We start from the raw sequence: 57,671 nt of genomic DNA on the forward strand, positions 1-57,671 counted from the left end.
CTTAGCGCTGATGGTAGTGTGGGGTTACCCATGTGAGAGTAAGTCATCGCCAGCTCATTATTCGAAAACACCCCCTGATATGTCAGGGGGTGTTTTTTTATGCGTGAGGGAAAGGGTAAGGTACGAAAATATGGATAGGGAGTTAGAGTAAAATTAATAATATATCAAACTAAATAATTCATTTATAAGGCGAATTGTTCCTAATAAAAGAATAAATTAGCTGAATAATGAGTCTACAAAAGACAAAAAATCGGGCGTTCTGTTCAAAATTATGCTATAAAAAATAAAACGGCATAAAAATTGCTTATAAAGTGCGGTTAATTATAGGGGGGAGTTATTAATGAAATTAGCGATGGGGTTAAAGGTTGCCAATTCCTTATCATTAACACCTCAATTACAACAAGCTATTCGTTTATTACAGCTTTCAAGTTTGGAATTGGAACAAGAAATTCAAATCCAACTCGACAGTAATCCTCTATTAGAGAAAGTTGAAGAGCAGAATACCGTTGAAAGTTTAAATAGCTTGCAAGAACAAGAACGGGAAAATAAAGACTTAACCAATGAATTAAATGCCGATCATTTACCTGATGAGTTACCAGTGGATACAGAATGGGATGATGTATATACCCATCAACCCACAAGTTTAGGCGCTGCTGAATTTGAAGAGCGCGAAGATAATCGGCAGGGGCATCAAAGTTTACAAGCGCATTTGCTTGAGCAAGTTAATCTTTTACACTTTTCTATGATCGATAAACTAATTGCACACTGTATTATCGATGCTTTAGATAACAAAGGTTTTTTAGATTGCGAATTAAATGAAATTACCCAATCGGTTCAGCATCTTTTAGACTCTATGGATTATGAAGAAGAAGTCGAAGATGACGAAGTTTTAGTAGTTTTAAAGCATATTCAGCGTCTAGATCCTGTAGGGGTAGGCTCACGCAATCTTGCTGAATGTCTAATGGTACAAGTTGAAAATCTTCCTGAACATGTTGAATATCGATATGAAGCTATTTTATTATTGAAAAATTATGAGTTGCTGATTACCAATGAATTACCCAAGTTGATTAAGCAAACGGGATTAAATACAGAACAGCTCAAACTAGCCATTTCTTTGTTAAAAACATTAAAAGCGCATCCAGGGCAAGAGTTTGAAGATAAAGATTCAGACTATCAAATACCAGATGTTGTGGTCTTAAAAAAGAATGAACATTGGTTGGTTCAATTAAATCCTGATGTAATGCCAAAACTACGGGTAAATTCTTTTTATGCCAATATGATCAAGCGTGCAGATCAAAGTGACGATAATCAATATTTACGAAATCAAATGCTTGAAGCAAAGAATTTCATTAAAAGTATTGATGAACGGCATAAAACATTATTAAAAGTAGCGACATGTATTGTTGAGCATCAACGAGCGTTCTTTGAACAAGGTCCTGAGGCAATGAAGCCTTTGGTACTACGAGACATTGCCGAAGAAGTCGAACTCCATGAATCCACAGTTTCCCGTGTAACCACAAATAAATATATGCTCACACCACGTGGATTATTTGAGTTGAAATATTTCTTCTCAAGTCATGTTGGAACGTCATCGGGTGGGGAAGCGTCTTCGACTGCAATCCGTGCAAAAATTAAAAAGTTGATTGCAGAAGAAAATACACGTAAACCTTTGTCTGATAATGCAATTGCAGTGTTGCTTAATGCAGAAGGTATTGATGTTGCTCGTCGTACGGTTGCGAAGTATCGTGAATCGTTACATATTCCATCATCTTCAGAGCGAAAAGTGTTGATCTAAATTTGAAAATCTGACTATTCTAGAGGTTCATTATGACGAAATAATGAATCTCTTTTTTTTATAAGGAATAGCCGAAATGATCTGATCGTGTAAATGTATGCTTCGCATATTGAGTTGGATAATTCGGCTTGAACTTTTCAGGTCCTGAAAGAAGGTGAGGGATAGAATTATGCAGATTACAATTCGTGGCCACCATTTAACAATTACGCCAGCAATAGAAGAAAATATTCGTCTTAAATTTGCGGAAATGACCAAACATTTAGATCAGGTCAATAGTATGCAAGTTAAGTTGACTAAAGATCATCAAGTTGATAAACGTTCAAAAAAAGGCAGTGATAATCATATTGCAGAAGCGATTATACGATTACCCGGGACCGAACTTTTTGCGCAAGCGTGCGCTGATGATATGTATACCTCGATCAAAAAATTGTCTGAAAAATTAAAAAAACAATTGCATAAACATCGAAAAATGCAGCTCATTTATATGCCTTTAACGGTTTAGATTGTAAATTGTACAAAAAGAGGTTTTTTATAACCTCTTTTTTTATATATATAATGTATGTGACTAATGAATTATTTTTTAGATTTATAGTAAAATGACGGGTTTTACACCGTTAGTCCTATATGGGGTCTTGTGATGAATAGTGAACAGCTCACTGAAATTTTAAAAGCTGCTTTTCCAGAAGCTGAGGTTGCAGTTAGTGGGCAAGGCGGCAAATATGATCTACGCATCGTCGATGATCAATTTGAAGGCAAACGTCCTGTTGCTCGTCAACAATCTGTTTATGCACCTTTGAACTCCTACATTGCCAGCGGTGAAGTACATGCAGTGACAATTCGTGCAATGACCAAAGAAGAATGGCGCAAAGCAAGCTTATTCGGAGCTTAATAATTAATGGATAAATTTCTGATTCAGGGCGGTACTAAGCTCGAAGGTGAAGTTCGTATTTCTGGTGCGAAAAATGCTGCATTGCCATTACTCGCTGCAACTATCCTTGCGGATACACCTATTACATTAACCAATGTACCAAATCTTAAAGATGTGAACACCTTAGTGAAATTGATCGCAGGTTTAGGTGTTCAAATCAGTTATGAAGGTGATACGGTTAAGGCTGATACTTCTAGCTTAGATAACCAATTTGCACCATATGAACTCGTGAAAACCATGCGTGCATCTATTTTGGTGCTTGGCCCGTTATTGGCGCGCTATGGTAGTGCAAAAGTGTCTTTGCCGGGTGGATGTGCAATTGGTTCACGCCCTGTAGATCAACATTTAAAAGCTTTAGAAGCACTTGGTGCAGAGATTGAAGTTGAAGCAGGTTATGTGCATGCCAAAGTGGATGGTCGTCTAAAAGGTGGCGAAGTTGTCTTTGATATGGTCACAGTTGGTGGTACTGAAAATATTCTAACTGCTGCGGTTCTTGCAGACGGTGTAACGACCATTCGTAACGCGGCTCGTGAACCTGAAATTACCGATCTTGCTAATATGTTGATCAAGATGGGTGCAAAAATCGAAGGTTTGGACACTGATACTTTAGTTGTTACAGGTGTTGAAAGCCTACATGGCTGTGAATATGCCGTTGTTGCAGATCGTATCGAAACAGGTTCTTATCTTGCTGCTGCGGCAATAACTGGCGGTAAAATCAAAACCACGCATACAGATCCAAACTTGTTGGAGTCTGTGCTGGATAAATTTGAAGAAATGGGCGCGGAAGTTACGCGCGGTGAAGATTGGATTGAACTGGATATGATGGGTAAACGCCCGAAAGCAGTAAGTTTCCAGACTTTACCACACCCAGAATTTCCAACCGATATGCAAGCACAGCTGATGGCGGTGAATGCAATTGGTCGTGGTTTTGCCACAATTTCAGAAACGATTTTTGAAAACCGTTTCATGCATGTACCTGAATTAGCACGTATGGGTGCCAATATTCAGGTTGAAGGTAATGATGCTGTTGTTACAGGTGTAGAGAAATTATCTGCTGCACCAGTGATGGCAACTGATTTACGAGCTTCTTTCTCATTGGTTTTAGCAGCACTTGCCGCTGATGGGGAAACGTTGATTGACCGTATCTATCATATTGACCGTGGTTATGAAGATGTTGAAGCGAAGTTACAAGGTTTAGGTGCCCAAATTAAGCGAGTAAGTTAATGAGCGATATGAGAAACGATGATCCCAATTTTGACGTAATGGGCAATTTTGATCATGGTTTAACTTTAGCATTAAGTAAGGGACGTATCTTAAAAGAAACTTTGCCATTGTTGGAAACAGCTGGCATTAACTTATTGGAAGATCCGGATAAATCTCGTAAGTTAATTTTTCCAACGACCCATAAGCACGTACGTATTTTAATTTTACGTGCTTCTGATGTACCAACTTATGTTGAAAATGGTGCTGCAGATATTGGGGTGGCAGGTAAAGATGTGCTGATGGAACATGGTGCACAAAATGTGTATGAACCATTGGACTTAAAAATTGCCAACTGTAAGTTAATGACGGCTGGTAAAGTCGGCATGGTTCGTCCGAAAGGTCGTTTAAAGATTGCAACCAAGTACGTCAATTTAACCCGTCAATATTATGCAAGCTTAGGCGAGCAAGTTGATGTGATCAAACTGTATGGTTCTATGGAACTTGCACCTTTGGTTGGTTTAGGTGATTACATCGTCGATGTTGTGGATACAGGAAACACTTTACGTGCCAATGGTTTAGAGCCTTTGGAAGAAATCTGTAAAGTGTCTTCACGTTTAATCGTGAACAAAGCAAGCTTTAAACGTAAACAAACTTTGTTGAATCCAATTCTTGCACAGCTAGAAAAAGCCGTGGAAGAACGCGAGCAAGCAAAGAAAGCATAAGTTGTTAAGTTTCTAGCTATGCTGATCAAACCGCTCAAATTTGGGCGGTTTTTTTATGAAAACTGAAAAATAATGATAAAACTGTATTTTCACCAATTTTAACGAAAGTTATTTTCAATAAAACTCCACATGAACACATGCGATAGATGTCCACAAGCTGCTGTAAAACAGGTAAACTAATCTTTTCCAATAGATTACCTTGTGGGTAAATTGATGCGACGTTTATCGACTCAAGATCAAAACTTCAAGCAAGCTTTTGCTGACTTGTTGGCTTTTGAAACTGTGAATGATCCAGAACTTTTAAAAACCGTTGACCAAATCATTGCTGATGTTCGTCAGCATGGTGATGCTCATGTTCTTAAATTGACACAGCAGTTCGATCGACATCCAGCGCATCAATTCTCAGAATTAGAGCTGACACAAGAACAGCTGAAAGCAGCATTTGATGGTTTAAGTTCAGAAGTGCGTGAAGCCTTAGAACTTGCTGCGAACCGTGTTCGTGAATTTCACCAAGCACAAAAGCAAGACGGCTGGACCTATGTTGATGCTCTAGGAAATACGCTTGGTCAAAAAGTCACACCGCTGGACCGTGTGGGTATCTATGTGCCGGGCGGTTTAGCTTCTTATCCGTCTTCTGTATTGATGAATGCTGTACCTGCGCATGTTGCTGGCGTGCCTGAAATTATTATGGTGGTGCCTGCGCCGAATGGTGATTTGAATCCATTGGTTTTGGCAGCAGCTTACTTAGCCGGCGTACACCGTGTATTTACCATTGGCGGCGCGCAAGCGGTTGCAGCATTGGCTTATGGTACAGAAACTATTCCATCTGTGGACAAAATTACTGGCCCGGGCAACCGTTTTGTTGCTGCAGCAAAACGTGCAGTATTTGGTCAAGTCGGTATTGATATGATTGCAGGGCCATCCGAAATTTTGGTCTATGCCGAAGGTCAAAACAATGCTGAATGGCTGGCAATGGATTTATTGTCACAAGCGGAACATGACACTGTGGCTCAAGCGGTATTTATTACGCCAGATGCAGAACTTTTAGATCAAGTTGAGCAATGGATTGAAAAGCATTTAGAAGCGTTACCAAAAGCAGATATTGCGCGAACTTCAATCGAAAACCGCGGCGCATTGGTTTTAGTCAAAGACCGAGCGGAAGGCGCCGAATTGATTAACCAAGTTGCGCCTGAACATTTGATGCTGTGCTTAGATGAAGCACAGGAAATGGCTGAAGATATCCGCCATGCCGGCGCAATCTTCATGGGGCGTTATACACCGGAAGCGATTGGTGATTACTGTGCAGGTCCAAACCACGTGTTGCCTACTTCTGGCACAGCGCGTTTCTCATCACCGCTTGGTGTATATGATTTCCAAAAGCGCTCAAGTTTAATCATGTGTTCTGAAGCTGGCGTGAAAACTTTAGCGAAAACGGCTGATACATTAGCGCAGCAGGAAAATTTAGATGCACATGCGCGTTCAGCACGCTATCGTTATCAGTAATTAAATATAGACTAGGTGAAAAACTTAGTTTTCCAAAACTATAAACCTCTCCCTAACCCTCTCCTGAAAGGAGAGGGGAAATCTCATAAAATGAGTATTCCTCTCCCTGAACTAGCTTTAAGGATTCCTTTAAAGCGAAGTGCAAGAGAGGTTAGGAGAGGGTGAAAAAGAGCAAAATAAAATGCCAAATATTACCTCTGAACAAATGCGTTTTTGGAGCCCTGATGTACGTGAATTAGAACCGTACACACCTGGTGAGCAGCCTAAAATCCAAAATATTTTAAAACTCAATACCAATGAAAATCCGTATCCGCCATCGCCAAAAGTGGTGGAAGCAGTACAAAAAGTGTTGGCAAATTCTGCTGATGTTTTACGTTTATATCCAGATCCAGATGCGTCTGAGTTAAAGCAAGCGATTGCAAAACAGCAGCAAGTACCTGTTGAGCAGGTCTTTGTCGGCAATGGCTCGGACGAAGTGCTGGCGCACATTTTTAAAGCCTTTTTTGTGCAAGAACTGCCGGTTCTGTATCCTGACATTACCTACAGTTTTTATCCGGTATATAGCCAATTTTTTGGTATAGCTGCCAATACTAAAATTTTGCCCCTGAACGATGACTTTGAAATTGTGGTGGATGACTATAAACAACCTAATGGTGGCATCATTATTACCAATCCGAATGCGCCTACGAGTATTGCTTTAGGTTTGTCTGCAATTGAGGAAGTGTTGCAAGCCAATCCGAATTCAGTGGTTGTGATTGATGAGGCGTATGTCGATTTCGGTGCGGAATCTGCTGTGGCTTTGGTTGCGAAATATGAAAACCTTGTGGTTTGTCAAACGACGTCTAAGTCGCGTTCACTTGCCGGTTTGCGCGTTGGTTTCGCGATTGCGCAGCCGCATTTAATCGCAGCGCTTGAAGCGGTAAAAAACAGCTTTAACTCTTATCCGATGGATCGTTTTGCGATTGCAGCAGCCGTGGCGTCATTTGAGGATCAAGCGTATTTTGAAGTGCAAAATGCCAAGGTGATTGCGAGCCGTGAAAAGCTTGTAGAGCAGCTGTCTGAGCTGGGCTTTAAGGTATTGCCGTCTGCGGCAAACTTTATTTTTGCATCATTGCCTAATAAAGATGCAAGTGAGTTGGCTGCTGATTTGCGCGAACGCGGAATTATCGTGCGTTATTTTAATAAGCCGCGGATTAATCAATTCCTTCGTATCACCATTGGTACAGATGAACAAAATCAGCGCCTTGTAGATACTTTGAAAAACGATATTTTGGCTTAATCTTTGCAATCTCCGCGAAATGTAAATCTAGCCTAATCTTCCTTTTTTAAAAGGAAGTTGGGATAGATAGATCAAAAAAGCGATTCAATAGAATCGCTTTTTTGTTATTCAGGTTTATGCCAGGTATTTAACAAATCCAGCATGGCTTCGACTTTATCAAAGCATTCTTGATATTCAGCATCGCAATCTGACGCGATGGTGATTCCGCCGCCTGCCCACAGCGAAACCTGATCTTGGTATTTTTGAATAGAGCGGATCAAAATATTCCAAGAGCCTGTACCATCGTGATTAAAATAACCCATCGAGCCGCAATAGGCGCCGCGCGGGGAGCCTTCAAGTTCTTCAATGATTTGCATCGCACGAATTTTAGGCGCGCCGGTAATCGAACCGCCCGGCAGTGCCGACATCAGAACCTCAAAAGGATTTACATTTGTTTTCAGCACGGCTTCAACTTCACTGACCATGTGATGCACTTGGTTAAAACTTTCAATATCAAAAAGTTTAGGTGTTTTTACAGAACCCGTTTCAGCATAAACACTCAAATCATTACGTAGTAAGTCGACAATCATGACATTCTCGGCCATGTCTTTTTCAGATGATTTTAATCGTTGTTTTGAGTGCGCATCTAAAACTGGATCTTCATAGCGAGGCATCGTGCCTTTGATTGGTTTAGTAATAATCTTGCGTTTAGGCTTAAAATCTATAAAAAGTTCAGGCGAACAACTTAAAATTTCAAAATCATCAATACGTAAGTAGCCTGAATATGGTGCATCAGTCAGTGACCAAAATTCTTGAGCGGTATCTAAGAGTGAACCGTTTGCTTGAGCTGTGAATTCTTGTGTTAAATTAATTTGATAGCAATCACCCGCTTTAATATATTCCTGCACTTGATCAAAGGCTTTCGTGTAGTCTGACTTAGACCATCTTGCAGTACATTTTTGTCTTAATTTAAATTGATTCTGAGTGATCTCTGTTTGAATGAACTGATCAATATAGTCGTAAATCTTAGCTGCAGAATGATCTGAACTATAAAAATACCAACCATCATTCTCTAATTTTAAAAAACTGGAAAATTGTCCTAAAAACAAGCGAGGTTGCGCTTTGGCGTGCAAGGAAATCTGTTGCTGCGCTGCATAATCATAGCTAATAAAACCAGCCCAGCCCCCAGAAAACCCGCTGCCTAAGTTTGAACATAAATCTTGGAAGGCAATATTTTGCAAGGGCTGAGTATCAGATTCCTCATATTGATCTAAATTGGTACGGACATAAGCTTTAAGTTCATCATTCTTCAATTGTTGATATTGATTTGCCAAAAAGCAAATAACAGGTTGGTTTTGATCTTCTAAAAAAATCACATGTGACAAGGGCGCAAGCGCTTGCAAAATTTTTTGAGCACTAACAGTTTGTTTGAGAATAAATTTTTTAAAAGAAATTGGTTTTTGCATCAACAGAAAAATTAACTTTAAAGACTAAAATGGATTTTATACCATTCCTAATTCATTTGGTTTGCAAATACCGTTTATCGGTAAGAATTAGATTGCGACCAACAACAGTTGAACAAATTTCAGCTTGGATATAATTTAATCGAGCGAGCAAACAACTCAAGGAAAGATTTAGCAGTTGTCACAAAATAATATTACAGCTGAATAAATCGAGTGGTTGAAAATCAAAAAAAATAAATACTCTTGGGAGAGTACCGTATGAAAAATTTCACTAAATTAGCTCTAGTTTCTTCAATCGCATTTAGTGCGAATGCTATGGCTATGCAAGCAATGGACGATGCTGCACTTAGTTCAACCACTGGTCAAGATGGTATTAACATCGGGATTGGTATCTCTAAAATTGAAATTGAAAAACTTTTCATTCACGATAACGACGGTTTAACGGATACAGCTAAGGGCGGTACAAGTACTGCTGGTGCGATCGTTATTCAAGGTAACAAGAAAGCTGGTGATCCTTTAGAAAATAAAGGTATCGTTATTGGTGCAAACTATGATAACGGTGGAGCTTATCTTCTACCTTCTCGCAATTTAGCTGATTTACGTATTGATACTGATGCTGGTACTGGTGCAAATGGTGCATTCATTAACATCGCAGCTGATGTTTCTGGTTTAGATATTAAAATTGGTGAAATTGGTGTAACAGCATCTGGTACAGCTGGTACTACAGGCATTCGCCGTGGTGGTAAGCTTGAAGGTACAGATGCAAACTACAATGCAATTTTATCTGGTCTTTCTCTAAAAACTGGACCAATGACTGCTAATGTTCAGTTAGGTGCTGCTCCACAAGGGGCTATGATTAAACTGAGTACAACTATGAAGGGTGGTTTAGAAATTAAAGATCTAGGTATCCTTGATGCATCAACTAAAACCGCTACACGTGAAGCAGGTGAAATCTTTATCGAAAGCATCAAAGTTGCTGATGCTGGTAAAACTGACTTAACAATTAATCAAGATGTTCGTATTTATGGTAAAGAAGGCACAAATAATGGTTATATTCAAATGGTAAGTAACTCTGGTCCAATTGATAATTATGTGAAAGGTGTTCATCTAGGAAGTAAAGACGCTGGTTCAATTGGTGATATCGAAGTTCAAGGTTTACAAACGTTCTACAGCCCAGCTATGGGTGTATATAACCAAGGTTCTGTAATTACAATTTCTAGTAAGTAATTTAGCATAAAAATAAGGCGCGTGTTGATCACGCGCTTTTTTTTACAAAAAAGTGCGGAATGACCCAATAAAGCATAAAAAAATGCTGTTTTTTTATAAAAAAAAAGGTATCTTGCATAATACATGGATGTAGAGCAATAGCTCTAAAAAATAATGAAAAAAGGCACATCATTGCCGATAACTAAAAGTTAGAAGATATGTTAGAGATAGCAGTAGGCTCGGCATTGATGTATTACTTTGCCAAAGAGTCCTTTGATTTAAAAGAAAAGCCAGTCGGAACAGTTCACTATACCGAAACATTGGATTCACGAAATGATTCCTTTACTCGGATGCACCGTGAATCTGTAAAAATTAAACCTGCCATAGAAGATCAATTTCGAGGCATCGTTCGGCAAGCTTATGACTACAGTTGTGGTTCAGCAGCCTTAACCACTTTATTAAATGGTTATGTCGGGACACAGCTAACTGAACAACAGACCATGAATGGTTTGCTGAAATTTGGTGAAACTGAAAAAATCATCGAACGTCGAAGTTTCTCCTTATTAGACATGAAACGTTTTGTCGCTGCTGTGGGGCTAGACAGTGGGGGCTACAAAGGTGAGTTTTCAGATCTAGTTAAGCAAGGTCAGCCTGCGATTGTTCCCATTTCATATGCTGGTTTTAAACATTTTGTGGTTTTTAAAGCCTATAAAGATGGGCGTGTTTATGTTGCAGATCCAGCACTGGGCAATATCAGTTTCGATGAAGTTAGATTCCAAGAAATATGGGAAAACAACACATTATTCTTAATCAACGTTGCGCCTGAGCAACGTAAAAATTTATTAGCTTTGCAAGATTCAGACTTGCGACATGTTGAAGATGCAACCGTCAACCGTTATGCATTGGTTGATATTCAATATCCGCAGTTTTACATGGAAAAAATTGCAGACAAGGCATCTACGATACGACTTGATAAAAACATGAATGAAGAGTCGGAGTCTTATGGTAAATCGAATTACAACTTTCTAAGGCTTTACTACAAGAGTAAATAATTAGATGAAAGCGTATAACAAAGTGTCAGGATTAAAAAAATAACAACGGTGGGAAGGAACATGAATCGTAAATGGATGAACAAAACACTACTAGCCATGAGTATTCAGGTGGTGATGGGGGTTGCCTATGCAGCTGAAGAGCCAAGCCTTGGAGAATATGATCCAGTTGAACAAGAGACAGTCGTAGAAGAGTCTGTATCTCCTGCTACTGTAAACCAAGCTGATAATGCACAAGAAGCTGCTGCCGAGCCTGAAATTGGACAGTATGAATCTGTTGAAGAGCCAGTACAATCTGAGGCACCACAAGTCGAAAGTGCTACTGCCACTGAAAAGGCATCGACAGCACTTCAACAGCAAGAGGGTGATGCGAGTCAAGAAGCTAACTTACAGGAAGTATTTAGCTCGAATGAACGTCAGTATTCATTGATTAAAAAAGGTGAAATATCATCTTTTTACGATATCGATTATACCTATTACCGTGATACTCAACTTGATATGGAAATGGCACAAGGCCAACTTTATCAACTCCGTGTACAAGAGAATGCAACACACTCAATGACCAATACATTTACCGTGCAATACGGTGTAATGGACAATTTGACATTCTCTGCATCTCTGCCTTTAGTAGCGAAAACTGACTTATTAAAAGATACTTCAACCGCGGGTTTAGGGGATATTTCTTTAGGCGCACGTTGGGAACCCTTCCCATTGAAGCAAGGTCGTTTGCCACTGATTTTATTTGGTAATTTATCTACGAAAACAGGTGATAGTCCATACGAAGTCAATGCAGTAAATGATCTAGCAACAGGTAAAGGTTACTATTCGGCAGGTATCGGTGCGAGTACGCGTAAATATATTGACCCTGTTGTGTTGTTTGCATCTGTTTCAGCTAACTATGGTTTCAAAGAAACGGGTTTAAACCAACGTCGTGGTACGCGTGTCATTGAAGAGTTTGAACCGGGAATTAGTGGTGGTTTTGCATTCGGTTTTGCATACTCGTTTAACTACGATGTTTCCCTCACCATGTCATATCAACAAAGTTTCAACACTGGCGCAGAATTTACGTATAGCAGTGGCGAATCCTATTCACCTGCAGACCAAACCAGTTCAACTCTAGCAATTTCTTTAGGTGTACGTGTATCTCCAGATACGATTGTGAACGGTACGGTGGGGCTAGGTTTAACTGAAGATGCACCAGATGTGTCTTTAGGACTTTCTTTCCCGTTAGATATTCTAGGTTTTGGAAAAAAACTTCGTTAAGAGGGCTGTCGTATGCGTAAAATTCGACTCAGCCCACTTTTTAGTGCGATCGTTTTAACGGGCTGTTCTAGTGCTGCTTTTGCACAATTGGGTACCAACCTTTCAGTTGATGTACGGTCACTTGCATTAGGGAATGCAGTAACTGCTGATCCTCCGGGGATTAGTGCCGTGCATTTTAACCCTGCAGCATTAACTAAAATTGAAGGTTTGCAAACCGATATGCAGGGGATCATTGCAAACTTTGATATTCAACGTGAATTTACCGTCCCTGCGGGTTATAACGTCTTTGGTTATTCAGATGACCCAATGGTCTGTAATGATGGCCCTGAAGTAACGGCAGATATTTGTACGGACTTTAAAGATAAGGTTTCTGGTGATGTTGAATATGCATCCCTATATGTACCTGTCTTAAAAAAGATGGTGGATTTTGGTGCTGGCCAACCCATTGCCGCACCAACGATGGGGATTGCCTATAATCCACCAGGTTCTAAAGCAACATTTGCATCCGCCGTTTATGCGCCTTTGATTGCGGGTTTTGGTGCTGAAAATGGCAACCCAGGTAATTTCATGGGGCAACAAGTTGCTCTAGAGCGTATTACTTATCTATCGCCAACTGTGGGTTATCAAGTTAGTGATGAGTTATCGATTGGTGGTGGTGTAGGGATGTCCTATCAAGCCATTGGATTGAAATCAGATCTACGATTTCCCAATGAGTTGATCGGCATGTTAAGGATGATTGATGAAGTCGTCTGTACGCCATTCAAGGAAAATTCGGACATTATTACCGACATCTTGCTATTGGGGATGTGTAATACCGAAGAAGGAATGAATCCATTTGGCAAATTTGGTCAGATGGAATTGGCTTTAGAGCAGTCACTGAGCCCAAGTTATAACTTAGGGGTTTTGTGGGAGCCACGCGAAGATTTTAGTTTTGGTATGGTGTACCAAAGCGCTGCGAAAATGCGCATGAAAGGTCGTTATCGCATTCATAATGCAAAAGCGCCTCAGGAGATGATTAAGGGATTAATGTCATCACCAACAGGTCAAATTTTAGCTGCAATTTTGGGTTTCCCAAATGCCGTGCCTAACTCGGAGTCGGGTTTGGTTTCGATGGATTTTGAATATCCACAGCACGTACAGGCCGGGATCAAATATAAGGTTATGCCTGATTTACAAATTAATTTTGATGTGGGCTGGACCGATTATCGTGCTTGGGACAAATTCCGTTTTGAATTCGACCGTCAAATTTCAGCGCTGAAAATTGCAAAATTATTATCTGAAAATGTGACCGATAATTCTTTGGCCTTACCTTTGAAATTTACATCGCCTTGGAACTGGGGTATTGGTATTGAATATTCTGCAACAGATCGTTTGAAATTACGTGCAGGTTATGAACCAAGGAGTACGTCTATTCCTGATGGTAAGCGAAATACCATGGTCCCGATTAATGGTGCGCAGCTCTTTGGTATGGGGATTGGATATCGTTTTGATGCAGATACGGATTTAGATTTATCAATCGGCTTTTTACGCAGTAAAGATAACATTCCAGCGAATACTAGTAGTCTTGCAAACTTAACCGGTGTGAATAACTTACTTTTAAACCCATATGCTGGACTGAATGTAAAAACCGATACGAAAATCACCATCCTAGGATTAAATTACAGAACTCGTTGGTAGGATAAGCAGACAGAATGAAAAGGATTTTATTCATAAAAACGTTACTTGCACTGTCTGTGGTGCAAGTGTCGTATACCAACGCTGGGGCGTTTCATACCATTATTGGGCCAGATGGGCGCCCAATGGTGGTACAAGTGCAAGAAAAACCAGCAAAGAAACCTAAAGAAAGTCCAACTGCTAAAACGATAGACTCTCAACCTGTACAACAAATTATTCAACCATCCGTAAGCATTAGTCCGTCTCAAACCAAGACACCGATGACACGTCAAACGAGTCCAACAGCACAGGCTGTTGGACCGGTGAATTCTCAACATTTAAGTATACGCGAGCCGGAAAAACGGGATGAAATTAAAGCTGTCACAGTAGATAAAATTAAAGACGTCTCAGGGGATAAAGTTCGCAAATCTGAAAAGTCAGCACAAGCTTCAGATATTTCAGCAAAAGTGGTACCTTCAACAGCATGGGCAGAAAAGTTACAGCAATCAGAGCTAACCCAACCTCGTGAAGCGTATCAGCCCAAAATTCTAGCTGAAAAAGATAAACCTGTCGTTGAGAAAAACATCCTTGCTGAGAAAGTAGTCAGTACTGATCAATCCGTACGATCTTCAGGTGAAAACTTAGAAAATAATCCTTCAAAACAATCGGCCAAGGCAAAACAAGAGCAAGGCTTTTCGACCCTGGCTGGTGAAAAGTATGTCAATAATGAATATCTTGAAGATAAAGAGTTTAACTTAGAAGGCAAAAAGCGCTTTTACACCATGCCCGAAGGCGTTATTGATAGCAAGATGGGGCAAACGCGGATGCAAACCATTGAACGTGAAAAAGGTGTCAGTCGCTCCGTCATTGATAATTTATTTAAACGTAATCAACCCGAAGATACAGGGCCGATCACTTTAGCCACATCGTATTATCGGGTCTCACAAGCTGACACCATTCAAGGTTTAGGTCAGCAATGTTTTTCGAATAAAAAAATGAAAAAAGCCAAAGAGCTCGACTTAGCTCAAGATATTAACTTATGGCCTCGAGCACCATTGTCGGACGAATTTGATTATGAAGTCGTAAAACTAAAATCACCATTACAAAATATTCGTATACATTCATTTGCATCCAAAGTACAAAATCCTACATTTTATTGGCCATTTGCGGTATTTTTAGACAAAAATGGATGTGTCATGGAAGGCGCAGGTGGATTCAAAAATAACCAAGGTGAAGCGGATCATCTTTACCATGAAAAAATTGAAGGCGTGATTCAAGTGCCTAAAGGTAGCCAGTATTTATTCTTAACGCCTTTAGCAACAGCAATTGACGTCGATGGCCGCGTATTAACCAATCAAGGCCAACTTAAATTAACAGCAATCCGTTAAGGACATAAGAAAGAGAATTAGGATGAAAAATAAAATTTTATTACCGTTTACTTTAACGGCATTGGTTGCAGCGCTCAGTGGCTGTGGCGGTGAAAGTGCAAATGTGAATCCTGAAATTTATGATACCAGTACAACCAATGGTACCTGTAAAAGTAATACTGAAGGCTGTGTTGAGTTCGTTTTAGATTATCCAATTGAAGGTCTGAATTTTAATTGTTCGAGCGACGTTAAAAATACCTACATAACTTTATTTGATCTAAAAGAAGGTGTTTCGACAGGTGCTTGTAAGATTGGCGATACGGTAACTTTCTTTGTCCAAGGTGAAAAATCACGTCGAATTGATTTGGGTAAAGTAGATTTGAAGCAAATTTCCAATGTAGCCAGTGGTACGACACCTCCACGCTTGACCTTATTGGATTTGGCAGCTGGCATCGCGGGTAAACCTGCTGCAACGATTTCAAATACCGACGCAACGGTTAAAGTGGCCATGCGTTTAGCTAAAATTATTCAAGCCTTGGCTTTGAAAAATAACAGCGCAGTTACAGCTACAGATATCCAAGCGGTTTATATCAACAATGCAGATAAAGTATTGATTGATCAAATCACTCGAAATGTCGCGACAGCAGATTTTAGTATCAGTTCAGATACGGAATTTAATGACCTGTTTACACCTTGGCTAGACCTGTCCGAAGTCAGCAATGAAAATGCATTTACCTTAGTTTCAAAACTCATGAATATCTCAACGGCTGCGGTATATCAGCCTGAGTTTGCGTTATTTTCAACTGATGGCGTGATTACCAATGCCAGTGGTTCAAATGGACTGGTCGGCTGTGACAAAAATGAATGTTTGCCGACCGATAGTTCAAAAGTCAATTTATTTGGTCATTTCATGTTAATGACGGACCGCCAAGGTATGACTTTTGGTAGTGGTTTACAGTGGAAGGGCAAAGTTGATCAACAGTTGAGTACCATTGGTGGTGTGAATGTCTTGCTCTTGACACAGGTACGACCAACACGTTTAACAGCAACGCCACAGGACAATTGGATTGATCCGCTTACCAAGCAAATTGATAAACCTGGCATTCTGGGTTTCCGTTTTGATGCAGAAGAAGCCAACTCTGGTCCTTTGATTATTAAACAAGGGACGCTACTTGCCGACAAAATGGTGGTCGGTACAGGTGGAAGTTTATATAAAACGTTAACGGCTAAAAAAGATGATTACGTTCTGACGGCCGATGATAAGAAAAAATTAGGTCTTTGGGAGCAAAATATTAACCAAGTGCAATTTAAAGGCACGATGGATTTATACAAGCTTTATCCGCTGTCGTATTTAGACAAAAAAGTCTTTAAGTCTGTTGAAAATGTTGCTGCTGGACAAAATTATATCTTCCCCTTGTATGCAGATTTAACCTTTAAATTTACCGATACTTCGATTAAAACAGTGAAATTGGGTGTGGTGATTGACCGTAATGGTGATATTCGCACAAATATAAAATCTGGCGTGCCAGACGATGTATTTACTCGTCAAGATAGCCAAATTGTCGATTTGTCTACACACGCGACGGAAGGCTGTAGCGGAAAAGATGTGCTCGATCCACTGCTAATGAAAGATGAAAAAGGTGTACAGCAATACCGTATTGGAACGACAACACGGACATTTACGCCTGAAGGAAATATCAATCCAAATACCATTTCGATTCGTATGATTTTAGCTGACCCATATTTCCATACGCTTGATGGCGCGCTGATTGGAATGAACTCAAGTGTGAAAACTTCAGCGGATACATCAATGGTTGTAGGCGGTGCCTTAGTGCAGTTACACAATATGATTAATGCCAATGCAGGCACACGTCCCTCTGGCGTTGCTTTGACAGATTCGGATAATAAAGTGGTGAAGTGGGGGAATAGTTTGGCCAGCTTTAGTTATATTTATAGCTTAAAGAATCCAAATGATACTGCTGCGGCTCAAACGGCGAAGTTAAGCGGTGGTGATATTTCTTTAGAATTGGCCCCGTGTTACACCATCAAGGCTAAATAATCTTCAAATATGAGTAAAATAAAATAGCCCATCCGTGATGGGCTTTTTTATTTAAGAGATCTGCAAACTAACCTGTGTGATCGAGTCGCGTACCGAGAGTTTCGAGATGCATTTCAAACTGACCTGTTTTGCGGTCAGCAAAATAATGCCGCAGCGTTCTTTCCACACTAGGAAAGGCTAAATCATCCCAAGGAATATCTTCTTCGCTAAATAATCGTGATTCAATGGTTTCATCACCCGCACCAAACTCTCCATTGATTAGTTCAGATTTGAACAAGGCATAAATTTGCCCAATACGGGGAATGTTATACATGCAATACAGTTGCTCAATATTGACTTCTGCTTCGGCTTCTTCGCGAGTTTCACGCGCTGCTCCTTGCTCCATCGTCTCATAGAGTTCCATATAGCCAGCGGGTAATGTCCACAGCCCATAGCGTGGCTCAATCGCTCGACGGCAAAGTAAAACTTGATTGTCCCAAACGGCTAAAGCACCACAAATGACTTTAGGATTCACATAATGAATAAACCCACATGCGGTACAAATACGGCGTATCTGATGATCTCCAAGCGGGATCGCTTCTTTTGTTTTTTGTCCGCAGTTTGAGCAAAAGTTCATATTCATCGTCATGGATTGTGTGAACCGTCAGAATAACTTAAAAATAAAACTTTGGCATCATTTCTAACCAGCTTGGCCGAAATTCAGCTATGATGAAAATAAGATAATTATAAGGATGTAATGTGGATGGATGAGGGTTTATTGACTCAGCGATTGCAGCAAAGTTTACGTTTTTCTAAGCGTATTCAACCTGCGCATGCCGCTGTATTGATTGCGATTACCCAAGAAGATAATCCACGTATTTTATTGACCCGCCGCTCACTCTATATGAATAATCATGCAGGTGAAGTGTCCTTTCCCGGTGGCAAACGTGATGCCCAAGACACCAGTAATATCGTGGTGGCTTTAAGAGAAGCTCAAGAAGAAACCGCTCTAAATCCATTTGATGTGCAGCTTTTGGGTGATTTACCGATGCAAAAAGCACGGAATGGGATGTTGGTTAAACCGATCGTGGGGTTGATCCCGCCTGACGTAAATTTGATACCTCAACCCACTGAAATTGACCGTATTTTTTTTGCATCATTAAGACAGCTTTTAGAAACTCCACCAACGCCGTATGAAGTTCGTTTTGCCCAGCAATCACTATATTTCCCCAGTTTAAGAGTTGAAAATGAAATCGTTTGGGGTTTGACTGCACGGATGCTGATTTCCTTATTTCAATATGGTCTGAATTATCAAAAAGAATGGCCTTTTTTATTAAACTCTCCTTCATTTCATTTGGGCCGTGAGCCATAAATCATTTTTAGAAAGTCAAAATAGGATGTTTGATCATGTTGTACAAATTTCAAGGATATAGCCCGAAAGCCACGCATCAACCTTGGGATGGTTGGGTTGCAGAAAATGCAACGGTCATTGGCCAAGTTGAATTAGGCCGAGAAGTGAGTGTCTGGTTCGGAGCCGTCATCCGAGGGGACAATAGTCGTATCAAACTGGGTGATTTTACCAATGTACAAGAAAATGCGGTGCTGCATACCGATGCGGGCATTGAAATGATCATTGGTGATTATGTCACGATTGGGCATCAAGCCATGCTACACGGATGTACCGTAGGTGATAATAGTCTGATCGGAATCAATGCCGTGGTTCTAAATCATGCTGTGATTGGTAAAAATTGCATCATTGGTGCAAATGCTTTAATTCCAGAAGGGAAGGTGATTCCTGATAACTCTGTTGTGATGGGTTCACCGGGTAAAGTCGTCAAGACTTTAGATGAACAAGCGGAAGTACGTCTAAAAATGAGTGCCATGCACTATGCCGCTCATTTTAAACATTTTACTCAACTCGAAGTCGCTGAACTTTAGAACGCTATATATGGCAAGCAAAAAAGCCTCGACGTTTGTCGAGGCTTTTTTATAGATTAAATACAGAAAGCGCTGAGTCTGAGGTGGAACATCTCGCGAACTGCGATGGAGTGGAGTATCATATTCAACGTTTTTTAAGATTAAATTTAATTAAGGTTGCGCATGAAATTACTGGCATTGGAAACTGCCAATGAGCAGTGTTCCGTCTCGATTGTAGATGAAACTCAAGAGCTTTATTTTCAACTCGATTTACGGGCAAAAGCGCAGACACAAACCATTCTCCCAATGATTGAGCAAGGGCTTAATCAAACTGCTATTGAGTTAGCGGATTTAAATGCAATTGCATTTAGTCGTGGGCCTGGCTCATTTAGTGGTGTTCGTATTAATGCAGCGGTAACACAGGCTTTGGCATGGGCCAATGACGTACCTGTTGTTCCAGTCTCGACTTTGCAAGCTTTGGCTCAAGCGGCGCATCGTCTACATGGTTTGACTGAAGTAACAGCAGTCCTTGATGCTCGCATGCAAGAAGTGTATATCGCAAGCTATCAACTCGATGCCAATGGCATTATGCAGGCTGTAGATGAAGAACAACTATTAAGCTACGCTGATGCCACACCACAGATCAAATTTACTGTCGTGGGTTCTGGTAGTGAGCTCATTCAATCAGAACAAACACAATACAAAGACTTAAGTGCAACAGCACAAGATATTGCTACTATTGCCCGCGAAGCGGCGCAAAGAAAAGCATGGGTGAGTGCTGAACTTGCATTGCCCGTATATTTACGAGATAACGCCTGGAAGAAAATTTCAGAACAAGGCAAGCCATAATTAGGGTTATATATGGATCTTCTACTGCTGCTCAAAGCGGCAATCATGGGTATTGTTGAAGGTATTACCGAATTTTTACCGATTTCAAGTACAGGGCATTTAATTCTGGCTTCAGAATTAATGAACTTTTGGACCAAAGAAAAAAGTGATGTTTTCGTGATCGCAATTCAAATGGGTGCGATTGCGGCGGTGATTTATGAATACTGGGGCCGCCTGTGGGGCGCAGCAACCGGTATGGTGACTGGTGAAGAAAAAGGTCGCCGTTTAGGTTTTGGCTTAATTCTCGCTTCGATTCCAATCGTGTTGATTGGTTTGACGTTTGGTCAGACGGTGAAAGAACTGCTGTTCAATAACATTGCGATTGCTATGGGGTTGATTATCGGTGGTTTGATCATTATTTGGATCGAAAAAAATCCACCGCAGGTGCGTGCCAAAGAAGTAGAAGATTTAACCATTAAAGATGCGATTTGGATTGGTTTAATTCAAGTTTTATCTTTAATTCCAGGGACTTCACGTTCAGGTGCAACCATTATTGGTGCTATGTTCTTGGGTGTTTCCCGTAAAGCAGCCACTGAGTTTTCATTCTTTTTGGGTATTCCTGTTATTGTCGGTGCAGGTTTACTGGATTTATATCAAAGCTATGATGTATTTCAAGGCACTCAAGATTGGACTGTGATCGCCGTTGGTTTAATCGTTTCATTTGTCTCTGCATTGATTTTAATTCGTGCGCTTGTCGCTTATGTGGCAAAACGTGATTTTATGATTTTTGCGTGGTATCGAATTGTTTCAGGTTTATTGATTTTATTGTTCGCATTTACAGGCTGGAAATTATGGTAAGCGAAATCCGCTTATACACAGAACAAGAGTTTCATGAGAAAGCACAGCAGTATTCTGCTGTGCTTTCTTCACGTGGCGTATCTGTAAATATTGAATTAATTGAAAAATTAAACGCGCGTTTTTTACGTTTAAACCCTGAACTCAGTTTGTGTGTCGATGCAGATGGTTTGTGGTTAGCGGCCAATGGCATGAAGATGCAACCCGATTGGAAAGCAGAAGTGGGGCGTTTAAAGCGAGCATCTTTAAAGTCTGAGATGATTGCACGTGCGTGTAATTTGGCTGAAAAGCCACAGCTTGTGGATGCAACCGCAGGGCTAGGGCACGATAGTTTATTGATGGCACATCTGGGTGCGCATGTGACCCTTGTGGAACGTCATCCAATTTTATTTACCCTATTGGAAGACTCACATCAACGCGCGCAGAAAGATGCATTTTTAAGTTCGGTTGTGGCACGAATTGAATTGGTCTTTTCAGATTCGGCAGACTTTTTGAAACATTTTTCGACGACCAATCAAATCTTTGATGTGGTTTATCTCGATCCGATGTTTCCACAGCGAGATCAAAACCAGCAAGCCGTCAAAAAGCAAGCTCAGGTCAAAAAACAAATGCAATTATTGCATTTGCTGTTACCTGAAGATGGTGAGATGGATTTAGGTGATAATTTACTGGATTTAGCACAAAAAATTGCTAAACGTGTCGTGGTTAAACGTCCACGATTGGCGGTTTTTTTAGCGAATCAAGAGCCGCAACATCAGTGGCAAGGTGATGCTTGTCGCTTTGATGCATATTTCCAACATGATCTTGTGACTTAAAATGATATTTGCTTCAATATTGTTCAAAGATTTGTTATATAGTTAAAAAATAGCATTGCTAAAAACGACATCAGGCATAAAATTATTTGTGCAATTAAGCGAGCCAAGGCCACCATTAGAACTCTATGATTGATTTCAAACCCTCCATCAATTTTTGGCATGATTTTAAAAGCAACCAAACTGCGGGGATGTGGTTATTTTTTGGGTCTCGTCGTTCTTTACAAATCGTTCGTCCATCGATTTTACAATTGGTGTTTTGGGGGATTTTAGGTGGTTGTGCTAACAGTTTATTTAGTTGGCTGAGCACGGGGCGTATTGGTGAATTTAACGCTCAAGGTCTTATAAGTTATGCATTGTGGCCATTTATTGCTTTAATTGTGGGGATTTTCCTATCACAACGTGTAAATAATCCACGGTTAATGTTGGTCCCTGCATTGCTTTGGTTGGTGCTTGATACGCACATCATGTTGTTTCAATGTTTGATTCAATATTTGGGAGATCTCGATTTTCTCCCATACTTTCTGTATGACTACATTCCAACGTTATTCATTATTCTATTTGTTTGGCAAAGTTTGGCTGTCGTTTGGGTGTTTTCACGTGAGCTGAAATGGCCATGGTGGGAGCGTGCACTGATTATGGGTGCGACGCTATTTACTTTGGTCGTGTGGCAAGTCTCAGTCAAAGATCAGCCGATTTGGAAAGTAGAAGAAGTTCCTCCAAGCTTTGCTGAAGATGCATTTTATGCACAAAGCCGTTTACTCAATAAATCCTTGGATGCAGTGGAATATGGTGAATTTGCCCAATCCCATTGGTACTTCTTAGGGGTGGCAGGTGCGAGTTATCAAGATGTCTTTAAACTGGAAATTGAACGGATTAAAGAACAGTTTGATACACGTTTTGGCACCTATGGGCGTTCGGTTGAGCTGATCAATAACCCTGCAACGCGCACTGAAATTCCGCTGGCATCTAAAACCAGTATGGAGTTGGCGCTGCGTCGTATTGGTCAACAGATGAACCGAGAAAGTGACGTCTTATTTTTATATATGACCTCACATGGTTTACCGAATGTCTTTGAAATGGAAAATGCACCTTTGGATTTGGCGCAAGTCGATCCTAAATGGTTAAAAGAAGCCTTGGATGCATCCGGAATTCGTTGGCGTGTGATTGTCATTTCTTCATGTTATTCAGGAAGTTTTATTCCAGCACTACAAAATGATAATACTTTAATCATTACTGCATCGGCAGCTGATCGACAGTCTTTTGGCTGTTCGAATGAAGCTGAATACACCTATTTTGGTCGTGCGTTCTTTGATCAGGCGATGCGTGAGCAGACCAGTATTCAAGCGGCATTTAATGAAACCAAAGCGACTGTAGCGAAATGGGAAGCCGCGCAAGGTTTCGAACCTTCTGAACCGCAGTGGTCGATGGGGAAAAACATGGCATTAATGTTGCCTCAATTAGAACAACGATTGTTCCCGCCGACAACTACTGCACCGGCTACGACGGTTACGCCTTAAAAGATTAAAAAAGTTTAGGATAAAGATCATGGAATTAGTACAACGAAATACTTGTTTTGCGGGTGAGCAGCGCATTTATCAATTGGATTCTTTAAGTCTAAAGACCGCGACAAAGTTTGGTATTTTTTTGCCAGAAGCAGCCTTACAAGGCCAAGCGTGTCCTGCATTGTTTTATTTGGCGGGATTAACCTGTACTGAAGAAACCTTTGCCATTAAAGCGCATGCTCAGCGTTTAGCTGCCCAGCTTGGCCTGATTTTAATCAGCCCTGATACTTCTCCACGTGGGGAACAGGTAGCGCAAGGCGATCATTGGGATATTGGGCAGGGTGCGGGCTTTTATATTAATGCAACGGAACAACCTTGGGCCGAGCATTATCAAATGGAACGTTTTATCACTGAAGAATTGTATTCGCTGGTACAGGCTGAATTTCCGGTACAAAAAGGTGCGATTGGCATATTCGGACATAGTATGGGCGGTCATGGTGCATTAACTTTAGCGTTGAAGCATCCGGACCTGTTTAAATCGGTTTCTGCTTTTGCACCGATTTGTGCGCCGAGTCAGTGTCCATGGGGTGAAAAAGCCTTTAGTCAATATCTAGGTTCAGATCGTCAGCAGTGGCTTCAGCATGATGCAACAGCTTTAGTGCAAACAAAAGGGGCTTTGTTTAAAGCCATTTTGATTGACCAAGGCATTGATGATCAATTTTATAGCCAGTTAAATCCGGCGTTGTTTCAGCAAGCGTGTGAGCAAGTTGGACAGCCACTCGAACTGCGTGAACATGCAGGCTATGATCATGGTTATTATTTTATTCAAAGTTTTATGGATGATCATTTGCAATTTCACGCTGTCCAATTGCAAACAGTAGTTCATTAATTCTAAAGCCAGTGGTTAAAAGTGTTGAGGCATAGCTTGCTTTGATACACGTATAAATAAAGCATGGTGATAAGCATTGCCATGCAAATGAATAAATTCGACATACCAAAAAAAATAATTTAGGGTACTTATGCAAAATTCACAAATGGAAACGCCGCTTCCGCCAGAGCTGCCCGTGATGAATCCACCGAGTCTATTTGGTGAGACAGAACAGGCTAATGTTTTGGGACGAAATTATCATTTTAAGTTTAAAGGTAATGCATCTGAATATTTCGGTATTTGGATCGTGAATATCTTACTGACAATTGTCACGCTTGGACTTTATGCGCCTTGGGCAAAGGTCCGCCGTTTACGTTATTTTTACGGTAATACTTGGGTGTTTCAGCGTCGTTTTGATTTTACTGGTTTGCCTACAAAAATTTTAGTTGGACGAATCATTGCATTAGTGGTCTATGGTGGTTTCTCTTTTGCTATAAAGTATTCTTGGGAAGCTTTCTTAGCGGGATTTGTCCTGATTTTCTTTGCGGTTCCTTGGCTTATTCGATCTACGATTCGTTTCCGTGCTCGCAACAGTAAATTTAGTAATAGCCGATTCTTTTTTTCAGGGACAAATAAAAGCGCGTATTGGTGTTTTGTCAAATGTCTTGCGGTGGTTGTCTTTACCCTTGGTTTGTTTACACCAGTTGCGATCTGGCTATATAAACGTGAATGTCTGAATCATTTGTATCTGGGGCAGTTGAAATTTAATCTGAATAATACTTGGGGCGATTATATGCGTGCCATGTATGTGCCTTTATTTCTGTTTATGGGCTTTGGTGCATTGCTGGCGGTGATCTTTGCGATATTGTTTGGTAGTTCAGATGGTTTAAATGACGCATCTTATGTCTTCATTATTTTTGGTATGTATTTGATTGGCTACATGTTTATTTGGCCACTCACAGCTGCACGTATTTTTATTACCACATGGAATAACACCACGTTGAGCCGCAGTCAGTTTCATACGGACTGTAATCAATGGCGCTATGCATGGATTGTCTTGAGCAATTGGTTGGCTAAAGTGGTTAGCCTCGGTTTACTGACACCATGGGCAGTTGTACGACTATATAAATATCAGACTGAATCTTTACACTTAATGTTGGTCGATGATCCTGACCAATTACAAAATCAAATGCAGCAAGATCACAATGCGATTGCTGAAGAATTATCCGATATTTTTGACCTAGATATTTCCTTATAACGCAGGTGAATTACATGAAAACATCAGTAGTGAATGCAACCTATTATGATGGGAAAGTGTCAAAACCCTTTGTTGCTCAAATCAGTGCAGATGGGGAGCATGCTGTGATTGTGCGTTATGGTCAAGACCTAGAACTAACACAGCATTACACCTATCAAGATATGACGCTGATCGGTGCTTTGGGTGATATTCAGCCAGTGATTGAGTTAAAGGACGATGCTCGTTTAGAGTTTCATCAACCTTTGCCAGAGTGGTTCAATCTCGACGTAAAGTCACGTTGGCATTCGATTTGGAAATTAGAGCGTTCGCCCTCCTTAATCATTTTTAGTGTGATTTTCGTGGTGGCTTTTGCTTTTCTATTGATTAAATGGGGCATTCCTGCGGCATCACATGTGGTGGCCAATCAACTGCCTGAGACAGCGTTAAAGAGTTGGGGGGATCAGGCGGAAAAATATATTATCGATATGACTGAACCCACAAAATTGCCACAAGCACGTCAAGACAAGTTGAAGCAAGAATATCAACAATTGGTGGCTGAAAATCGTCCTGCGAAGTTGTTATTCCGCGGTGGTGGCAGCATCGGTGCAAATGCATTGGCGATACCCAATAACACCATTATCGTGACAGATGAGTTGGTTAAACTAGCGAAAAATGATTATGAGCTCATAGGTGTGCTGGCACATGAGCAGGGGCATTTAGTCCAACGCCATAGTTTGCAGCAAAGTTTGTCAGGTTTAGGCATCAGTATTATTTTGTTGATGATTACGGGGGATGGCTCTGACATTCTTACCAGTTTACCGGTTGCTGCGGTGGGTGCGAGTTACTCACGAGACTTTGAATCTGAAGCAGATTTATATGCCTTAAAACAACTTTCAAAACATCAAATTCCAACGGCACATTTTGCAAACTTCTTACAACGTATGGAAGATGAAGCTGATGGTGAAACAGCAAAAGAGAAAGGTGCAGAGGATGAAACTGCAAAAGATCAGAGATCTTGGACAGACTTCTTTGAGTCACATCCAGCGACGAAAGCCCGTATTGATGCAGTTAGAAATTATCAATCACATCAGCATTGAGTGAAAGGCTTTGACAATATGGCGACGTAGACTACGGTTCGCGTTGCCATGTTGCACTGAGTTCTTCTTGTCCCATGCGGATCAAATGATCTAATACCACATGTTCCAATTGATCTAGATTTGTACTTGGATCTTGGGCTGAAATCACCACATCTAAAAATGCAGCTTGTGGTAAAAGACTGACCTCTGCAGAGGGCAGTTGAATCTTGAATGCAGTATTTTCTCCAATGAGCTGTTCATTGACTTCAAATTTATGTTTCCAATGATTGACTAAGCGTTTAGCAACACGTGCTGCTTGGGCGGTGGTGATGTGTGTTGAGCTTTTCATAGTTGCAATTTTATTGTTAAGTCGTCAGTCCTTTAACTTAGCAAAGTACATAGATGCCCGTTAAGTCTAAAAATGCAACGCTGTGTTTCTATCCCTGAGATCTTTATCCATATTAATCACTGATGTTACGCAAGCAAGAAATAATTTTGCATTTTTTAAAATGATATTTAAGTCAATTCGACGGAGTCTTACATCTAGGACTTAAATAAAGGGATTAGCCTTCGGCTGGAGGTACTCTTACGAAACGATGTTTCTCATTAGGCAAAATGAGAAGCGAAGCTTCGCAAGGAAACCATCTTGCGGAGCAATGCTCCTCACCGCAAAACTCGCTCTCTAGCGTCTATTTATTTAAAGTATTGCAAAAAAATTTGATGAGAAGTCGTGCTATCTCAAACAATTGCGGATGACGTTACCGCGTATCGTTTTTTATTTGAATCAAATTTCGCTTCTGATATTACTGCGTAACATCAGTTCATCCTAGGTTTTTTTATTATAGAGATATCAATCATCAGTATCGAAAAAACGACTGAGGGCGTGGGCAGCGAATAGGGGGACAATTTGCTATAATGCGTCAATCACTCCCTTTTCAAAGCTAGGTTTTTCATGTCCAAGCCATTCTTAATCGCACCTTCAATTTTGTCAGCAGACTTTGCGCGCTTAGGTGAAGAAGTTGAAAACGTTCTAGAAGCAGGTGCAGATGTTGTTCATTTCGATGTCATGGATAATCATTATGTACCGAACTTAACTTTTGGTGCGGGCGTTTGTAAGGCATTGAAAAAATACGGCATTAAGGCGCCAATTGATGTGCATCTAATGGTTTCACCGGTAGACCGTATGATTGGTGATTTCTTGGAAGCTGGCGCAGATATCATCACTTTCCACCCAGAAGCGACTGACCATATTGACCGCTCTTTACAGTTAATCAAATCTGGTGGTGCGCAAGCGGGCTTGGTATTTAACCCTGCGACACCTCTGCATTATTTAGACTATGTTTTAGATAAAGTTGACCAAGTCTTGTTGATGAGTGTGAACCCTGGTTTTGGCGGTCAAAAGTTCATTCCAATGACTTTGGAAAAGCTGCGTCAAGCACGAAAAATTATTGATGCTTCAGGTCGTGATATTCGCTTAGAAGTGGATGGTGGTGTTACTCCAGCCAATATTCGTGACATTGCTGAAGCCGGTGCAGACATGTTTGTTGCAGGTTCAGCGATTTTTGGTAAGCCTGATTATAAAGCTGTGATTGATGACATGCGTTCAGAGTTGGCAAAAGTGCATGCTCAAGAGGCTTAAGCCTTTGGGTATAAGTTATTTCTTGATTGTGGATAACTATATGGATAACCGTATGGATATCTGTGTAGATAACTATATGGATAACTTGGATAAATTATAAACGATTGTGCATCAATAGTTTAATAATTAGACGTATTAAGTATAAAAAGGACTCAATTGAGTCCTTTTTTTATGGGGTAAAGTGTTTGAAATGCTGTATGTTTATTAATCTGTGGTAAATAATTAATCAGTTTAAAAAATAACTTTTATGTTTTAACAGGACGTTATGCGCTGATTTTTATGACAGCGCAATAAATTTAAAACTGTTGTGAATAACTGCACAATTAATTATGCTGTTAGCAACAATTGAGATAAGCTGCGACTGGCAAAACACATCATCGATCGCACTAGATAGTGCTTTTAGATATTTCTGAATGTATCGTTCATGATGGATAAATCGGTCGAGCTGCATGTCATGTTGATACAAATGTCATGTGATTGCATTTGAATCGTAAATAATATCTTCATGGTGTTTCATGTGGATTTCGGCTGAGCCGATCGCGTGATGTTTCTAAAGATGTGTTAATAGGGATATATTGTCACAGTGCATCATTGGGTTGAATTAGGAAACTAAATTGTTCAATTTTTTGCGTAAGCATCTTGGCTTTGCTTGGCTCATGGCGTTTGTCATGGGGTGGAGCAGTGTGGTCAGTGCACAGCAAAATTTTCAACATCAACAAATGATGACTGCGAATGCCCATCAGGCATCAGTTCATGCAGCACATACTGATCCTTCACATTTAAATATAGCAAATTGCCATCAAAATCAGCGGCAAGCTGTTCCAGAGCATGCAGCACATCATGGCAAGCAGACGACACCTGAAGTCATTTCAATGATGGACTGTCATCAATCTTTAGATTCGCCATCTGCACTGCAAGATGGTCAGGTGCATCATTCAACAACACAAAGTACAGACTGTCAGGACTGTACACTCGCACATTGCCAAATCAGTACCTCTTATGTCGATAGCGCCTTGGTCGCATTGCAGACCTTCCATGTGTATCAGTATGCAGAACCTCCTCGTTTCATTTTTGCTGGACAGCATTTAAAAGGCTTTTGGCAAGAAATTCTAAGACCTCCGCAAGCTTAACCTGAGTATTAAATACGTTTTTTCGTTATTTTATAAAGGTTAAGTCATGTCTAATTTATCTAAATCATGCCTCGTGCTCGGGGTGTGTCTGCTGTCTCCAACGTGGGCGTTTGCAGCCATTAAAGAATATCATCTGAATATTGATGAAAAGACCATCAATTTGACTGGTAAAGCGGTCAAGAAAATCAGCGTCAATGGTCAGTTTCCAGCGCCTTTACTGGAGTTTGAAGAAGGCGATGATGCGGTCATCCATGTACATAATCAGCTCAAAAAACAAAATACCTCGGTGCATTGGCATGGTCTATTACTGCCCGGTTTAATGGATGGTGTACCCGGTTTTAATGGTTTCAATGAAATTCAGCCCGACGGTAGCTTTACTTACAAATTTAAAGTCCGTCAAAGCGGAACCTATTGGTATCACGCGCATTCCAAAGGCCAAGAACAAGACGGATTGTATGGCGCTTTGGTAATTTATCCGAAAGGTAAACAAGCACTTGCCGCACATGAACAGACTCAACGTGATTATGTGGTCATGTTGTCGGATTTTCATGAATCATCTAGCGCTCAGATTATGGCAAATCTGAAAAAGTCTGCCGAATACTATCAAAATCAGCGTGAAACAGTTTCAGATGTATGGACGCAAATTCAACGAACAGGTTTAAAAAACACTTGGCAAGATCGTTCGATGTGGAATCAGATGCGAATGCTGAAAACGGATTTGTCTGATGTCACGGGTTATACGTTTTTAGTGAATGGCAAAACACCACAGCAGAACTGGACGGGGATGTTTAAGCCCAATGAAAAAGTCAGACTTCGTTTTGTAAATGCTGCGGCCATGTCGTTTTTTGATGTGCGCATTCCTCAGCTCAAAATGACGGTGGTCAGTGCAGACGGCCAAGCGGTCAAGCCGGTCAATGTCGATGAATTCCGAATTGGTGCTGCGGAAACCTATGATGTGATCGTAGAGCCTAAATCTGCGCACTATCAGATAGAGGCTGAGTCGATTGATCGGACAGGATTTGCGATAGGCACTTTACATGATGAAACGCAGCCTCAGCACTCAGGCATTCACATGCCAAAAGCTCGGCCACGCGCTTTGCTGACCATGGAAGATATGGGCCATGGTTCAATGTCGGGTATGGACCATAGCAACATGGGACATATGGCTACAGGTTCAACCCAAACTTCAGCAAGCCAACAAGCGAATGCTCATGAGCACAGCGCGCATACTGTCAATCCATCAAATATTCAGCCGAAACAAGTTCATGATCATGCAGCTATGGGACATGACATGGAGCATTCTCCAGTGACTGCACATACTACTATGCAACATCCAGAGATGCATAAACAGAACATGTCTGATTCAGCGCATGCCAATATGGATCATAGCGTGATGGATCATTCATCCATGAAACATGATATGCATACAGCGATGGAACATGCACAGTCTAAAGAGGAGAAGCAGGCAGTTGAAAATTCAGCAACGGTTATGGGTTGGGCCAATGCTTCAACACCTGTTGGTAATAAGGCACTGCAATATAGTGATCTAAAAGCGTTAACGCCACAGCCTGATACACGTGAACCGACGCAAGATTTAGTCATTCATTTGGGTGGAACGATGGAACGCTATATGTGGACCATGAATGGCAAAAAATTTAGCGAAGCTGAACCACTAAAAGTGAAATATGGTGAGCGAATCCGACTGAAATTTGTCAATGACAGCATGATGGCGCATCCGATGCATTTACATGGCATGTTTATGCAATTGGAAAATGGGCAAGTGTCTTCTGAAATGCCAAATAAACATACGGTGATTGTGCCGCCGGGGAAAACAGTGACGGCTCTGTTAACGGCCAATGAATTAGGGGAATGGGCGATTCATTGTCACTTGCTGTATCACATGTCCGCAGGGATGATGAATAAACTTGTGGTCGCAAATGTCGCGGAGAATACGAAAACAGCATCTGTGCCGAAAAAGGAGGTGTCTCATGCGCATCATTAAATCATGCACATATACAGTACTGAGTTTAGGTTTGGCATCGGTCACTCAAATGACCATGGCGCAAGATGCATATCACAGCATGCCGATGTCAGCTCAACATGAGTCGCATTCCTCACATGATTCGTTGTATCAAGTGATGCAAACAAGGATCGAATCGAACAAGATGGAGCATACTGCAGAACATGCAGAACATGCAGAACATGCAGAACATGCAGAACATGCAGAACATGCAGAACATGCAGAACATGCAGAACATGTAGAACATGCAAAAGCATCATCTATTGCGTCACGTGCTGATTCTGCGCAGCATCCCATTGATCATAAGCGTGAACATGGTGGACAGATTTATCAAGCGACTGAGATGGACAATCGATGGCTCAATAATGCCGATGGCCAAGGAAGTTTAAAGACCGAAATTGAGAGTCGAATCGGGACCGATGAAAATAAGCTCTTCATCAAACTACATGCCGATAAAGCAGAATCTCAAGACGCTGATTATGCGGCTCAATTGATGTATAGCCGTATGATCTCCGACTTTTGGGATGCGCAAATTGGTGCGCGTTATCGGGTCGATGAACATCAAGTGACGGACAAAGAACAGTTAGATGTTGTGGTGGGTTTGCATGGTCTGGCACCGTATTTCTTTGAAACCGATGCTTATTTATATCTTGGTGCAGATAAACAGGTCAGTTTTTCTTTAGAAACCGAACGTGATTTGCTGCTGACGCAAAAATTGATTTTAAAACCATATTTGAACCTAGATGTGGTGCTGAGTGATGACTCTGCTTATGCACAAAAAACAGGACTCAGTTCTGTATGGCTAGGGCTAGAAACACGCTATGAAATCAATAAAAAGCTGATGCCCTTTATCGATGTTGCTTACAGCTACGAAAAAGGAAATCAGCATACGGCATGGCAAGCTGAAACTGGAAGTGAAAAACACTGGTGGTATGGCGCAGGCCTTCGTCTGAAGTTCTAATCGGCCAATAGACCAAATAAAGAGGGCATCATCAACTGGTTTTGGTGGTGCCTTTTTTATCTCTGAATCTGTCCTGTGAAAAGATATGCCATGTTTTGGCGCAATTCATCTGCACAAGTTTTTTCCTTAACTGAATAACGCCCTGAATTTGGTCAAAAAATGTAAAGACTGCACTAAAATTCAGCATATTTGCTATACTGAGACAATATTCGGAGGAACGACCTCCCTTACATCTTTGTTCAAAGCCAGTAAGAAAAATCGTCAGGACGACCTGACTCTACTAATATGGAGGAAGGCATCATGGCCTGGGTTGTTCTAGTATTCGCTGGTATTTTTGAAATCGTTTGGGCCTATTCGATGAAGCTCTCAGAAGGCTTTACAAAACTTGGCCCAAGTTTAGTCACTTTATTTTTTATGATCCTGAGCTTTGGTTTATTGGCCTATGCCATGAAAACGTTGCCTCTAGGAACGGCTTATACCATTTGGACAGGAATCGGCGCGATTGGCTCTTTCCTCGTGGGTATTTTTATACTCGGTGAGCCTGCAACTGCCATGCGGATGTTAGCCGCAGTACTGATCATTTCTGGTCTAATCTTGATGAAATTATCTTCAAGTTAATATGTTCTAAAGCACAGCGGTCATTGACCCCTGTGCTTTTTTTATGGGTAAAAATATGGCTTGGGTTTTATTAATTGTAGCGGGATTGCTTGAGGTAGTCTGGGCATATTGTATGAAAGTCTCTGAAGGCTTTAGCAAACTGACGCCAAGTATTTTGACCATTGTTTTCATGATCGCAAGTTTTGCTTTATTGTCTTATGCAATGAAATCCTTACCGCTGGGTACAGCCTATACAGTGTGGACAGGCATTGGTGCAGTGGGTTCATTTATCCTCGGCATCGTTGTATTGGGTGAGCCTGCCAATGCCATGCGTATGCTAGCTGCGGTCCTGATTATTTCAGGACTAGTCTTGATGAAATTATCGTCCTCCTGAATAATGAAGTGCTGCGATTTTGAGCTTGGAGTATCTCATGCAACTTTCTTATCAGTTTTTAAATTCGCCGGTTGGACAATTAAAACTTGTTGCACATGAAACCGCATTGGTGGCTGTTCTTTGGGAAAATGAAAATCCAAATCGTGTGCGATTGGCGGCTTTGGTTGAAGATCTGCAACACCCGATTTTGCTCAAAACCGCACAGCAATTAAATGAATATTTTGCGGGTAAAAGACAGCAATTTGACTTGCCGCTAGACTTTGAAGGTACCGCATTTCAGCAACAAGTTTGGCAAGCTTTATTGACGATTCCTTTTGGAGAAACTCGCAGCTATAAACAAATTGCAGAGCAGATCGGCAATGTCAAAGCCGTACGTGCTGTCGGTGCAGCCAATAGTAAAAATCCAATTTCAATTATTGCACCCTGTCATCGTGTCGTGGGGGCAAATGGAAAATTAGTGGGTTTTGCGGGCGGTCTAGAAAATAAAGATATTCTATTGAAATTAGAAAAAATTTGATTTAGGTAATGTCTCTTGCTGTATTTTACTAAAATGAAACTCGGCTAACTTTAATTCTGTTAACCGAATTTTTAATGTTTCTTGCGAAACATCAAAGAAATTTGCTATTGGAAGACATATTTTTTTGTAATTAATAAGGTTGCAGGGTTGATTATCGATATAAAGTAATGAAAAACCTCTATTTTTAACTTTATGTCTCTCTAATAAATTTAAAAAAATATGTGTCAAAGTTTTTTCAGGCAATAAAAGGCAGCTAGCAAAATAGTTTGCTTGATATTCTATTCGATCTAAATTTAAAGGTAATTCATGCTTAACTTCTAAAGAAATATCTAATTCTTCCAAAATTCTATGAATTTCTAACTCTCCATATGTATTTTTATATTTGTTATATAAATTTTCAGCTAATACCGAAATTTGTTTTTTTGATAGGTAAGGAACATTTTTTTTAACTAATTTATTGTTTTTTAGTGTTTTAAATTTTAAAGGTTCTAATTTTAGGAGATCATAGATAAATTCTTTAGGGTAAAAAGTGAATCTAGTAGGTGATTGAATAAAGATGTTTCCATATTGCCAACTATTATATTTTTCGTTTGTTAAAGCTGATTCGATTACTTGTTGTAAATCTTTGGATCTTTGTTTTTGACGATTTAAAATTATCTCTGGTTCTGAAGTTGTTTGTACTACTCTCCATAGAGTAATTCCTCTATTTTTAGCAAATGTTAATCCGCCTGATTGAAATCCAACGGTAGTTATACATATTGGACTAATTTTTTGATAACGTATTTGATCAACCTTTGAGGCAAATTCTTCAATATCATCTACAGGAACTTTATGATTGTAATTCTTGCATTCAATAACAAATATTAAAAAAGGATCTGATTGGTTTGGTAGAAATATTTCCAAAACAAGATCGAAATAAATGTTTTTCTCTCTATCTTTGGAATAGAAAGGTTTTTGCTTAGTTAAACGGCATTGTGTAACAGGAAAATGAAAGTAACCTTGCTTAATTAAGGAATTAAAATATTCATATGCAAAATGTTCGTACACATGACCTTTATTAGCCATTTTTCTATAATTTCAATAAGTTTGATAAATTGATTATAATTCAACTGAAAAAATTATGATCAATTAAAATTAAAAGAGATATATATGCAAGATTCCCTCCAACATCTTTATGAATCGACTTTAGATCATCCTGAGCAATATCAAGACTTTTATCAGCAACTTTTAGCCAGCCAAGTATATTGTTTGGGTGAGCGTGATGCTGAGCAGCATCTGCATTTTCAATTGATGGAAACGGAGCTGGGCGAGCAAGCCATTCCATTTTTTCTGAGTCTTGCGATGCTTCAACAGGATGTTGGCGCAGAAGCAGAATTTGTCATGATCAGTGCTGAAAAATTATTTGCCATTACCAAAGGTGCAAGCTTGGTGATGAATCCGACTTCGGAATATCCGAAAGAGTTTTTGGCAGATGAGATAGAAGCAATTTTAGAGTTTGCCAAACAACAAAGCCTTTGAACATTGTAGGTGTATTCAAATGCTTTGCGGCTACGCTTAGATATGTGAATCATGATTTTTTATTTTCGTTTTCGCATTGGGCGATATGTTTTAAAACTTACATACCGGCTTTGAGTTTTTCCACGATTTCATCGAGTGGTTTGACACGTTTTACTTCATCCCAAAGGACTTTGGCTTCTGGATAGTGCTTAGACATCATGCCGAGCCATTGTTTATAACGACCGACCATATTCATTTCTTTTTTATACGAGCCATTTAAGAAACGAATTTGTAATCCAAGTAGTTCATGCCATGTAATCAGCGGTTCATCGGTATTACGACGGATACACTGTGTAATGTCAGGAGTGGTCACCGCAGCACGACCAATCATTAGGTCTTCACAGCCAGATTCGAGTTGGCACTGTTTAGCATCGGCATTGTTCCAAATTTCACCGTTGGCAATCACATTGATTTTCAATGCTTTACGAATCGGTTGCAACTGATCCCAAAAGGCAGGCGGGGTATAACCATCGGCTTTGGTTCGCGCATGGACTGTAACCCATGCAGCTCCGGCATCTTCGATGGCATGCGCATTTTCCATAGTGAAGTTACGGTCCATATAGCCCAAACGCATTTTTGCCGATACAGGAATATGACTCGGAACGGCGTCACGCACAGCTTTGACTAGCTCATACACCACTTCAGGTTCATCTAGCAGAACTGAACCGCCACGGTGGCGGTTGACGGTTTTTGCAGGGCAACCAAAGTTCATATCAATCGCAGGGGCACCAAGTTCTACGGCGCGTACAGCATTTGCCGCGAGCATAGTGGGATTGTTACCTAAGAACTGCACATGAACCGGTGTTCCTGCTGCAGTTTTGCCTTCATTGTTTAGTTCAGGACAGTAGCTATGATAAATATGATCGGGCAGGACAGAGTCTGTGACACGGATAAACTCGGTTACACACCAGTCAAAACTCCCCACATGCGTCAACACATCTCGCATAATTGGATCAGTTAAGCCTTCCATCGGCGCAAGAACAAGTTTCACGGTCACACAGCCAAAAATTGAAAAACGGAGTTATACGTGGTTTTGAAAGGGATGTCTAGGTTTTGTGCTTATGGTGACGCGGAATACGAAATGACAAGATTTTATGTAACTATTTGGTGAAATTAGGACCAAAGTCGTAAAGTATTGACTGACATAAAACTTTAACAATAAAATGAGTAAATACATATGGATAGTAATAATAAGAAGATGGCTTTTACTGTTGTTTTTTAATGGAATCAACAACATATACTGTGCTTGAATCTTTTAAGATTTCATGTATGATGGCTGCAACTAGAAAAAAAGTATTGTTTCGTAAATTTTCTTTAAGTATCGCAGTGTTAGTCATAATCCTTCGTTTTTTACAGAAATGAAGTTCAATTCTTTATTATTTTCCAAGTTATAGTCAGTCATCATCCAATGGCTAAATCAACAAATTAATAGGTATTATTATGTCTAATACAGTTACTGGTACAGTTAAATGGTTCAACGAAACTAAAGGTTTCGGTTTTATTGCACAAGACAACGGTCCTGACGTTTTTGCTCACTTCAGCGAAATCACTGGTTCTGGCTTCAAAACTTTGCAAGAAGGCCAAAAAGTTTCTTTCAGCATCGCTCAAGGTCAAAAAGGCCCCAATGCTGTAAACATCGTTGCTCTATAATTTAGACGTAATGAAAAAAAAGCGCTGTATAGCGCTTTTTTTATGCCTGTTGTTTTTATATGAATAATCAAGCTATAAAAAAAGAGAGCTGTAGCTCCCTTCTTAATAAAACTTAAAATCGTTTCATCGTCGACTTAGCGGCCCAAAACCATTTCTAAAATAAACTTAGATCCAATAAAGCCGACTGCCAAAAGACAAAAACCAATAATGGTAAAGCGAATAGCTTTTTGACCACGCCAGCCAAATCGATAGTGTCCAATAAGCAAAGCTCCATAGACGAACCATGAAATAATGCTAAAGGCTGTTTTATGCGCCAAATGCTGTGCAAAGAAGTTATCGATGGTGAAGAAACCAAACCCAAGCGCCACGGTCAGTAGTGCAAATCCTGCAATCAATAAATCAAATAGCAAAGATTCCATGGCTTGGAAGGATGGAAGTAGGCTCACCCATACACGTTTTTTCTGCTTGTTTTTTAGTTCACGGTCTTGTAAACGCAAAATAACCGCTTGAATTGTTGCCATCAGCAGGACGGCATATGCGGAAAGTGACAAAATAATATGGATGTCTAAACCCAGTGAATGTTGTTCTATAAATTGATTTTGTCGACTAAATGCAAAGCCCAAAATCAATCCCATCGCTGCCACAGGAATGCCCAATAGGTTCATCGCAAGCACAGGACGATAGGTACTAAATAATACACTGAGTAATAGCATGAGACCTGAAGTAAAAGACATCAGGTTGAACACGTCATAGTTGACACCCATAGGTGTCAACATGTCGTTATATAAAACACCTGCATGCAATAACATGCCTAAACCAAGTACAACACCAATAAACCAATGGTTCGGCGCACGTTTAGACATTAAATGGCTGAATAAATACCAAAAAGACGTGGTATAAGCGATTAATGCTAGGATCGTGTAAACCAAGGGGAGACTGATCATGTCAAACCTTTTTCAGGATGTTGAATATTCATTTATATAAATTCTGCAAGAACTAAAGTATCCTATAGCATTCTATGCATAAATTTTCTATTTTAAGAAACAATTTTTTGCTCATGGCTATTTTAAGCGGATTTTGCAATGTTTGATACCTTAACAGAACGACTCACGCAGAGTTTAAGAAATGTTACTGGCTCAGGGCAGCTAACCGAAGACAATATTAAAGATACGTTACGCGAAGTACGTATGGCACTTCTTGAAGCCGATGTTGCGTTACCTGTAACTCGTGAATTCATCGCGAAAGTTAAGGAAGAAGCATTGGGCCAAGAAGTGATGACTCAGTTATCACCGGGGCAGGCTTTCGTCAAAATCGTTCATGACGAATTGACCAAAATGATGGGTGAGGCGAATGAAAGCCTAGACCTAGCGGCAAAACCACCAGTTGTTGTGCTTCTTGCAGGTTTGCAAGGTGCGGGTAAAACTACTACTGCGGCAAAACTTGCACGTTTCTTACAAGAACGTCAAAAGAAAAAAGTAGCAATGGTGTCTGCCGACGTTTATCGTCCAGCAGCGATTAAACAGCTACAAACAGTTGCAGGTGAAGTTGGCGCGATTTTCTTTGAATCTAGCGCAGACGAAAAACCGATTACCATCGCAAATCGTGCGATTGAGCAAGCAAAAATTCAATTTGCTGATGTCTTGATTGTCGATACAGCAGGTCGTTTACATGTAGACGACGAAATGATGGATGAAATTAAAGAGCTACATGCAGCAATTAAGCCAACTGAAACATTGTTCGTGGTTGATGCCATGACCGGTCAGGATGCGGCGAATACTGCAAAAGCCTTTAACGATGCTTTGCCTTTAACCGGTGTGATCCTGACAAAAACAGATGGCGATGCACGTGGTGGTGCGGCACTTTCTGTTCGTGCCATTACTGGCAAGCCAATTAAATTCTTGGGTATGGGTGAAAAACTCGATGCCCTAGAGCCATTCCATCCTGAACGTATCGCACAGCGTATTTTGGGTATGGGTGATGTACTTTCTTTGGTCGAAGAAGTTGAACGTAAAATCGACAAAGAAAAAGCCGAAAAAATGGCGAAAAAACTGCAAAAAGGCGGTAGCTTCAACTTTGAAGATATGCTTATGCAGTTTGAACAAATGAACAAAATGGGCGGCATGATGGGCTTCTTGGATAAACTTCCAGGCATGAGCAACTCAGGGATTCAAGATGCAATTGCACAAGCAAATCCTGAAAAGCAAGTGAAGAAAATGGAAGCGATTATTCAATCGATGACCATTAAAGAACGTCGTAACCCAGACTTGATGAATCCAAGCCGTAAAAAACGTATTGCAGCAGGCTGTGGTATGGATGTTGCGGAAGTGAACAAACTCATCAAACAACATGCGCAAATGGCGAAAATGATGAAGAAATTTGCCAACCCAACGGGTATGGCAAAAATGATGAAATCATTAGGTAACATGCAAAAGCAATTTGGCGGCGGTGGCATGGGTCCATTGTTCGGCAGTAAAGATCCGAAGTAATTTGGACTTAAAAAAGGCGCATTCAGCGCCTTTTTTTATGGCTAAAACTTGATAAGACCGCATTCAAAAAATTGCTACGAGAATTATAAGTAAGCACTGGATGAAGGAATTTCTATACGAACTGATAAATACCAATTGAGCTAAATCGTTACAAAAACATGCCAAATTGAGATTGAGACCGTGTTGATGACAGGCCTAAAACAGAGGTGAAAGTTTGCCTAACTGCAAATTGAAAGCTTTACCCAAAATAAGCATCAAATAATGAATACACCTCATACGCCAGAGAGCCATAACATCTATCTGATTCATGCTCATCAGGCTTCCCTTAATGAGTATTAGTTTCCTTATTGAGACAAAAGCAGCAAGGGGTAGGACATTATTCTTGGCGCATTGATATGGCAAATGCAGTACAACCAGATTTTGACCATTGTTAGAAGTTTATTTCCCTGCAAATACCTAAGCTCGATGAAAATAAAATTATTATTGTGCACAGTTTGGGTTGTCTGACAGCGCTGTATTGTTTGACAGCGCATTTCAGCCAGCGGTAAGGCAAGATTTAAGCGGGCATTTTTATTTCTGGATTTGTATATTCCTTTAATTTTTTTTTGAATTAGGCAGCTTTATTTTAAAATGCAAATTGAACCGTCATATGCTGCATCAGCATTTGCCATTGGCCGTGCGCATGCTGTCCAGTAATGATCCTTTTGTTCCGCCACCGTTCACGCTGAAGTTATCAATAGTGATCCAAAGGTAGAACACTGAAGGGAAAATACAGGACTTTTACGGCTTCATAATGTTTCCAGAATTATTGGATATTTTGAATCAGCTCATGAAAGTGTTCTAGCAAATAGTCAAGTTTTGCAAAAAAATCACAATTGTTTACCCTCAATCTCTAATTTTTATTTCAGACTGAATTCAAAAAGAGGAATGGAGCATGAAATGGCGCAAGTAATTGTGGTGCATGGCTATACCGCGAGCCCTGAAGAGAATTGGTTTCCGTGGATCGCGCAAAAGGCAAAAAAAGCGGGCGTCAGCCTTAAGGTGCTTCGGCTTGATCCATCCGAAACACCCGTCTTAAATGTGTGGATGAAGCAAATGGATGCGCAGATTGACGCATTAAATGAAAACTCTATATTAATTGCCCATAGTTTGGGATGTATCGCTGCACTGCATTATCTGTCGCAAAAACTGCAGCATCAGAACATAAAAGCTCTTGTGCTTGCGGCCGGTTTTAATGGCCGCTTGGGACGTCTAGAGCAGGTGAATCCTTTTATTGATGCGGCTAAAATAGATTTTGACTTGCTAAAACAGCAGGTTGAGCATCGGGTAGTGATCTATTCAAAAGGCGATGAGCGAGTGCAACCCGAATTCAGCTTGGCTCAGGCAAAAAGCCTAGATGCACAGGTGATTGAAGCGCGTCATCAGGGGCATTTTATTGACTCTGAAGGCTGTACCGAATTGCCCGAAGTCTGGAATGCTGTGGTGCCGTATTTGATCCGCGCTTAATTTACGGTTGTTGGCCAATATAGCTTTGCAGGCCTTTTAAAAGCAGATCATTATGGACTTCAGGCGTAAAGCGCTGCAGGTATTTGGCAAATAGCGCAGCATCGCCACCAGTTAAAATTAAGCGACTGGGATATTTATCAAGCACCTTTTCAATGGTGCTGACCAAACTGAGCAATATGCCATGATGAACAGCGTCAATGGTATTTTTACCAGGAGACAGCTCGTCAAAGATGGCATCTGGAATTTTAATGCCTTTGGTGTTTTGGATGAGCGAATCACGTTGCAAATATAAATTTGGCAAAATATAGCCACCTAAATGTTGTAATCCATCCGTTAAGTCAATAGTGAGTGCTGTTCCACAGCTAATCACACAGTATTTTTGTGTAGGGTCTTTGACCACTGCCAGCATTTGCAGCCAACGGTCGATCCCGAATTTACTGGTGTCTTCATAAGCACAGCGTAAGCCCGCATATTCGGCATGAACTTTGGCAATAGTGACAGGAACGGCCAAAAATTTAAGAATTTTTTGAATCCGATCATTATTTTTCTTGTCGAGTACCGAGGAAATCCCCACCTGATCTAAGTCCAAACTTTTAAAGTGCTGGATTAAACCGAGTAGGAGTTCGGCAGGCGATTGTAAATGCAGTTCCGCAGCATGTTCTATGATTTGATCGTGTTCAGTAATCCAGTATTTCAGCCGAGTATTACCGACATCGAGCCATAATTTTTTCATCAGTAGGCCTTTGCAATCCTGTTTTATGATTGATCTGCTAAACGTAAGCGACCTTGGAAATGATTTTCTAAGCGCTGCGAAGTTTGGATGTTGATCGAACCATCATTTTCAATACCGAGAAAGAGACCTTGGCTTTTGCCTTGTAGGTGTTCAAGCTCAACAGGCTGTTGCATAAATGCAGCATAATGGTTGAATCTTGCAGCGAGGTTATAGCAGTTATGATCGAACCATTCACCTGCAAGTTGAATCGCTGCATAGAGTTCAGCGATTAACTGTAAACGGTTTGGCGAGGGAAGTCCGAGTTCAGATAACGAGGTTGCGCGCTGCTCAATTCCTGTGGATGGAATCGGAAATAAGTTCATCCCAACGCCGACGATCGCTTGATGTGGCGAAATCGGTTCAATCAAAATCCCGCCCCATTTACCTTGTGGGCTATACAGGTCATTGGGCCATTTCACTTGTAATGCGAGATTTTGCAAACTTGGCATTTGCAAGATATTTAAGGCAATTTCGAGTGCAAGCCGTCCATCTATTGCTGTCTGTAAATTCAGCAATGTGCTTAAATAGATATTACCAACGGGTGAGACCCATTGATGATCGCGTTGCCCACGGCCTTGAGTTTGCTCTTCACTGCATACCAAAACATGTTGAATGCCTTTTTTGGCAATCTCACGGACATCGTCATTGGTCGAAGTTGTTATGGGCTTCAGTAATAAAACTTCAGGCGGTTGAGGTACTGTGCTCAGCAATTGCTGTAAGTGTCTGGTCTCTAAATCCATTTGAATCTGAGAGTTGTGGAATAATATTGATGGAGTTAATCATATATTTACTGATTGGTGCAATCGCTGGTTTTGCTGCGGGGCTATTTGGTGTTGGCGGTGGCCTGATTATTGTGCCGATTTTATTCATCGTTTTTACCCAACTTCAGTATGACCCCAGTGTGATTATGCACATGGCGGTGGGCACCTCTTTGGCCACGATTATTGTGACTTCACTCAGCTCGGTTTCGGCGCATCATAAAAAAGGTGCTGTGCTGTGGAATGTCTTTCGGAATTTGGCACCGGGTTTGGTGATTGGTTCATTTCTCGGTGCAGGCATTGCAGATTATTTATCAGGACAGGGTTTGCAACTGTTAATTGGCTTTTTTGCGGTCTGGGTGGCCTTTAAAATGTTTCGCGGTGCAGCGACACCAGTCGATCCGAATAAACATTTACCCTCACAAACCATGCAAATGGCAGCAGGCGGTGGTATTGGGATTGCTTCTGCGATCTTCGGTATTGGTGGTGGTAGCTTAACCGTCCCGTATTTGAATAAAAATGGCGTCATTATGCAAAAAGCGGTCGCGACATCTGCTGCATGTGGTTTACCGATTGCGATTGCTGGGGCCCTTGGCTTTATGTGGTTTGGTCATCATGCCGATATCGAGGTTCCCAATACCATTGGTTATATCCATATTTATGCATTTATCGGGATTAGTGTCATGAGCTTCATTACTGCGAAATTGGGTGCGAAAGTGGCTCATATGTTGTCGCCATTTATGCTAAAGCGTTGTTTTGCATGTTTATTAACAACAGTCGGCTGCTATTTTATTTACCAAGGTATGCAAGCCTTTGGCGCATGATTGTCCGTTTTGACTGAAAAAATTGGCTTTGTTGACACAAGATTGTCAGACAATGTCATGTTCAATTAGGTTGCTTATCGTTTCTAATGCAAATAGATTGAGTGTAAATCTGAACATTGCATCTTATAAAAAAAAGATAGGAACAGTATGCAACAACAAGAAGCGGACAGTTTGTCAGAACAAATTGCCAAACACATCGGTGAACAAATCATTCGCGGTGAGTTGGTCGAAGGCGAGCGTATTCAGGAACTCAGAATTGCGGCCGAATTGGATGTGAGCCGTGGCTCTGTTCGTGAAGCTTTATTGATTTTAGAACGGACCCAGCTCATTGAAATCTACCCGCGACGTGGCGCCTTAGTCTCTGAAATGTCGGCTTTACAAGTGCGCTCATTATTTGATATTGCAGCATTATTGTTGGGTCAAATTGTGCATCGTATGGCGGAAACGTGGCGCAGCCATGAAGCTGAGCGTATTCAGTTATTACTTGAACAATTAGATGTAGAAACTCGCCAAGGCAATACCGAAAAGTTTTATGATCTGATTTTTCAGGGCATGGCTCGTCAGCATGAAATGGTGGGAAATACCTACCTGATGCGTTATTACCAAGAATTGTTGCCATCACTCAGACGCAGTTATTTTCTGACACTGAATATTTCACGACGTGAACTGCAAGAATCTTTTGATTTGTTTAAATTAGTGACTGATGCAGTTTTAATCAGAAAATCACATCAAGCCACTTTATTTATGGAAGATTTTTGTCGACACTTACGCAACCTTGTGTTGGAATCACTAACACGGATGAAACAAATCGAATTAGCGTGGGCGAGACGTTCACGCCGCTGATCAGGACATTATGCGTTTAAGCAGTTTAAAACTTTCCGGCTTCAAATCTTTTGCCGATAGCACAACTCTAAAATTTGAAGGCAACCGTAGTGCGGTTGTTGGACCGAACGGCTGTGGTAAATCCAATGTGATTGATGCCATTCGTTGGGTTATGGGGGAGTCCAGTGCCCGTCAATTGCGTGGTGGCACCATGCAAGATGTTATTTTTACCGGAACGGCAAAGCGTAAACCAGTCGGGATGGCGAGTGTTGAGCTGCGTTTTGATAATACCTATGGCAAGTTAGGTGGCGCTTATAATGCCTATACTGAGCTTGCAGTTCGTCGTCAGGTCAATCGTGATGGTAAATCCGAATATTTCCTCAATGGCACCAAATGCCGCCGTCGTGATATTACCGATATTTTCTTAGGTACCGGTTTAGGTCCACGTTCGTATGCGATTATTGAACAGGGCATGATCAACCGTTTGGTCGATGCCAAACCTGAAGAAATGCGCGTGTATATTGAAGAAGCCGCTGGGGTTTCTCGCTATCAAGCCCGTCGTCGTGAAACTTTACAGCATCTGGAACACACCACTCAAAATTTAGAACGCCTCGAAGACATTGCATCAGAACTGAAGTCTCAGTTGAAAACCTTAAAACGTCAGTCTGAAACGGCGGTGCAATACAAAGAATTAGAAACCCAAATTCGCACGATTAAAATTGAAGTGCTGTCTTTCCAATGTGAACAAAGTATGCGTTTACAGCAAGAATACACGCTTCAGATGAATGAGCTTGGGGAAACTTTCAAACTGGTGCGTTCTGAGCTGAACACCTTAGAACATGACTTATCTTCCACCAGTGCTTTATTTCAACGGCTTATTCAACAGTCCACCCCCTTACAAAGTGAATGGCAACAGGCGGAAAAGAAACTGTCTGAGTTGAAAATGACGCTGGAGCAAAAGCAGGGTTTATTTGCACAAAATTCGGCAAGTTTGGTGGAGCTTGAAAAGCAAAAAGCTCAAACCAAAGAACGTTTACAGTTATTGGAGTTACAACTGGAAACGCTGCAAGAACAGCAAGATGGATTTGTTGAGCAATTACAGCGCCAAGAAAGCAGTAGTCAGGAACAGGCCCAGCAGTTAGCCGATTTGAAAGCTCAGCATCAACAAGCGGTTCAACAATTTGAACAATGCCGTGGGCAAGTCGAAAAGCAGCAACAGCAAAAGCTACAGATGTTGGCGCAGAGTGAACAATTGACCAAAAATATTGGTCGTATTGAGCAACAACGTGAGACTCTGCAACAGCAACGAGGTCAAATTCAGCATCAGGCGCAGCAAGATGAGTTGGAGCAGTATCAGCAAAATAAGCAACAGCTCGAACAACAAATTGTGCAACAAGAGCAGGTGATTGCCGAAACGCAGACACAGCTTGCAGCTGCACAAGAACAGCAGGCACAGCATAAAAATATGGTGCTGCAGCTAAAGTCAGAAATACAGGTGTTGTTGTCAGAGCAAAAAAACCTAAATCAATTGATGATTAAAGCCAGTCCAAAGCAGCAAAGCCAGCGTCAACATTTAATGCAGCAGTTGCAGTTGAGCACACAAGGTAAACAGCATGCACAACTGGTCGAAAAATTTTTGTCTAGATGGCTGAGTGCCCAAGTCTTGGGACACAGTGATAATTTTCAAGACAGTATTGCACGTCAGGTCAAAGGCAATCACCACACCGCAGTACAAATCGTTGGATTAGACGCTTTGGCGACGTGGATTGAAGCCCCTCAACTTTCGATCTGGCAGCAGGTCGCGATTGCTGAAACATTGACAGTGGCATTGAGCCATCAGGCTAAACTGGCCGCAGGTCAGTCAATACTCACGCTCGATGGTTATCATGTCGGTGCAGATTGGGTGATTGGTCTAGATTATGATGAGGACAGCCAAGCAGGGCAAGGTGCATTGAGCCACCGTATTCGCTTAGATGAATTGACTGAATTACTTGCAGAGCAGCAGCCAAAGCTAACGCAACTAGAAGGCCAATTGCCTGAGTTGCAAAATGCCGTACAAGCTTTACAGCAAAATCTGCAACAGCAACATAGCCAATTAAAAAATTGGCAAAAAGACATTCAAAATGCTGATGTTGCCATTGCGAAGGTACAAAGTTCCAATCAGGCTTTTGCATTACAAAAGCAGCAGTTAGAAGATCAATTACAGCAACTTGAAGCACAGCTTGAAGAAGATGCCATGCAAAAAGACGATTTGGAAATTGATTTGCATGCGCTGACGATGAAGCTTGAGCAAGCTTTGCCCAATTATAAGACCTTGCAATTCCAAGTTGAGGAATTGAGTCTAGCGCTGGAAAGTGCTCAGCAAGTGGCATTACACAGTCAGCAAGAATTGGAAATCGTGCGTCGTCAGTCTGTACAGACGAAACAACAGATTGAATTATTAGAAAAAGACACGGTCTTTTTGAAAGCGCAAACTCAGCAAATTATTGGACAGATGGAACAGGCGAAGAAATTTGTCGATCCAGTACAGTTAGAATTGCCTGCGCTTGAGTCACAGTATTCAGAGCAGGCCCAAGTCACTGAACGCTTACAAAAAACCTGGAATGACTGGCAGCTTGAACTGAATAATGTTCAGAGCAAACAACAGACATTGACGGAACAACGCCATTCACATCAACAGCAAGATGAAAAATTGCGTACGCAATTGGAAGAAAAGCGTCTAGCTTGGCAATCCGCGCAGTCTGATTTGCAGCATTATTCTGAACAGCTGAAAGAAATGAACAGCGAAATGCTGACGGGCTTAAGCATTGATGTGGTATCTCATCAGCAAAAACTCGAAAAAGCACAGCAGCAGTTTGATAAATTGGGCGCAGTCAACTTGGCTGCGGCAGAAGAATATACTGAAGTTTCGAAACGCTTCGATGATTTAAGCCACCAAATCGATGACTTGCAAAAGACTGTTGAGCAACTGCAAGCTGCGATGAAAAGCATTGATCAGGAAACGCGAAAGTTGTTTATGACCACCTTTGATAAGGTCAATGCAGAACTTCAAGAGTTGTTTCCGAAAGTATTTAATGGTGGTGAAGCAAGTTTAAGCCTTGAAGATGGTTGGCAATCGGGTGTAAAACTGATGGCACGACCACCGGGTAAACGAAATAGCTCTTTGGCATTATTGTCGGGTGGTGAAAAGGCACTGACCGCATTGGCTTTGGTTTTTGCGATTTTCCGCCTAAATCCTGCACCATTTTGCGTTTTAGACGAAGTCGATGCACCTTTAGACGATGCAAATGTAGGAAGATTTTGTAATCTTGTAAAAGAGCTTTCAGAACAAGTGCAATTTATCTACATTACACACAATAAACTGGCTATGACAATGGCAACTGACTTACTTGGTGTGACCATGCCAGAACCAGGAACTTCAAAATTAGTGACTGTGAATATAGAGCAAGCCAAAGAATACGGTTTAGCTGCGGAGGCATAACATGGAAATCACCACTATAGTTGGGATTGTAATCGCTGTAATTATCATGGTTGTGGGCATTCGAATGATGTTTCGTAAACCTGCAGATGCAGCGCCATCACTTGACACCGAATTACATATTGATCCTGATAGTCAGCAACCTGTTATTCCGCGCCATGTACGCAATCAGTTAAATACATCTGAAACCATGCAACGTGTTGAGCCGACTTTGGCTGAGGAAAAAGTCACAGCGGTTGAAGCGACTGAAACTGTTCAAGCGAATGTAACGCAAGAAGCAACGGCAGCTGAGCAGAGCGCTGAGACGACGGCAAAGACTGAGACGACTACGACGGATCCTATTTCAGTTGAAAACGCTCAAACTGCGACAGAAGACAGTACCTTGTCTACAGAAGCAACTGACTCTACAACGGTTGCATCTGTAGCCGCCGATGCCAATCATGCAGCGACTGCTGCGACACACGTTCAGGCTGAAGCTGTTCCTGCTGAAAAAGCGCCAGAATTTAGTGTAAATAGCGCAATTGAAAAAGCTGAAATCAGCGATTTTGATGAAGAAAGCAGTATTTTGGATGCTCATTTACATGAACAAAAAATTGTTGATGAAGAAAGTGCTTTAGCAACTGCGGAAACTTATATCGCCTTAAATGTGTTCCCGGATAGCCGTGCCTTGTCAGGTGAAAAAGCATTAAAAGTGTTGCTGAAGTACGGTCTGCGTTTTGGCGAAATGGCCTGTTTCCATCGCTATGATGAAGAAGGTACAAAGTTATTATTCTCTGTATTGCAAATGAATAATGATGGCGCTGCGCAAGGTTTTGATCTTGAAACTTTATCGACTGAAGAAGTAAAAGGTTTGGCTTTCTTCTTGGCGCTGCCACACAGCGATGTACAAAATGCCTTTGATACCATGGATAGCATTTCACGTCTAATTGCCCGTGAAATTGACGGTACTGTGTATGATCAAAATAACCAAGAATTTACACCGCAGATGCGTGAACATTGGCGTCATCAAGCGATTGATTATCGTCAAGGTCAAGCCATCGAAGTCTAAGTGTCTTTGATTGAAACTCACCGAGTGGGTTTCTATAATAGCAACAGATAATGAAATTTGAGGGCGGAGCATGAACCGCCCTTTTTTATGGTGAATGTATGACACAACAATCCACTGTCGTTGCACAGATGCGACAACTGATTCAACTCTTGGCGAAGCATAACCATGCCTACTATGTCATGGACACGCCAGAAATTGAGGACAGTGAATATGATCAACTTTTTCACCAATTAAAAGCTTTAGAAGAGCAATACCCTGATTTAGTACAACCTGATACACCAACTACAAAAGTGGGTGGAAAGGCCTTATCTAAGTTTGAATCTGTAACCCATGCAGTGCCTATGTTGTCATTAGGTAATGTGTTTAATGCAGAAGATTTATTTGCCTTTGCGCGTCGTGCGGAAGAGCGCTTACCGAATCAAAAAATTGAATATGATGTCGAATTAAAATTTGATGGACTGGCCATTTCTCTCTGGTATGAAAATGGCATTTTAGTCCGTGGTGTGACACGGGGTGATGGTGAAACTGGGGAAGACATTACCCAAAATGTAAAAACCATTCGTAATTTACCTAAAGTACTGACTTCTACACAGACTGAAATTCCAAGTCTGCTTGAAGTCCGTGGTGAAGTCCTGATGCCAAAGTCAGGCTTTGAAAAGCTTAATGCTGAAAATGAAGCCAAAGGTGAAAAAACCTTTGCCAATCCACGAAATGCAGCAGCAGGAAGCTTACGTCAACTCGATCCTGCAATTGCGGCTTCGCGTCCTTTGGCTTTTTATGCCTATGGCATTGCACAGTGTGAACCACATCATGGGCAAACCACCATGTCTGCAAGTCTTGAGTGGCTGACACAGTTTGGTTTTGCTGTCGGTGAACGTCACTTTATATGTGACAGCATTCAGGACGTACAAGCTGCATATGAGCAAATGATCATTGATCGTCCAAGCCTGAGCGTTGAAATTGATGGCATGGTGATTAAGGTAAACAGCCTGAAGCAACAGCAAACACTGGGCTTTTTAAGTCGTGAACCGCGCTGGGCAACGGCATATAAATTCCCTGCAGTTGCAGCGCTCACGACGGTTGAAAATATTGATTGGCAAGTGGGGCGTACAGGGACTTTAACTCCAGTCGCACGTTTAAATCCTGTTGCAGTCGGTGGCGTAACGGTTTCCAATGTCACTCTACATAATATTGGTGAAATTCACCGTTTAGATGTCCGTGTGGGTGATACAGTCAGTGTCTACCGTAGTGGCGATGTGATTCCAAAAGTGGAAAAAGTATGGCCTGAATTCCGTCCTGTAGATACGGTAGAAGTTCAGTTACCTGCATATTGCCCAGTCTGCTCATCTCCAGTGGTGATGCCCGAAGGTGAAGCCTTGGCACGTTGTTCAGGTGGTTTGTACTGTGCTGCACAGCGTATTGAGGCGATTCGTCACTTTGTATCGCGTAAAGCTATGGATATTGAGGGCTTAGGCGACCGTTGGGCGGAATCACTTTTACATTTGGATCTGCTCAAAGATGTTGCTGATATTTATAGCTTGCATGCGCATCGTGAAAAATTACTGACTATTGAAAAAATGGGCGAGAAGTCGGTTCAAAACCTCATCGATTCTATTGAAAATAGTAAGAAAACGACACTAGGCGCATTTATTTATGCACTTGGCATTCGAGGCGTGGGTGAAACCACGGCACGCATGCTCGCCAATACCTTCCAAACCTTTGATGCGATTCGTCATGCAGATCTAGAATCCTTGAAAAAAACGCCAGACGTTGGTGATATTACCGCTGAATGGATTGTCGATTTTTTCCAAGCGCCGCATAACCTCGAAGTGGTTGATCGTTTGTTGGCAGCTGGGATTCATTGGGATGCACCTGTTGCACCAAGTCGTCAGCCGCTGAATGGCGAGAGTTGGGTGATTACTGGGACATTGAGTACCATGGGGCGTGATGAAGCGACGCAAATGCTTCAAGCCTTAGGCGCACGTGTCAGTGGTAGTGTTTCGGGTAAAACCAAATGTGTAGTTGCAGGTGAAAAGGCAGGTTCTAAATTAGAAAAGGCTGAAAAGTTGGGTGTACCTGTGATGAGTGAAGAGGAGTTTATTTCCTTTGTACAACAGCATAATGCTTCTTAAGTATTGAAAATCAAACCTGAAAAGGTGGTTAATTTTGAACAAATGCCTGATGCATTGCATTGGGCGTTTTTATTTTGCTGCTTAACATGATTGCGTCAGCCTATCAGTTGGTGACTTTAGATCTGACAGCATTCTTTAAAGTTATTGAATAAGTATTTTGTTAAAGCGTGAATGTATTGAGATACGATTTTAGCTATAAAAAAGCAGCCCTTAGGCTGCTTATTTTTATTCAGTGATCACATTATTCTTGATCAACTTTCATTGGTTTTACATCCATTTCTTGATATGAAACCAACGTAGTTTTGTGTTTCCACTTATACCCAAACCAAATGGCAAGGAATAAGAAAATACCAATATAGGTAGAAACAACGGCCAACCATTCACCATCTAAAACGGCTTGATAGTTCTGACCAAGGACTACGATGGCACACAAAATAAAGGCAAACCACGGTGCAAATGGGAAGAATTTTGCACGGTAAGCAAGATCTTCTAATTTATTGCCTTGAGCCAAGTAGCCTTTACGGAAGCGATAATGTGAAACTGCAATACCGAGCCACACAATAAAGCCACACATACCAGACATGTTCAGTAACCAATTAAAGACCGCTTGTTCACCGATAAAGGTGGTTAAGAAGCACAGTGCTGCAATCGCTGTTGTTGCATAAAGTGCATTCATTGGTACGCCACGTGCATCTAAGCGACCAAAGACTTTCGGCGCACTGCCTTTACGTGCCATATCAAAGAGCATACGAGTAGAGGAGTACATACCAGAGTTACCCGCTGATAAAATCGCAGTCAAGATCACCGCATTCATCACCGATGCAGCAAAAGCAAAACCTGCTTTTTCATACAGTAAGGTAAATGGTGAAAGTGCAATATTTTCAGTAGATGCTGCTTGTAATAAACGTGGGTCATCATAGGCAATGAGAGTGCCGATAATGAAGATACACACGATATAAAACAACAAGATACGCCAGAAAATTTGCTTGATGGCAATAGGAATGGTCTTTTCAGGATCTTTCGATTCACCTGCAGCCACACCAACCATTTCAGTCCCTTGGAAAGAGAAACCGGCAATCATGGCCACACCAATCAAGGCAGATAAACCGCCGACAAATGGGGCTTCACCCTTGGTCCAGTTGGCAAATGTTTCTACGCCCGGTGTCAGCATGATTTTGCCAATCATAAACAGGCCGATAATGATAAAGGCAACAATTGCGAGCACTTTAACAAGCGAGAAGAAGAATTCGGATTCACCGAAGCCTTTTACGGTCAGTGCATTAATGGCAAAGACGATTGCGAGGAAAATCGCACTCCAGTAAAAGCCCGGAATATCTGGAAACCAGAATTTCATAATGAATTGGACAGCAACCAATTCAAATGCCACGGTAATCGCCCAGTTATACCAATAGTTCCAACCCAAAGCGAAGCCGAAACCACCCTCGACATATTTGGTGCCGTAGGTAAAGAATGCACCCGAAGTTGGATTATGTGTTGCAAGCTCACCTAGACTGGTCATCAAGAAGTAAATCATGATACCAATTAAGCAGTATGCAAGCAGGGCGCCACCCGGGCCTGCATTGGCAATGGTTGCACCTGAGGCAAGGAATAAACCTGTACCAATTGATCCACCAATTGCAATCATGTTGAGATGGCGAGCACCCAACTTACGCTGAAGCTGAGCTGGTTTTTGAGTTTCGCTCATCATTGTTCCTTAAGATTTTTTTGCGTGCTCGCAAACAAGACTTTAAATCCTTGTTGGTCGGCTTTGATTGTACATTGACCGTAATGTTGCTCAATTAAAGTCGGATAATTGAGGAATCGGTTGGCAACAATCCAAAGCTCACCCCCAGACTTCAAATGTCTGCGCGAAGTTTTGCATAGATTTTCACTGGCATTGTAGTCGGTTTGAATCCCTTGATGGAAGGGTGGATTGCTGACTATGGCATGTAAAAATAGTGGTGCATCCTCGATTCCTGTGACCGCTTTAATCTCAAGTTGTTCAGGTTCAAGCAAATTTTGTTCAAATGTCATTTGTGTAGACGCTAGTGCAAAGGCATCTACATCCATGGCAAAAATACGATTTTTAGGATTCAGTTTGGCTAAATAAGCACTGATGACACCCGCACCACAGCCAAAATCAGCAATTTTGCCCGAAGTGACTTGTGATAAATAAGGCAATAAAGTAGCCGTACCCACATCTAAACGGTTCTGGCTAAATACGCCAGGCAGTGCGCAAATCGTAAGCTCACCATTTGGGGTTTCAACTGGATATTTTTGCACCCAATCTTGCAGTGGCTTCAGTGTGACAGTTTTTTCCAATAGGGCTTGCCACATTTGGCAGTGACGCGCGCTATCAATTTTTAGGGTTTTACCAAAGGGCTGTAATTGTTTTGCAGCGCGTTCAACACCGCCTTTTTTCTCACCCACGAGGAAAATAGACGCACCTTGAGCAAGATGACTTGCGACATTGTGTAATAAATAATTTAGCAGTTCTTTTGATTTTGGAACAAAAATAACCGCTTGATCAAACTGACCTTCAGGAAAATCGACACCAAAATGGACGTTTGACTGTTGATTTTGAAAGTACTGAAAATCATTAAAATTCCAGCACCAAATTGATGGCTTAATATTGTCATTCAATTGACTGAGTAAGTCATCTGTCGGTGCATTTACGAAAAGCACGCGATCTTGTAATAAATCGATCTGTCGTATAACGACTTCACTTGTGAGATCCATAGATTTCTCCATCATAAAAAACACTGCCTAGGGCGGAACCTAGGCAGTGTTCTTTGACAAATGAACTTACTTCTTCACTTCAGGAAGAACAATATTCAAAATAAGGGCAGCGATACCACCAGTGGCAACGCCTGAACTGAAGATATTACGGAACAATTCAGGAAGATGTTCAAGGATTTGTGGTACTTGTGCAACACCTAGACCCAATGCCAATGAAATCGCAATGATTAATAGTGCGCGGCGGTCTAAATGAATGCCTGACAAGATATTAATACCCGAGGCAGCAACAGCACCAAACATGACCATTACAGCACCACCAAGCACGGCTTGTGGAACTGCCTGAATGACACCTGCTACAGCAGGAAGTAAGCCTAAAATAACCAATAGGGCAGCAATCCAAATGCCTACATAGCGGCTTGCAACACCTGTTAACTGAATGACACCGTTGTTTTGCGCGAAAACAGAACTTGGGAACGTGTTAAAGATACCGGCAAGGAATGAGTTTGCACCATTCACCAATACACCACCTTTAATACGCTTCATCCATTCAGGGCCATCTACAGCTTGATTTGAAAGCTTAGAAGTCGCGGTAATATCGCCAATCGCTTCCAAAGATGTCACAAGGTAGATAAATGCCATTGGAATAAACAAGCTCCAAGAGAAGCTTAAGCCAAAGTGCATCGGTGTTGGAATTTGAACCAGTGGCGCATCTTTTAAGCCATCAAAGTTTAAATGACCCATAAAGCCTGCAAGGATGTAACCCACGACTAAGGCAATTAGGATGGCAGAACTTTTTACCCATGTAATACGCACACGGTTCAATAAAATGATCAGTGCCAAAACGGTACATGACATGATGAGGTTGTCTGCATTGGCAAATGTTTTATCGCCCATAGCTTGATAACCACCACCCATGCTGATCAGGCCTTCTTTAATTAAAGTCAGACCAATCAATAGCACCACAATACCTGTTACCAATGGGGTAATCAGTTTTTTCACCCAAGGTAAAATTCGTGACACACCCATTTCAATGAATGAACCCGCGATCACCACACCAAAGATAGATGCCATCACTGCTTCTACAGGTGTACCTGCCGCAACCATTGCAGAACCAATACCGATAATAGGACCAATAAAGTTAAAGCTGGTTCCTTGTACAATCAGGAGACCTGCACCAAATGGACCGACTTTTTTACATTGTAAAAAGGTTGCGATACCAGAGATCACCAATGACATCGACAGAATCATATTGGTGTCTTCTTTTGACACACCAAGTGCCAAACAGATCAGCAGACCCGGCGTCACAATTGGGACAATAATGGCCAATAAATGTTGGAACGCAGCGAGAAAAGCAATAAAAGGTTTTGGTCGATCATTCAATCCATAGACTAAATCGAGTTGATCTTTTGCTTCGGGAGATTGGTTTAAATCAGACATGCGGCACTGAAAATTAAGGCTAGGTGGCGCTATTCTAATCTGTTTACACAGCTTTACAAAACCAAAAGCGTACCAGTCGTCAAAAAAAATGCGATTGTCAATAAACTGTCACTACTAAAATCTATATTTTTTCTGTATAATTTGCCCTCAAACTTTAGGCGTATCGAATTCACATGTCAGATATTAAAACTCTCCGTAACATTGCCATCATCGCGCACGTCGACCATGGTAAAACTACTCTTGTAGACAAACTTTTACAGCAATCAGGTGCTCTTGGCGATCGCGCAGGCGAGATCGAACGTGTAATGGATTCTGGCGCTATTGAAAGTGAACGTGGTATTACCATTCTTGCAAAAAACACTGCAATCAAATGGTTAGACAAGCGTACTAACACTGAATACCGTATCAATATCGTGGATACCCCGGGACACGCCGACTTCGGTGGTGAAGTAGAACGTGTAATGTCAATGGTTGACTGCGTACTTCTTCTTGTTGATTCTCAAGAAGGCCCAATGCCACAAACTCGTTTCGTAACGCAAAAAGCGTTCGCACGTGGTTTGAAACCAATCGTAATTATTAACAAAGTCGACAAGCCAAACGCTCGTCCAGACTGGGTAATTGACCAAGTATTCGATTTGTTCGACAACCTTGGTGGTTCTGACGAACAGTTAGACTTCCCAGTTGTATATGCTTCAGGTCTTCGTGGTGTGGCTGGTCCATCTCCAGAAGAACTTGCTGAAGACATGACTCCATTGTTCGAAACAATTGTAGACATCGTTGAACCACCAGCGGTTGACGTTGACGGTCCATTCCAAATGCAAGTGTCTTCACTTGACTATAACAGCTTCGTAGGTGTTATCGGTGTTGGTCGTATTCAACGTGGTTCAGTGAAATTAAACACTCCTGTAACTGTAATCGACAAAGACGGTAAAACACGTAACGGTCGTATCTTAAAAATCATGGGTTACCATGGTTTAGAGCGTATCGATGTTGAATCAGCTTCTGCTGGTGACATCGTTTGTGTAACGGGTATTGATGAACTTCATATCTCTGACACAATCTGTGATCCAAAAGCAGTTGAAGCTTTACCTGCACTTTCTGTAGACGAACCTACAGTATCGATGACTTTCCAAGTAAACAACTCACCGTTTGCTGGTAAAGAAGGTAAATTCGTAACTTCACGTAATATCCGTGAACGTCTAGATCGCGAATTGATTCACAACGTAGCATTACGTGTTGAAGATACTGACAGTCCTGACCGTTTCAAAGTATCTGGTCGTGGTGAGCTTCACCTTTCAGTTCTTATTGAAAACATGCGTCGTGAAGGCTTTGAAATGGGCGTATCACGTCCACAAGTAATCATTAAAGAAATTGATGGTGAAAAACAAGAGCCATACGAAAACGTAACGTTTGACGTTGAAGAGCAGCACCAAGGCGCTGTAATGGAACAAATGGGTCACCGTAAAGGTGAAATGACCAATATGGAAGTTGACGGTAAAGGCCGTATCCGTATTGAAGCAACAGTTCCTTCACGTGGTTTGATTGGTTTCCGTTCTGAATTCTTAACTATGACTTCAGGTACAGGTATCATGACTTCAAGCTTCTCGCACTACGGTCCAATGAAACAAGGTACTGTTGCGAAACGTCAAAACGGTGTGTTGATTTCTATGGTTCAAGGTACTTGCTTGGGCTATGCACTATTCAGCTTACAAGACCGTGGCCGTCTATTCGCTAAACCTCAGTTAGAAGTTTATGAAGGTATGATCGTTGGTATTAACTCACGTTCAGACGACATGACTGTTAACCCAACTAAAGCGAAACAGTTAACTAACGTACGTGCTTCTGGTACTGATGATGCGTTGACTCTCGTTCCGCACATTGAATTTACGCTTGAACAAGCGCTTGAATTTATTGAAGACGACGAATTAGTTGAAGTAACGCCTAAGTCAATCCGTATCCGTAAACGCTGGTTGACTGAAAACGAACGTAAACGTAACCGTAACGGTTAATTTTACAGTTTCAAAAAAACCGCTGACTTAGGTTAGCGGTTTTTTTATGCATGGGTGTTTTGAGTAAAAATGCAAAAATTGAATGACTTTATTCATTTAATTCGACATGCATAATTTTGATAAATCCTTTTTAATAGAATGTATTACCAAAATCAAAAATGTTTTGTGTGAATTTTTATACATGGTATTTAGAATCTAATATAAACCAAGTAAATTAGGTGGAAATAGTTATACAGATATAATGTATACTTCGTCACAAAATTAAAGCTGAAAAAAATTTCTGGAGATCACATGAGTATTATTCAAGAATTTAGAGAATTTGCCGTAAAAGGCAACGTGATGGACTTGGCTGTAGGTGTCATCATTGGTGGTGCTTTCGGTAAAATCATCGATTCAATGGTAAAAGACATTATCATGCCTTTTATTTCTTGGATCCTTGGTGGTGACGTTGATTATTCAAATTGGTTCTTAGTATTGGGCGATAACCCAAACAATTTAACCACGCTAAAAGCAGCACAGGATGCAGGCCTTAATGTTTTGGCTTACGGTAACTTCCTAACCATCTTAATCAACTTCTTGCTTTTGGCATGGGTCGTATTCTGGTTAGTGAAATTGATGAACAAATTGCGCCGTCAAAAAGTTGAAGAGC

At 41.1% G+C, this 57,671-nt stretch carries 51 protein-coding genes (1 of these 51 running past the window's edge); 40 read left to right on the forward strand and 11 right to left on the reverse strand.

Features of this window, described 5'->3' with window-relative positions:
• Positions 1 to 340 precede the first annotated feature (340 nt).
• The 7 genes from AC25JC_RS13585 to hisC all read left to right on the forward strand — a co-directional run bounded on the left by AC25JC_RS13585 (position 341) and on the right by hisC (position 7,430).
• Complete coding sequence (locus tag AC25JC_RS13585) at positions 341 to 1,795, forward strand: RNA polymerase factor sigma-54 (protein ID WP_486924240.1); 1,455 nt, start codon at positions 341 to 343, stop codon at positions 1,793 to 1,795.
• Between the two features lie 169 nt (positions 1,796 to 1,964).
• On the forward strand, positions 1,965 to 2,297 hold the full coding sequence (gene hpf / locus AC25JC_RS13590) for a ribosome hibernation-promoting factor, HPF/YfiA family (protein ID WP_078191195.1): 333 nt from the start codon (positions 1,965 to 1,967) through the stop codon (positions 2,295 to 2,297).
• A 135-nt stretch (positions 2,298 to 2,432) separates the two neighbouring features.
• Positions 2,433 to 2,684 carry a BolA family iron metabolism protein IbaG gene (gene ibaG / locus AC25JC_RS13595; RefSeq protein ID WP_180034593.1) on the forward strand — a complete coding sequence of 84 codons (252 nt, stop codon included), beginning with the start codon at positions 2,433 to 2,435 and terminating at the stop codon, positions 2,682 to 2,684.
• A 6-nt stretch (positions 2,685 to 2,690) separates the two neighbouring features.
• Positions 2,691 to 3,947 carry a UDP-N-acetylglucosamine 1-carboxyvinyltransferase gene (gene murA / locus AC25JC_RS13600; RefSeq protein ID WP_078191193.1) on the forward strand — a complete coding sequence of 419 codons (1,257 nt, stop codon included), beginning with the start codon at positions 2,691 to 2,693 and terminating at the stop codon, positions 3,945 to 3,947.
• Positions 3,947 to 4,648, forward strand: a complete 702-nt coding sequence (gene hisG / locus AC25JC_RS13605) for an ATP phosphoribosyltransferase (protein ID WP_180021457.1) — start codon at positions 3,947 to 3,949, stop codon at positions 4,646 to 4,648. Before murA ends, hisG begins: the two co-directional genes overlap by 1 nt.
• A 201-nt stretch (positions 4,649 to 4,849) precedes the next feature.
• A complete protein-coding gene (hisD, locus tag AC25JC_RS13610; RefSeq protein ID WP_162689747.1) occupies positions 4,850 to 6,151 on the forward strand; it encodes a histidinol dehydrogenase in 1,302 nt (433 codons plus the stop codon).
• A 181-nt stretch (positions 6,152 to 6,332) separates the two neighbouring features.
• Positions 6,333 to 7,430: a histidinol-phosphate transaminase gene (gene hisC, locus AC25JC_RS13615; RefSeq protein ID WP_111884770.1), complete on the forward strand. Its 1,098-nt coding sequence runs from the start codon at positions 6,333 to 6,335 to the stop codon at positions 7,428 to 7,430.
• A gap of 104 nt (positions 7,431 to 7,534) precedes the next feature.
• Here the strand turns inward: hisC and AC25JC_RS13620 are convergent, their stop codons facing one another.
• Entirely contained in the window at positions 7,535 to 8,875 is a 1,341-nt protein-coding gene (locus tag AC25JC_RS13620; protein ID WP_111884771.1) for an anthranilate synthase component I family protein, read from the reverse strand.
• A gap of 255 nt (positions 8,876 to 9,130) precedes the next feature.
• On the opposite strand from AC25JC_RS13620, the gene filA reads away from it, so the two are divergent.
• From filA to filF, 6 genes are all read left to right on the forward strand, one after another.
• Positions 9,131 to 10,099: a putative pilus system protein FilA gene (gene filA, locus AC25JC_RS13625; RefSeq protein WP_111884772.1), complete on the forward strand. Its 969-nt coding sequence runs from the start codon at positions 9,131 to 9,133 to the stop codon at positions 10,097 to 10,099.
• Between the two features lie 197 nt (positions 10,100 to 10,296).
• Positions 10,297 to 11,130 carry a putative pilus system C39 family peptidase FilB gene (gene filB / locus AC25JC_RS13630; RefSeq protein ID WP_111884773.1) on the forward strand — a complete coding sequence of 278 codons (834 nt, stop codon included), beginning with the start codon at positions 10,297 to 10,299 and terminating at the stop codon, positions 11,128 to 11,130.
• 60 nt (positions 11,131 to 11,190) lie between these two features.
• Positions 11,191 to 12,390 (forward strand): putative pilus system protein FilC, encoded by a 1,200-nt coding sequence (gene filC / locus AC25JC_RS13635; protein ID WP_111884774.1) that lies wholly within the window; start codon positions 11,191 to 11,193, stop codon positions 12,388 to 12,390.
• 12 nt (positions 12,391 to 12,402) lie between these two features.
• Positions 12,403 to 14,067 carry a putative pilus system OmpP1/FadL family transporter FilD gene (gene filD, locus AC25JC_RS13640; protein ID WP_111884775.1) on the forward strand — a complete coding sequence of 555 codons (1,665 nt, stop codon included), beginning with the start codon at positions 12,403 to 12,405 and terminating at the stop codon, positions 14,065 to 14,067.
• 14 nt (positions 14,068 to 14,081) lie between these two features.
• Positions 14,082 to 15,431: a putative pilus assembly protein FilE gene (gene filE, locus AC25JC_RS13645; protein ID WP_180114623.1), complete on the forward strand. Its 1,350-nt coding sequence runs from the start codon at positions 14,082 to 14,084 to the stop codon at positions 15,429 to 15,431.
• Between the two features lie 22 nt (positions 15,432 to 15,453).
• Complete coding sequence (filF, locus tag AC25JC_RS13650; protein ID WP_486924241.1) at positions 15,454 to 17,469, forward strand: putative pilus system protein FilF; 2,016 nt, start codon at positions 15,454 to 15,456, stop codon at positions 17,467 to 17,469.
• A 67-nt stretch (positions 17,470 to 17,536) separates the two neighbouring features.
• Here filF and AC25JC_RS13655 read toward each other — a convergent pair whose 3' ends face one another.
• Entirely contained in the window at positions 17,537 to 18,085 is a 549-nt protein-coding gene (locus AC25JC_RS13655; RefSeq protein ID WP_078192366.1) for an NUDIX hydrolase, read from the reverse strand.
• Between the two features lie 126 nt (positions 18,086 to 18,211).
• On the opposite strand from AC25JC_RS13655, the gene AC25JC_RS13660 reads away from it, so the two are divergent.
• The 9 genes from AC25JC_RS13660 to AC25JC_RS13700 all read left to right on the forward strand — a co-directional run bounded on the left by AC25JC_RS13660 (position 18,212) and on the right by AC25JC_RS13700 (position 26,567).
• Complete coding sequence (locus AC25JC_RS13660; RefSeq protein ID WP_078191182.1) at positions 18,212 to 18,820, forward strand: NUDIX hydrolase; 609 nt, start codon at positions 18,212 to 18,214, stop codon at positions 18,818 to 18,820.
• 35 nt (positions 18,821 to 18,855) lie between these two features.
• Positions 18,856 to 19,386, forward strand: a complete 531-nt coding sequence (locus AC25JC_RS13665) for a gamma carbonic anhydrase family protein (RefSeq protein WP_180034583.1) — start codon at positions 18,856 to 18,858, stop codon at positions 19,384 to 19,386.
• Positions 19,387 to 19,548: 162 nt separating this feature from the next.
• Positions 19,549 to 20,214, forward strand: coding sequence for a tRNA (adenosine(37)-N6)-threonylcarbamoyltransferase complex dimerization subunit type 1 TsaB (gene tsaB, locus AC25JC_RS13670; protein WP_180023100.1), 666 nt, complete (start codon positions 19,549 to 19,551; stop codon positions 20,212 to 20,214).
• A gap of 12 nt (positions 20,215 to 20,226) precedes the next feature.
• Entirely contained in the window at positions 20,227 to 21,051 is an 825-nt protein-coding gene (locus AC25JC_RS13675; RefSeq protein WP_078191179.1) for an undecaprenyl-diphosphate phosphatase, read from the forward strand.
• Positions 21,045 to 21,863: a class I SAM-dependent methyltransferase gene (locus AC25JC_RS13680; protein ID WP_486924242.1), complete on the forward strand. Its 819-nt coding sequence runs from the start codon at positions 21,045 to 21,047 to the stop codon at positions 21,861 to 21,863. Before AC25JC_RS13675 ends, AC25JC_RS13680 begins: the two co-directional genes overlap by 7 nt.
• Positions 21,864 to 21,988: 125 nt before the next feature.
• Positions 21,989 to 23,380 carry a C13 family peptidase gene (locus AC25JC_RS13685; protein WP_180021433.1) on the forward strand — a complete coding sequence of 464 codons (1,392 nt, stop codon included), beginning with the start codon at positions 21,989 to 21,991 and terminating at the stop codon, positions 23,378 to 23,380.
• Between the two features lie 28 nt (positions 23,381 to 23,408).
• Positions 23,409 to 24,254 carry an S-formylglutathione hydrolase gene (gene fghA, locus AC25JC_RS13690; protein WP_180133845.1) on the forward strand — a complete coding sequence of 282 codons (846 nt, stop codon included), beginning with the start codon at positions 23,409 to 23,411 and terminating at the stop codon, positions 24,252 to 24,254.
• 130 nt (positions 24,255 to 24,384) lie between these two features.
• Positions 24,385 to 25,491 carry a YjgN family protein gene (locus AC25JC_RS13695; RefSeq protein ID WP_180133844.1) on the forward strand — a complete coding sequence of 369 codons (1,107 nt, stop codon included), beginning with the start codon at positions 24,385 to 24,387 and terminating at the stop codon, positions 25,489 to 25,491.
• Between the two features lie 14 nt (positions 25,492 to 25,505).
• Positions 25,506 to 26,567 carry a M48 family metallopeptidase gene (locus tag AC25JC_RS13700; protein ID WP_486924243.1) on the forward strand — a complete coding sequence of 354 codons (1,062 nt, stop codon included), beginning with the start codon at positions 25,506 to 25,508 and terminating at the stop codon, positions 26,565 to 26,567.
• A gap of 31 nt (positions 26,568 to 26,598) precedes the next feature.
• Here the strand turns inward: AC25JC_RS13700 and AC25JC_RS13705 are convergent, their stop codons facing one another.
• Positions 26,599 to 26,895: a DUF2218 domain-containing protein gene (locus AC25JC_RS13705; protein WP_180085898.1), complete on the reverse strand. Its 297-nt coding sequence runs from the start codon at positions 26,893 to 26,895 to the stop codon at positions 26,599 to 26,601.
• Between the two features lie 603 nt (positions 26,896 to 27,498).
• Between AC25JC_RS13705 and rpe the strand changes: the two genes are divergently transcribed.
• From rpe to AC25JC_RS13740, 7 genes are all read left to right on the forward strand, one after another.
• The gene (rpe, locus tag AC25JC_RS13710) at positions 27,499 to 28,185 is read left to right on the forward strand and encodes a ribulose-phosphate 3-epimerase (RefSeq protein ID WP_078192356.1); all 687 of its coding nucleotides are present in this window, start codon (positions 27,499 to 27,501) and stop codon (positions 28,183 to 28,185) included.
• A gap of 614 nt (positions 28,186 to 28,799) precedes the next feature.
• Positions 28,800 to 29,315, forward strand: coding sequence for a hypothetical protein (locus tag AC25JC_RS13715; RefSeq protein WP_180130262.1), 516 nt, complete (start codon positions 28,800 to 28,802; stop codon positions 29,313 to 29,315).
• Between the two features lie 46 nt (positions 29,316 to 29,361).
• Complete coding sequence (locus AC25JC_RS13720; protein WP_180130264.1) at positions 29,362 to 31,317, forward strand: multicopper oxidase domain-containing protein; 1,956 nt, start codon at positions 29,362 to 29,364, stop codon at positions 31,315 to 31,317.
• A complete protein-coding gene (locus AC25JC_RS13725; protein WP_486924244.1) occupies positions 31,304 to 32,296 on the forward strand; it encodes a copper resistance protein B in 993 nt (330 codons plus the stop codon). Before AC25JC_RS13720 ends, AC25JC_RS13725 begins: the two co-directional genes overlap by 14 nt.
• 300 nt (positions 32,297 to 32,596) lie before the next feature.
• On the forward strand, positions 32,597 to 32,914 hold the full coding sequence (locus tag AC25JC_RS13730; RefSeq protein ID WP_078191168.1) for a DMT family transporter: 318 nt from the start codon (positions 32,597 to 32,599) through the stop codon (positions 32,912 to 32,914).
• 55 nt (positions 32,915 to 32,969) lie between these two features.
• Entirely contained in the window at positions 32,970 to 33,287 is a 318-nt protein-coding gene (gene sugE, locus AC25JC_RS13735) for a quaternary ammonium compound efflux SMR transporter SugE (protein WP_078191206.1), read from the forward strand.
• Positions 33,288 to 33,324: 37 nt separating this feature from the next.
• Positions 33,325 to 33,804 carry a methylated-DNA--[protein]-cysteine S-methyltransferase gene (locus tag AC25JC_RS13740; protein WP_486924245.1) on the forward strand — a complete coding sequence of 160 codons (480 nt, stop codon included), beginning with the start codon at positions 33,325 to 33,327 and terminating at the stop codon, positions 33,802 to 33,804.
• On the opposite strand, the gene AC25JC_RS13745 is transcribed toward AC25JC_RS13740, so the two are convergent.
• On the reverse strand, positions 33,790 to 34,869 hold the full coding sequence (locus AC25JC_RS13745; RefSeq protein WP_486924246.1) for a restriction endonuclease: 1,080 nt from the start codon (positions 34,867 to 34,869) through the stop codon (positions 33,790 to 33,792). The genes AC25JC_RS13740 and AC25JC_RS13745 overlap by 15 nt on opposite strands.
• A gap of 84 nt (positions 34,870 to 34,953) precedes the next feature.
• Here AC25JC_RS13745 and AC25JC_RS13750 point away from each other — a divergent pair, with 84 nt between their 5' ends.
• Positions 34,954 to 35,322 carry an SseB family protein gene (locus tag AC25JC_RS13750; RefSeq protein ID WP_486924247.1) on the forward strand — a complete coding sequence of 123 codons (369 nt, stop codon included), beginning with the start codon at positions 34,954 to 34,956 and terminating at the stop codon, positions 35,320 to 35,322.
• A 97-nt stretch (positions 35,323 to 35,419) separates the two neighbouring features.
• Here the strand turns inward: AC25JC_RS13750 and AC25JC_RS13755 are convergent, their stop codons facing one another.
• On the reverse strand, positions 35,420 to 36,352 hold the full coding sequence (locus AC25JC_RS13755) for a tRNA dihydrouridine synthase (protein ID WP_486924248.1): 933 nt from the start codon (positions 36,350 to 36,352) through the stop codon (positions 35,420 to 35,422).
• A 449-nt stretch (positions 36,353 to 36,801) separates the two neighbouring features.
• Between AC25JC_RS13755 and AC25JC_RS13760 the strand changes: the two genes are divergently transcribed.
• Complete coding sequence (locus AC25JC_RS13760; protein ID WP_067761877.1) at positions 36,802 to 37,011, forward strand: cold-shock protein; 210 nt, start codon at positions 36,802 to 36,804, stop codon at positions 37,009 to 37,011.
• Positions 37,012 to 37,145: 134 nt separating this feature from the next.
• On the opposite strand, the gene AC25JC_RS13765 is transcribed toward AC25JC_RS13760, so the two are convergent.
• The gene (locus tag AC25JC_RS13765) at positions 37,146 to 37,955 is read right to left on the reverse strand and encodes a cytochrome C assembly family protein (protein WP_486924249.1); all 810 of its coding nucleotides are present in this window, start codon (positions 37,953 to 37,955) and stop codon (positions 37,146 to 37,148) included.
• A 138-nt stretch (positions 37,956 to 38,093) separates the two neighbouring features.
• Here AC25JC_RS13765 and ffh point away from each other — a divergent pair, with 138 nt between their 5' ends.
• Together ffh and AC25JC_RS13775 are read left to right on the forward strand one after the other, a co-directional pair.
• Positions 38,094 to 39,497: a signal recognition particle protein gene (gene ffh / locus AC25JC_RS13770; RefSeq protein ID WP_078191163.1), complete on the forward strand. Its 1,404-nt coding sequence runs from the start codon at positions 38,094 to 38,096 to the stop codon at positions 39,495 to 39,497.
• 939 nt (positions 39,498 to 40,436) lie between these two features.
• Complete coding sequence (locus AC25JC_RS13775; RefSeq protein ID WP_486924250.1) at positions 40,437 to 41,003, forward strand: RBBP9/YdeN family alpha/beta hydrolase; 567 nt, start codon at positions 40,437 to 40,439, stop codon at positions 41,001 to 41,003.
• A 1-nt stretch (position 41,004) separates the two neighbouring features.
• Here AC25JC_RS13775 and AC25JC_RS13780 read toward each other — a convergent pair whose 3' ends face one another.
• On the reverse strand, positions 41,005 to 41,736 hold the full coding sequence (locus tag AC25JC_RS13780; protein WP_111884792.1) for a type III pantothenate kinase: 732 nt from the start codon (positions 41,734 to 41,736) through the stop codon (positions 41,005 to 41,007).
• A 23-nt stretch (positions 41,737 to 41,759) separates the two neighbouring features.
• Positions 41,760 to 42,515, reverse strand: a complete 756-nt coding sequence (locus AC25JC_RS13785; RefSeq protein WP_486924251.1) for a biotin--[acetyl-CoA-carboxylase] ligase — start codon at positions 42,513 to 42,515, stop codon at positions 41,760 to 41,762.
• Positions 42,516 to 42,544: 29 nt separating this feature from the next.
• Here AC25JC_RS13785 and AC25JC_RS13790 point away from each other — a divergent pair, with 29 nt between their 5' ends.
• From AC25JC_RS13790 to ligA, 5 genes are all read left to right on the forward strand, one after another.
• The gene (locus AC25JC_RS13790; RefSeq protein ID WP_486924252.1) at positions 42,545 to 43,357 is read left to right on the forward strand and encodes a sulfite exporter TauE/SafE family protein; all 813 of its coding nucleotides are present in this window, start codon (positions 42,545 to 42,547) and stop codon (positions 43,355 to 43,357) included.
• A gap of 147 nt (positions 43,358 to 43,504) precedes the next feature.
• Entirely contained in the window at positions 43,505 to 44,200 is a 696-nt protein-coding gene (locus AC25JC_RS13795; RefSeq protein ID WP_078191157.1) for a GntR family transcriptional regulator, read from the forward strand.
• Positions 44,201 to 44,210: 10 nt separating this feature from the next.
• A complete protein-coding gene (gene smc / locus AC25JC_RS13800; protein ID WP_180114658.1) occupies positions 44,211 to 47,660 on the forward strand; it encodes a chromosome segregation protein SMC in 3,450 nt (1,149 codons plus the stop codon).
• 1 nt (position 47,661) lies between these two features.
• On the forward strand, positions 47,662 to 48,705 hold the full coding sequence (locus tag AC25JC_RS13805; protein ID WP_486924253.1) for a cell division protein ZipA C-terminal FtsZ-binding domain-containing protein: 1,044 nt from the start codon (positions 47,662 to 47,664) through the stop codon (positions 48,703 to 48,705).
• A 98-nt stretch (positions 48,706 to 48,803) separates the two neighbouring features.
• On the forward strand, positions 48,804 to 50,837 hold the full coding sequence (ligA, locus tag AC25JC_RS13810; protein ID WP_486924254.1) for an NAD-dependent DNA ligase LigA: 2,034 nt from the start codon (positions 48,804 to 48,806) through the stop codon (positions 50,835 to 50,837).
• A gap of 241 nt (positions 50,838 to 51,078) precedes the next feature.
• Here the strand turns inward: ligA and AC25JC_RS13815 are convergent, their stop codons facing one another.
• The 3 genes from AC25JC_RS13815 to AC25JC_RS13825 form a co-directional block, all read right to left on the reverse strand.
• Positions 51,079 to 52,542, reverse strand: a complete 1,464-nt coding sequence (locus AC25JC_RS13815; RefSeq protein WP_486924255.1) for an amino acid permease — start codon at positions 52,540 to 52,542, stop codon at positions 51,079 to 51,081.
• Positions 52,542 to 53,576, reverse strand: a complete 1,035-nt coding sequence (locus AC25JC_RS13820) for a methyltransferase (protein WP_486924256.1) — start codon at positions 53,574 to 53,576, stop codon at positions 52,542 to 52,544. The genes AC25JC_RS13815 and AC25JC_RS13820 overlap by 1 nt, the downstream gene beginning before the upstream one ends.
• Before the next feature lie 66 nt (positions 53,577 to 53,642).
• Entirely contained in the window at positions 53,643 to 55,013 is a 1,371-nt protein-coding gene (locus AC25JC_RS13825; protein WP_078191151.1) for a uracil-xanthine permease family protein, read from the reverse strand.
• Between the two features lie 173 nt (positions 55,014 to 55,186).
• On the opposite strand from AC25JC_RS13825, the gene typA reads away from it, so the two are divergent.
• Together typA and mscL are read left to right on the forward strand one after the other, a co-directional pair.
• Complete coding sequence (gene typA, locus AC25JC_RS13830; RefSeq protein WP_111884800.1) at positions 55,187 to 57,022, forward strand: translational GTPase TypA; 1,836 nt, start codon at positions 55,187 to 55,189, stop codon at positions 57,020 to 57,022.
• A 291-nt stretch (positions 57,023 to 57,313) separates the two neighbouring features.
• Positions 57,314 to 57,671: the 5' portion of a large conductance mechanosensitive channel protein MscL gene (gene mscL, locus AC25JC_RS13835; protein ID WP_078192339.1), read on the forward strand. Its footprint extends 74 nt past the window's final position; the window shows 358 of its 432 coding nt (coding positions 1–358); it begins with the start codon at positions 57,314 to 57,316; its stop codon lies off the right edge, out of view.

The sequence above is a fragment of the Acinetobacter sp. P37 genome (genome assembly GCF_057480965.1).

Excerpts from the sequence above, each read along its gene's own strand:
- AC25JC_RS13815 (WP_486924255.1), bottom strand. The coding sequence starts at position 52,542 with ATGAGCGAAACTCAAAAACCAGCTCAGCTTCAGCGTAAGTTGGGTGCT.
- AC25JC_RS13725 (WP_486924244.1), top strand. The coding sequence starts at position 31,304 with ATGCGCATCATTAAATCATGCACATATACAGTACTGAGTTTAGGTTTG.
- tsaB (WP_180023100.1), top strand. The coding sequence starts at position 19,549 with ATGAAATTACTGGCATTGGAAACTGCCAATGAGCAGTGTTCCGTCTCG.
- AC25JC_RS13655 (WP_078192366.1), bottom strand. The coding sequence starts at position 18,085 with ATGAACTTTTGCTCAAACTGCGGACAAAAAACAAAAGAAGCGATCCCG.
- AC25JC_RS13790 (WP_486924252.1), top strand. The coding sequence starts at position 42,545 with ATGGAGTTAATCATATATTTACTGATTGGTGCAATCGCTGGTTTTGCT.
- AC25JC_RS13680 (WP_486924242.1), top strand. The coding sequence starts at position 21,045 with ATGGTAAGCGAAATCCGCTTATACACAGAACAAGAGTTTCATGAGAAA.
- typA (WP_111884800.1), top strand. The coding sequence starts at position 55,187 with ATGTCAGATATTAAAACTCTCCGTAACATTGCCATCATCGCGCACGTC.
- AC25JC_RS13805 (WP_486924253.1), top strand. The coding sequence starts at position 47,662 with ATGGAAATCACCACTATAGTTGGGATTGTAATCGCTGTAATTATCATG.
- AC25JC_RS13775 (WP_486924250.1), top strand. The coding sequence starts at position 40,437 with ATGGCGCAAGTAATTGTGGTGCATGGCTATACCGCGAGCCCTGAAGAG.
- AC25JC_RS13765 (WP_486924249.1), bottom strand. The coding sequence starts at position 37,955 with ATGATCAGTCTCCCCTTGGTTTACACGATCCTAGCATTAATCGCTTAT.
- AC25JC_RS13585 (WP_486924240.1), top strand. The coding sequence starts at position 341 with ATGAAATTAGCGATGGGGTTAAAGGTTGCCAATTCCTTATCATTAACA.
- AC25JC_RS13720 (WP_180130264.1), top strand. The coding sequence starts at position 29,362 with ATGTCTAATTTATCTAAATCATGCCTCGTGCTCGGGGTGTGTCTGCTG.
- filF (WP_486924241.1), top strand. The coding sequence starts at position 15,454 with ATGAAAAATAAAATTTTATTACCGTTTACTTTAACGGCATTGGTTGCA.
- AC25JC_RS13825 (WP_078191151.1), bottom strand. The coding sequence starts at position 55,013 with ATGTCTGATTTAAACCAATCTCCCGAAGCAAAAGATCAACTCGATTTA.
- filE (WP_180114623.1), top strand. The coding sequence starts at position 14,082 with ATGAAAAGGATTTTATTCATAAAAACGTTACTTGCACTGTCTGTGGTG.
- AC25JC_RS13750 (WP_486924247.1), top strand. The coding sequence starts at position 34,954 with ATGCAAGATTCCCTCCAACATCTTTATGAATCGACTTTAGATCATCCT.
- AC25JC_RS13795 (WP_078191157.1), top strand. The coding sequence starts at position 43,505 with ATGCAACAACAAGAAGCGGACAGTTTGTCAGAACAAATTGCCAAACAC.
- sugE (WP_078191206.1), top strand. The coding sequence starts at position 32,970 with ATGGCTTGGGTTTTATTAATTGTAGCGGGATTGCTTGAGGTAGTCTGG.
- AC25JC_RS13780 (WP_111884792.1), bottom strand. The coding sequence starts at position 41,736 with ATGAAAAAATTATGGCTCGATGTCGGTAATACTCGGCTGAAATACTGG.
- rpe (WP_078192356.1), top strand. The coding sequence starts at position 27,499 with ATGTCCAAGCCATTCTTAATCGCACCTTCAATTTTGTCAGCAGACTTT.
- AC25JC_RS13705 (WP_180085898.1), bottom strand. The coding sequence starts at position 26,895 with ATGAAAAGCTCAACACACATCACCACCGCCCAAGCAGCACGTGTTGCT.
- filD (WP_111884775.1), top strand. The coding sequence starts at position 12,403 with ATGCGTAAAATTCGACTCAGCCCACTTTTTAGTGCGATCGTTTTAACG.
- filC (WP_111884774.1), top strand. The coding sequence starts at position 11,191 with ATGAATCGTAAATGGATGAACAAAACACTACTAGCCATGAGTATTCAG.
- filA (WP_111884772.1), top strand. The coding sequence starts at position 9,131 with ATGAAAAATTTCACTAAATTAGCTCTAGTTTCTTCAATCGCATTTAGT.
- AC25JC_RS13665 (WP_180034583.1), top strand. The coding sequence starts at position 18,856 with ATGTTGTACAAATTTCAAGGATATAGCCCGAAAGCCACGCATCAACCT.
- AC25JC_RS13820 (WP_486924256.1), bottom strand. The coding sequence starts at position 53,576 with ATGGATCTCACAAGTGAAGTCGTTATACGACAGATCGATTTATTACAA.
- AC25JC_RS13660 (WP_078191182.1), top strand. The coding sequence starts at position 18,212 with ATGGATGAGGGTTTATTGACTCAGCGATTGCAGCAAAGTTTACGTTTT.
- AC25JC_RS13730 (WP_078191168.1), top strand. The coding sequence starts at position 32,597 with ATGGCCTGGGTTGTTCTAGTATTCGCTGGTATTTTTGAAATCGTTTGG.
- AC25JC_RS13745 (WP_486924246.1), bottom strand. The coding sequence starts at position 34,869 with ATGGCTAATAAAGGTCATGTGTACGAACATTTTGCATATGAATATTTT.
- ibaG (WP_180034593.1), top strand. The coding sequence starts at position 2,433 with ATGAATAGTGAACAGCTCACTGAAATTTTAAAAGCTGCTTTTCCAGAA.
- AC25JC_RS13740 (WP_486924245.1), top strand. The coding sequence starts at position 33,325 with ATGCAACTTTCTTATCAGTTTTTAAATTCGCCGGTTGGACAATTAAAA.
- AC25JC_RS13675 (WP_078191179.1), top strand. The coding sequence starts at position 20,227 with ATGGATCTTCTACTGCTGCTCAAAGCGGCAATCATGGGTATTGTTGAA.
- hisG (WP_180021457.1), top strand. The coding sequence starts at position 3,947 with ATGAGCGATATGAGAAACGATGATCCCAATTTTGACGTAATGGGCAAT.
- AC25JC_RS13760 (WP_067761877.1), top strand. The coding sequence starts at position 36,802 with ATGTCTAATACAGTTACTGGTACAGTTAAATGGTTCAACGAAACTAAA.
- AC25JC_RS13695 (WP_180133844.1), top strand. The coding sequence starts at position 24,385 with ATGCAAAATTCACAAATGGAAACGCCGCTTCCGCCAGAGCTGCCCGTG.
- AC25JC_RS13700 (WP_486924243.1), top strand. The coding sequence starts at position 25,506 with ATGAAAACATCAGTAGTGAATGCAACCTATTATGATGGGAAAGTGTCA.
- ligA (WP_486924254.1), top strand. The coding sequence starts at position 48,804 with ATGACACAACAATCCACTGTCGTTGCACAGATGCGACAACTGATTCAA.
- murA (WP_078191193.1), top strand. The coding sequence starts at position 2,691 with ATGGATAAATTTCTGATTCAGGGCGGTACTAAGCTCGAAGGTGAAGTT.
- AC25JC_RS13620 (WP_111884771.1), bottom strand. The coding sequence starts at position 8,875 with ATGCAAAAACCAATTTCTTTTAAAAAATTTATTCTCAAACAAACTGTT.
- hisC (WP_111884770.1), top strand. The coding sequence starts at position 6,333 with ATGCCAAATATTACCTCTGAACAAATGCGTTTTTGGAGCCCTGATGTA.
- ffh (WP_078191163.1), top strand. The coding sequence starts at position 38,094 with ATGTTTGATACCTTAACAGAACGACTCACGCAGAGTTTAAGAAATGTT.
- AC25JC_RS13785 (WP_486924251.1), bottom strand. The coding sequence starts at position 42,515 with ATGGATTTAGAGACCAGACACTTACAGCAATTGCTGAGCACAGTACCT.
- hpf (WP_078191195.1), top strand. The coding sequence starts at position 1,965 with ATGCAGATTACAATTCGTGGCCACCATTTAACAATTACGCCAGCAATA.
- fghA (WP_180133845.1), top strand. The coding sequence starts at position 23,409 with ATGGAATTAGTACAACGAAATACTTGTTTTGCGGGTGAGCAGCGCATT.
- AC25JC_RS13685 (WP_180021433.1), top strand. The coding sequence starts at position 21,989 with ATGATTGATTTCAAACCCTCCATCAATTTTTGGCATGATTTTAAAAGC.
- filB (WP_111884773.1), top strand. The coding sequence starts at position 10,297 with ATGTTAGAGATAGCAGTAGGCTCGGCATTGATGTATTACTTTGCCAAA.
- smc (WP_180114658.1), top strand. The coding sequence starts at position 44,211 with ATGCGTTTAAGCAGTTTAAAACTTTCCGGCTTCAAATCTTTTGCCGAT.